General features: G+C 44.7%; 52 protein-coding genes (2 of these 52 cut by a window edge). 24 read left to right on the top strand and 28 right to left on the bottom strand.

All coding sequences use genetic code 11. From position 1 onward, the window contains the following. Both L1D60_RS07770 and L1D60_RS07765 read right to left on the bottom strand, forming a co-directional pair. On the bottom strand, positions 1-184 hold the 5' portion of the coding sequence (locus tag L1D60_RS07770) for an ABC transporter ATP-binding protein (protein ID WP_239840572.1). The gene continues 587 nt to the left of window position 1, outside the view; the window shows 184 of its 771 coding nt (coding positions 1-184); it begins with the start codon at positions 182-184; its stop codon lies beyond the left edge, outside the window. A gap of 243 nt (positions 185-427) precedes the next feature. Further along, a complete protein-coding gene (locus L1D60_RS07765) occupies positions 428-1,912 on the bottom strand; it encodes a hypothetical protein (RefSeq protein WP_239840571.1) in 1,485 nt (494 codons plus the stop codon). A gap of 440 nt (positions 1,913-2,352) precedes the next feature. On the opposite strand from L1D60_RS07765, the gene L1D60_RS07760 reads away from it, so the two are divergent. From L1D60_RS07760 to L1D60_RS07740, 5 genes are all read left to right on the top strand, one after another. Further along, complete coding sequence (locus tag L1D60_RS07760; protein ID WP_032549480.1) at positions 2,353-3,894, top strand: DUF3360 family protein; 1,542 nt, start codon at positions 2,353-2,355, stop codon at positions 3,892-3,894. A 342-nt stretch (positions 3,895-4,236) separates the two neighbouring features. Continuing rightward, on the top strand, positions 4,237-6,513 hold the full coding sequence (gene pflB, locus L1D60_RS07755; protein WP_239840570.1) for a formate C-acetyltransferase: 2,277 nt from the start codon (positions 4,237-4,239) through the stop codon (positions 6,511-6,513). A 201-nt stretch (positions 6,514-6,714) separates the two neighbouring features. Continuing rightward, positions 6,715-7,716: a lipid A deacylase LpxR family protein gene (locus L1D60_RS07750; RefSeq protein WP_239840569.1), complete on the top strand. Its 1,002-nt coding sequence runs from the start codon at positions 6,715-6,717 to the stop codon at positions 7,714-7,716. Positions 7,717-7,880: 164 nt separating this feature from the next. Then, positions 7,881-8,621 carry a pyruvate formate lyase 1-activating protein gene (gene pflA / locus L1D60_RS07745; protein ID WP_239840568.1) on the top strand — a complete coding sequence of 247 codons (741 nt, stop codon included), beginning with the start codon at positions 7,881-7,883 and terminating at the stop codon, positions 8,619-8,621. Between the two features lie 237 nt (positions 8,622-8,858). After that, positions 8,859-9,359 carry a YfbU family protein gene (locus tag L1D60_RS07740; RefSeq protein WP_239840567.1) on the top strand — a complete coding sequence of 167 codons (501 nt, stop codon included), beginning with the start codon at positions 8,859-8,861 and terminating at the stop codon, positions 9,357-9,359. 80 nt (positions 9,360-9,439) lie between these two features. Here the strand turns inward: L1D60_RS07740 and L1D60_RS07735 are convergent, their stop codons facing one another. After that, entirely contained in the window at positions 9,440-10,168 is a 729-nt protein-coding gene (locus L1D60_RS07735) for a MipA/OmpV family protein (RefSeq protein WP_239840980.1), read from the bottom strand. A 381-nt stretch (positions 10,169-10,549) separates the two neighbouring features. On the opposite strand from L1D60_RS07735, the gene L1D60_RS07730 reads away from it, so the two are divergent. The 3 genes from L1D60_RS07730 to L1D60_RS07720 all read left to right on the top strand — a co-directional run bounded on the left by L1D60_RS07730 (position 10,550) and on the right by L1D60_RS07720 (position 15,416). Beyond that, positions 10,550-12,484, top strand: coding sequence for a PrkA family serine protein kinase (locus L1D60_RS07730; RefSeq protein ID WP_150895222.1), 1,935 nt, complete (start codon positions 10,550-10,552; stop codon positions 12,482-12,484). 86 nt (positions 12,485-12,570) lie between these two features. Then, positions 12,571-13,842 carry a YeaH/YhbH family protein gene (locus L1D60_RS07725; RefSeq protein WP_239840566.1) on the top strand — a complete coding sequence of 424 codons (1,272 nt, stop codon included), beginning with the start codon at positions 12,571-12,573 and terminating at the stop codon, positions 13,840-13,842. Positions 13,843-13,853: 11 nt separating this feature from the next. Further along, the gene (locus L1D60_RS07720; RefSeq protein ID WP_239840565.1) at positions 13,854-15,416 is read left to right on the top strand and encodes a SpoVR family protein; all 1,563 of its coding nucleotides are present in this window, start codon (positions 13,854-13,856) and stop codon (positions 15,414-15,416) included. Positions 15,417-15,521: 105 nt separating this feature from the next. On the opposite strand, the gene sohB is transcribed toward L1D60_RS07720, so the two are convergent. Beyond that, positions 15,522-16,589, bottom strand: a complete 1,068-nt coding sequence (gene sohB, locus L1D60_RS07715) for a protease SohB (protein ID WP_239840564.1) — start codon at positions 16,587-16,589, stop codon at positions 15,522-15,524. Between the two features lie 132 nt (positions 16,590-16,721). Here sohB and L1D60_RS07710 point away from each other — a divergent pair, with 132 nt between their 5' ends. After that, positions 16,722-17,465, top strand: a complete 744-nt coding sequence (locus tag L1D60_RS07710; RefSeq protein ID WP_032549496.1) for a YciK family oxidoreductase — start codon at positions 16,722-16,724, stop codon at positions 17,463-17,465. A 74-nt stretch (positions 17,466-17,539) separates the two neighbouring features. Here L1D60_RS07710 and L1D60_RS07705 read toward each other — a convergent pair whose 3' ends face one another. The 7 genes from L1D60_RS07705 to hinT form a co-directional block, all read right to left on the bottom strand. Then, positions 17,540-18,829 (bottom strand): NAD(P)/FAD-dependent oxidoreductase, encoded by a 1,290-nt coding sequence (locus L1D60_RS07705; RefSeq protein ID WP_239840563.1) that lies wholly within the window; start codon positions 18,827-18,829, stop codon positions 17,540-17,542. Between the two features lie 446 nt (positions 18,830-19,275). Beyond that, positions 19,276-19,815, bottom strand: coding sequence for an alpha/beta hydrolase YcfP (gene ycfP / locus L1D60_RS07700; protein WP_032549500.1), 540 nt, complete (start codon positions 19,813-19,815; stop codon positions 19,276-19,278). A 108-nt stretch (positions 19,816-19,923) separates the two neighbouring features. Then, on the bottom strand, positions 19,924-20,778 hold the full coding sequence (locus L1D60_RS07695; protein ID WP_239840562.1) for a phosphotransferase: 855 nt from the start codon (positions 20,776-20,778) through the stop codon (positions 19,924-19,926). Positions 20,779-20,913: 135 nt separating this feature from the next. Then, positions 20,914-21,504 carry a penicillin-binding protein activator LpoB gene (lpoB, locus tag L1D60_RS07690; protein WP_239840561.1) on the bottom strand — a complete coding sequence of 197 codons (591 nt, stop codon included), beginning with the start codon at positions 21,502-21,504 and terminating at the stop codon, positions 20,914-20,916. Between the two features lie 98 nt (positions 21,505-21,602). After that, positions 21,603-21,986: a YcfL family protein gene (locus L1D60_RS07685; RefSeq protein ID WP_239840560.1), complete on the bottom strand. Its 384-nt coding sequence runs from the start codon at positions 21,984-21,986 to the stop codon at positions 21,603-21,605. After that, complete coding sequence (locus L1D60_RS07680) at positions 21,986-23,377, bottom strand: hypothetical protein (RefSeq protein WP_239840559.1); 1,392 nt, start codon at positions 23,375-23,377, stop codon at positions 21,986-21,988. The genes L1D60_RS07685 and L1D60_RS07680 overlap by 1 nt, the downstream gene beginning before the upstream one ends. A gap of 85 nt (positions 23,378-23,462) precedes the next feature. After that, positions 23,463-23,813, bottom strand: coding sequence for a purine nucleoside phosphoramidase (gene hinT / locus L1D60_RS07675; RefSeq protein WP_150871736.1), 351 nt, complete (start codon positions 23,811-23,813; stop codon positions 23,463-23,465). Between the two features lie 279 nt (positions 23,814-24,092). Here hinT and L1D60_RS07670 point away from each other — a divergent pair, with 279 nt between their 5' ends. After that, a complete protein-coding gene (locus L1D60_RS07670) occupies positions 24,093-26,084 on the top strand; it encodes a methyl-accepting chemotaxis protein (RefSeq protein WP_239840558.1) in 1,992 nt (663 codons plus the stop codon). 182 nt (positions 26,085-26,266) lie between these two features. Continuing rightward, a complete protein-coding gene (locus tag L1D60_RS07665; protein ID WP_032549507.1) occupies positions 26,267-27,433 on the top strand; it encodes a DUF1887 family protein in 1,167 nt (388 codons plus the stop codon). 261 nt (positions 27,434-27,694) lie between these two features. Here the strand turns inward: L1D60_RS07665 and udp are convergent, their stop codons facing one another. The 4 genes from udp to L1D60_RS07645 form a co-directional block, all read right to left on the bottom strand. Then, positions 27,695-28,453, bottom strand: a complete 759-nt coding sequence (udp, locus tag L1D60_RS07660; protein ID WP_239840557.1) for a uridine phosphorylase — start codon at positions 28,451-28,453, stop codon at positions 27,695-27,697. A gap of 298 nt (positions 28,454-28,751) precedes the next feature. Then, complete coding sequence (locus L1D60_RS07655) at positions 28,752-31,076, bottom strand: zinc/cadmium/mercury/lead-transporting ATPase (RefSeq protein ID WP_239840556.1); 2,325 nt, start codon at positions 31,074-31,076, stop codon at positions 28,752-28,754. 143 nt (positions 31,077-31,219) lie between these two features. Continuing rightward, positions 31,220-32,680 (bottom strand): MATE family efflux transporter, encoded by a 1,461-nt coding sequence (locus L1D60_RS07650; RefSeq protein ID WP_239840555.1) that lies wholly within the window; start codon positions 32,678-32,680, stop codon positions 31,220-31,222. A 119-nt stretch (positions 32,681-32,799) separates the two neighbouring features. Further along, positions 32,800-33,216, bottom strand: a complete 417-nt coding sequence (locus L1D60_RS07645; protein ID WP_239840554.1) for a CBS domain-containing protein — start codon at positions 33,214-33,216, stop codon at positions 32,800-32,802. Between the two features lie 277 nt (positions 33,217-33,493). Here L1D60_RS07645 and L1D60_RS07640 point away from each other — a divergent pair, with 277 nt between their 5' ends. Then, positions 33,494-33,730: a hypothetical protein gene (locus L1D60_RS07640; protein WP_239840553.1), complete on the top strand. Its 237-nt coding sequence runs from the start codon at positions 33,494-33,496 to the stop codon at positions 33,728-33,730. Positions 33,731-33,850: 120 nt separating this feature from the next. Here L1D60_RS07640 and L1D60_RS07635 read toward each other — a convergent pair whose 3' ends face one another. Next, positions 33,851-34,807: a glycosyl transferase family protein gene (locus tag L1D60_RS07635; protein WP_239840552.1), complete on the bottom strand. Its 957-nt coding sequence runs from the start codon at positions 34,805-34,807 to the stop codon at positions 33,851-33,853. A gap of 161 nt (positions 34,808-34,968) precedes the next feature. Here L1D60_RS07635 and L1D60_RS07630 point away from each other — a divergent pair, with 161 nt between their 5' ends. The 3 genes from L1D60_RS07630 (at position 34,969) to L1D60_RS07620 (ending at position 37,627) form a co-directional block, all read left to right on the top strand. Next, complete coding sequence (locus L1D60_RS07630) at positions 34,969-35,577, top strand: TetR/AcrR family transcriptional regulator (RefSeq protein WP_239840551.1); 609 nt, start codon at positions 34,969-34,971, stop codon at positions 35,575-35,577. 109 nt (positions 35,578-35,686) lie between these two features. Continuing rightward, positions 35,687-36,181, top strand: a complete 495-nt coding sequence (locus L1D60_RS07625) for a peptidylprolyl isomerase (protein WP_239840550.1) — start codon at positions 35,687-35,689, stop codon at positions 36,179-36,181. Positions 36,182-36,484: 303 nt separating this feature from the next. Next, positions 36,485-37,627, top strand: a complete 1,143-nt coding sequence (locus tag L1D60_RS07620) for a BamA/TamA family outer membrane protein (protein WP_239840549.1) — start codon at positions 36,485-36,487, stop codon at positions 37,625-37,627. A gap of 67 nt (positions 37,628-37,694) precedes the next feature. Here the strand turns inward: L1D60_RS07620 and L1D60_RS07615 are convergent, their stop codons facing one another. Continuing rightward, positions 37,695-38,264, bottom strand: a complete 570-nt coding sequence (locus L1D60_RS07615; RefSeq protein WP_239840548.1) for a cytochrome c — start codon at positions 38,262-38,264, stop codon at positions 37,695-37,697. Between the two features lie 122 nt (positions 38,265-38,386). Here L1D60_RS07615 and L1D60_RS07610 point away from each other — a divergent pair, with 122 nt between their 5' ends. Both L1D60_RS07610 and L1D60_RS07605 read left to right on the top strand, forming a co-directional pair. Further along, positions 38,387-39,028, top strand: a complete 642-nt coding sequence (locus tag L1D60_RS07610; RefSeq protein ID WP_239840547.1) for a cytochrome b/b6 domain-containing protein — start codon at positions 38,387-38,389, stop codon at positions 39,026-39,028. Positions 39,029-39,042: 14 nt separating this feature from the next. Further along, positions 39,043-39,471 carry a MarR family transcriptional regulator gene (locus L1D60_RS07605; RefSeq protein WP_239840546.1) on the top strand — a complete coding sequence of 143 codons (429 nt, stop codon included), beginning with the start codon at positions 39,043-39,045 and terminating at the stop codon, positions 39,469-39,471. A 41-nt stretch (positions 39,472-39,512) separates the two neighbouring features. Here L1D60_RS07605 and L1D60_RS07600 read toward each other — a convergent pair whose 3' ends face one another. From L1D60_RS07600 to L1D60_RS07585, 4 genes are all read right to left on the bottom strand, one after another. Next, positions 39,513-40,376: a DMT family transporter gene (locus L1D60_RS07600; protein ID WP_239840545.1), complete on the bottom strand. Its 864-nt coding sequence runs from the start codon at positions 40,374-40,376 to the stop codon at positions 39,513-39,515. Positions 40,377-40,496: 120 nt separating this feature from the next. Then, complete coding sequence (locus L1D60_RS07595) at positions 40,497-41,594, bottom strand: alkene reductase (protein ID WP_239840544.1); 1,098 nt, start codon at positions 41,592-41,594, stop codon at positions 40,497-40,499. 13 nt (positions 41,595-41,607) lie between these two features. Further along, complete coding sequence (gloA, locus tag L1D60_RS07590) at positions 41,608-41,988, bottom strand: lactoylglutathione lyase (protein ID WP_239840543.1); 381 nt, start codon at positions 41,986-41,988, stop codon at positions 41,608-41,610. 257 nt (positions 41,989-42,245) lie between these two features. Next, complete coding sequence (locus L1D60_RS07585) at positions 42,246-43,181, bottom strand: LysR family transcriptional regulator (RefSeq protein ID WP_239840542.1); 936 nt, start codon at positions 43,179-43,181, stop codon at positions 42,246-42,248. 721 nt (positions 43,182-43,902) lie between these two features. On the opposite strand from L1D60_RS07585, the gene L1D60_RS07580 reads away from it, so the two are divergent. Next, positions 43,903-44,430 carry a magnesium transporter gene (locus tag L1D60_RS07580; protein ID WP_315974631.1) on the top strand — a complete coding sequence of 176 codons (528 nt, stop codon included), beginning with the start codon at positions 43,903-43,905 and terminating at the stop codon, positions 44,428-44,430. After that, the gene (locus L1D60_RS07575; RefSeq protein WP_239840541.1) at positions 44,430-45,419 is read left to right on the top strand and encodes an efflux RND transporter periplasmic adaptor subunit; all 990 of its coding nucleotides are present in this window, start codon (positions 44,430-44,432) and stop codon (positions 45,417-45,419) included. The genes L1D60_RS07580 and L1D60_RS07575 overlap by 1 nt, the downstream gene beginning before the upstream one ends. A 119-nt stretch (positions 45,420-45,538) precedes the next feature. Here L1D60_RS07575 and L1D60_RS07570 read toward each other — a convergent pair whose 3' ends face one another. Further along, positions 45,539-48,640, bottom strand: coding sequence for an efflux RND transporter permease subunit (locus L1D60_RS07570; RefSeq protein WP_239840540.1), 3,102 nt, complete (start codon positions 48,638-48,640; stop codon positions 45,539-45,541). 7 nt (positions 48,641-48,647) lie between these two features. Further along, on the bottom strand, positions 48,648-49,736 hold the full coding sequence (locus L1D60_RS07565; protein WP_239840539.1) for an efflux RND transporter periplasmic adaptor subunit: 1,089 nt from the start codon (positions 49,734-49,736) through the stop codon (positions 48,648-48,650). A gap of 208 nt (positions 49,737-49,944) precedes the next feature. Here L1D60_RS07565 and L1D60_RS07560 point away from each other — a divergent pair, with 208 nt between their 5' ends. Beyond that, positions 49,945-50,559: a TetR/AcrR family transcriptional regulator gene (locus L1D60_RS07560; protein WP_239840538.1), complete on the top strand. Its 615-nt coding sequence runs from the start codon at positions 49,945-49,947 to the stop codon at positions 50,557-50,559. Positions 50,560-50,578: 19 nt separating this feature from the next. Here L1D60_RS07560 and L1D60_RS07555 read toward each other — a convergent pair whose 3' ends face one another. Continuing rightward, positions 50,579-51,469, bottom strand: a complete 891-nt coding sequence (locus L1D60_RS07555; protein ID WP_239840537.1) for a LysR family transcriptional regulator — start codon at positions 51,467-51,469, stop codon at positions 50,579-50,581. Between the two features lie 156 nt (positions 51,470-51,625). Between L1D60_RS07555 and L1D60_RS07550 the strand changes: the two genes are divergently transcribed. After that, the gene (locus L1D60_RS07550) at positions 51,626-51,931 is read left to right on the top strand and encodes a monooxygenase (protein ID WP_239840536.1); all 306 of its coding nucleotides are present in this window, start codon (positions 51,626-51,628) and stop codon (positions 51,929-51,931) included. A gap of 63 nt (positions 51,932-51,994) precedes the next feature. Next, positions 51,995-52,369 (top strand): hypothetical protein, encoded by a 375-nt coding sequence (locus L1D60_RS07545; protein WP_239840535.1) that lies wholly within the window; start codon positions 51,995-51,997, stop codon positions 52,367-52,369. Between the two features lie 55 nt (positions 52,370-52,424). On the opposite strand, the gene L1D60_RS07540 is transcribed toward L1D60_RS07545, so the two are convergent. Then, on the bottom strand, positions 52,425-52,949 hold the full coding sequence (locus L1D60_RS07540) for a lipocalin family protein (protein WP_239840534.1): 525 nt from the start codon (positions 52,947-52,949) through the stop codon (positions 52,425-52,427). 376 nt (positions 52,950-53,325) lie between these two features. Between L1D60_RS07540 and L1D60_RS07535 the strand changes: the two genes are divergently transcribed. Further along, positions 53,326-54,573 (top strand): alpha/beta fold hydrolase, encoded by a 1,248-nt coding sequence (locus L1D60_RS07535; protein WP_239840533.1) that lies wholly within the window; start codon positions 53,326-53,328, stop codon positions 54,571-54,573. A gap of 17 nt (positions 54,574-54,590) precedes the next feature. On the opposite strand, the gene L1D60_RS07530 is transcribed toward L1D60_RS07535, so the two are convergent. Together L1D60_RS07530 and L1D60_RS07525 are read right to left on the bottom strand one after the other, a co-directional pair. Continuing rightward, a complete protein-coding gene (locus tag L1D60_RS07530; protein WP_239840532.1) occupies positions 54,591-55,016 on the bottom strand; it encodes a septal ring lytic transglycosylase RlpA family protein in 426 nt (141 codons plus the stop codon). 254 nt (positions 55,017-55,270) lie between these two features. Next, positions 55,271-55,870 carry a LysE family translocator gene (locus L1D60_RS07525; RefSeq protein ID WP_239840531.1) on the bottom strand — a complete coding sequence of 200 codons (600 nt, stop codon included), beginning with the start codon at positions 55,868-55,870 and terminating at the stop codon, positions 55,271-55,273. A gap of 120 nt (positions 55,871-55,990) precedes the next feature. On the opposite strand from L1D60_RS07525, the gene L1D60_RS07520 reads away from it, so the two are divergent. Continuing rightward, a complete protein-coding gene (locus L1D60_RS07520; RefSeq protein ID WP_004739989.1) occupies positions 55,991-56,476 on the top strand; it encodes an Lrp/AsnC family transcriptional regulator in 486 nt (161 codons plus the stop codon). 106 nt (positions 56,477-56,582) lie between these two features. Here the strand turns inward: L1D60_RS07520 and L1D60_RS07515 are convergent, their stop codons facing one another. Further along, positions 56,583-57,671: the 3' portion of an L-serine ammonia-lyase gene (locus L1D60_RS07515; RefSeq protein ID WP_239840530.1), read on the bottom strand. 282 nt of this gene lie beyond the right edge of the window; 1,089 of the gene's 1,371 nt are visible here — the last part of the coding sequence; its start codon lies beyond the right edge, outside the window — the gene reads right to left on this strand; the stop codon is at positions 56,583-56,585.

Here is a 57,671-nt window from a genome sequence, read left to right as displayed (position 1 = left end):
CGCCGGCTGTTGGTGTTTCTAGTAGGTTGATACAGCGAAGAAAGGTACTCTTGCCAGAGCCAGAGGAACCGATGATTGAAACCACGTCTCCTTTATGCGCAGAAAGCGAAATTCCTTTTAAAACTTCATTTTGACCAAACGTTTTGTGTAAGTCCTTTATGTCCAGCGCTGGTACATCTTTCATGCGCTTTCTCTCCCAAGTTTGTGTAAATGCAAGGTACTCCGACCTTTTCATGCGATACAAACTAGCACCCAACGCAGCAACATGCAACAAATTATTAACCTATCATTTAGGAATAAATAGCACTTCACTCTGATTTATTATGCACAAGGTAGCGTTTTCCTCTCAATTTCATGAATAGCAGTTATAAAAAAGCCCCGATTAACGGGGCTTATTTGTTTTAATTATGTTAAGCGCATCTATTCTTTATCTTTCTAATGATAAGAATTTAGTGCTTTTACTCATTGCTTCTAATTCAATTCGAGTGCTTTCTTTCAAAATTAATCCATGAGCATCATACTTAGCGTCTGTAAGTGCAGTACTGTAGAAACCATTTTGTACATATCGGAAGTCAATATCTTCGTCATTTTCCGAAAACCAATAGCTTTGTTGTAGCTCAAAGCTATTTAAATCAGACGAATCTATAGCTTCAATGTTCGGAATAATTACTTGCTCGTTAGTAAAGCCATATACAGTGTGAAGTTTAGTTGAAGCACTTCCTAAGTTAGGCTTCAAACTTACACGTTGAATACCATTGTCTGTTGTACCAATAGAAATACTGTTAGAAAGATCAACTATCAGTGCATTACTCGCGCTATTGCTTCTATTTGATATCTCAGGGTCCAAGTCAGCTAAGGTAGTAACATTGAATACGTCATCTTCATTAACGTCTAAATCCCATGTATCGTCTAGTGGAATATTTAGCTCAGCACTCCAATTCATAACAGGAGTACCAGTTGTACTCGCATACCATTGCTCTCCGTCACGGAGCATATTTGTATGATAATATTCGCTAACAGTATTTGCCTGAGTTACCAAAATCTTATTCGTGTTTTTATACGCAATACCTATATCCAGATCGTCATATGAAACAGTTGAGCCGCGTACTATAGATTTTTGATCACCTGTATATGAAAGCTCAATACTGCTACTGGACCAATCATCAAACCCGTACTGGAATAAGCTACCGTCAGCACGGTACTGAGTTGCTAGCGTTATATCATTGCTAAGCGCTTGGAAACCAGTACTCGTATTTATTTCTGGGTTATTCGAAGTTTCCTTATCAATACCAGAAGTGAAAACGTAAGGGAAAACAGCCGAATCACCAGAAGTATCATCACCAGTATTTATGTAACGGATGTTATTTTGTGTTACTTCGGACAAGTTCGTACCAGTAATACAAGATAACGAAGGAATTGGAGTCACGACAGTCATAAGCATCGTCGACATATTAGAAGCATTTGCTTCTAATAATTTCTGAGAAAAAGATGTAACGTACAAGTCAAAACCAACTTGTTCTTTGATACTCACAAAACCATTTTCTGGAATATCATCAACAATAATTTTAACTTTACCGTTGCTTACTGTCTCTTCTGATTCGGCGACAACCTCACCGTTCTCATCGATGTAAACAATAGAAAGTAAACTATCCAAAGCATCTTCAATTGGCTTTGCCACCAGCACTTCCGTAGTTACATTTTCAATACCGCTATTATTAGTTACCGTTCTTTCTCTATCGTAATATTGGCAACTTCCAGCAGTTGAAGCATCTACTTTATCTACTTTAACAAACTCAAGTTGAATACTCGTTTTGGCCGGCGCACCGCCACCGCCACCGCCGCCACCGCCGCCACAGCCAACAAGTAGTCCTGAGATCATTGCCGCTAGTGGCAACATTTGTGTCTTTTTCATCTATTTCCGTCCTGTTTGTGGCAACAGCGCGCCAAAATTTAGTCTCTGCGGAAGATATAGCAAAAAACACGCCAAGCATTAAAAGGCTTAATTGTTTTTCTGATAGAAATGTGACGAGGTGAGATAAACGTCAAGTTGTGAAAACAAATTACACGTTTTTTTAAAGTTTACTTATTGAGCTTTGTCATTTTGTAGCTTTCTTTCACACAAACTCATAAAGTGATCAAGATCAATCACCCTAAAGGGTAAGCTTGTTAGACTCCTCGACACACAATAAGGCATATAAAAATGCCAAATGTTTCTTTTAACTTAGCCGTATAAGGCACATAAAAAATGTGCAACATTATGCTAATGAGTTATAAACAAAAGAGATGACGCAGTTTTGCGCATTTATAGAATTCATTTTTAGAATTACTACCAAATAAAAATATGAGGAATCTATGTCAGACGTTGTCAACAATGCGAACTCTGAAGTAGAAGAAAAAAGCTATCAAGAGCTACACCGCCCTGCTTCTGAATTCGAAAGCCGCTCCGACTATCTAGATCACGAGCTGCAAATCATGAAGCCTCGTCGCTTCGGCCTTAACCTTCCTGGTCGTGACTTCCGTTTTGAACTTGAAGACCTTGTTCCAGCACTTGCTGGTACTATCGGCATCATCGCGATGTACTCAGCGGTTATGATGTCTTGGGCTGAAGGTCTGACGCAAGCTTGGGACCACGTAAACCTGGGCAAAGACTTCGCCATTGAAGTGGCTCGTGTAGAGATGCTTATTCCTGCACTACTCTTCTGTATTCTTGCTTCTGGTTTCTTCAATCCGAAAGCAAACCTTGCCGGTAACCACGGCCCAATGATCCCACTTATCGGTACCATTGCTCTTGCAGGTGCTCACCCTCTGGCATTGGCGATCCTTATCGGTGTATTTGGTTTAATCCTAAGTCTACTGAAAGGCGGCTCTAAACTGGTAAACCTCACCTCTGAAGGTACGGCCGGTGGCTTGCTCATTTTCCTAGGTCTAACAGGTACCATGAGCCAAATTAACTCAATCCAAGCTTGGGCGGTTGGTCTAGAATCAGACACAGTTGCAGCAGGCAGCATGGGGTACATTGGTCTTATTGTACTTGCCGTTACCATCGGTCTTTACGCTTTCCTTGCTAAAGTGAACAAGCGTTGGCTAGCGATTCCTGTTTGTGCCTTTACTGGTCTAGCGATTGCTCTGGTTCTTGGTGCAGGCTTCGATATCAAATTCGTAACTGAGACAGGTCTTCCAAACCTAAACCCTGTTTACTGGTGGGGTTCAACTGAAGAAGGTTGGATGCTAGGTCTTCCAAACATGGAACACTTCATCGCGTCTCTACCATTTGCAATCCTTGCGGTAGCTATGTGGTCACCAGACTTCTTAGGTCACCGTATCTTCCAAGAACTGAACTACCCTAAAAAATCTGAAAAAGTACTAATGGACGTAGATGACACAATGACTATGTGTTCTGTTCGTCAAATGGTTGGTACAGCTGTAGGTGGCGGTAACATCACTTCATCTTGGGGTACTTACATGATTCCAGCAGCGATCGCTAAACGTCCTATCCCAGGCGGTGCAATCCTACTTGGCTCTCTATGTATCATCGTTGCGATTCTTGGTTTCCCAATGGATGTTGCAGTGTGGCCACCAGTGATGCGTGTTGCACTTCTAGTTGGTGTATCTCTTCCTCTACTTGAAGCAGGTATGCAAATGGTAAAAGACAGCAAAGATTCACAAGCGGCTGGTATCTGTATCTTCGGTTCAGCGGTTGTTAACCCAGTTCTTGCATGGGCTCTAACGATGCTTCTAGATAACAACGGTCTGATCGGTGACAAAGAGCGTCCTAAGCGTCTATCTTTTGTAGACAAGATTGTTATCCCTGTAGGCGTACTTGTTATCTGTCTTGTTGCAATGCTTGCAGTTGGTATGCTTGAAGGCCAATACGGCATTAAAGCTTGGCTGTAAGTTGGTCTGAATACTCTGACCAAACGTATCTAGCCATCACAGCTGGATTCAAATAAACAGAGTAAATTCAAAAAAAGTTTGGGTGGTGAAAGTCACCACCCCTTTTTTCTCAACTTTTTTTAGCATTTATTGATTTAGTTTAAGGTTTGCAGATTTTTTTTAGCGTAGTCTTGAATACATCGAAGTGAGACACCATTTAAAAAGTAATGACAATATATATAATCATATGAATCTAATGTGATAATACATATTGTTATTAATAAGAGTGTACTACCCTATACAGGGGCGCTGGCTCAACAGCGTTAAAGTACGTGTTTTTTCTACTAAAAAGGTAGGTATGTCATGGCAGAGCAATTTGCTAAAGCTTGGGAAGGTTTTGCTGCAGGTGAGTGGCAAAACGAAGTAAACGTTCGTGATTTCATTCAAAAGAACTACGCGCCGTATGAAGGCGACGAATCTTTCCTAGTTTCTGAAGGTACTGAAGCAACAAACAAACTTTGGGCTTCGGTAATGGAAGGTATCAAGCAGGAAAACGCAACTAAAGCGCCTGTAGAATTCGATACTTCTGTTATCTCTACCATCACTTCTCACGATGCTGGTTACATTGAGAAAGACCTAGAAACAATCGTTGGTCTTCAAACTGAGAAGCCACTTAAGCGTGCTATCATCCCTAACGGCGGTATCCGCATGGTTGAGGGTTCTTGTAAAGCATACGGCGAGACTCTAGACCCAGCTGTTTCAAAAATCTACTCTGAATACCGTAAAACACACAACGCGGGTGTTTTCGATATCTACACGCCTGACATCCTAAAATGTCGTAAGTCTGGTGTTCTAACTGGTCTTCCAGATGCATACGGTCGTGGTCGTATCATCGGTGACTACCGTCGTGTAGCTCTATACGGTATCGACTTCCTAATGAAAGACAAGCAAGCTCAATTTGCTTCTCTTCAAGAGCAATTCGAAAGCGGTGAAAACCTAGCAGAAACAATGCAACTTCGCGAAGAGATCTCTGAGCAACACCGCGCTCTAGGTCAAATCAAAGAGATGGCTGCTAAATACGGCTTCGATATCTCTGAGCCAGCTCAAACTGCTCAAGAAGCTATCCAATGGACTTACTTCGGTTACCTAGCAGCTGTTAAGTCTCAAAACGGTGCTGCAATGTCTCTAGGTCGTACTTCGACTTTCCTAGACATCTTCATCGAGCGTGATATCGCTGCAGGCAAAATCACTGAAGTTGAAGCTCAAGAGATGATCGACCACTTCGTAATGAAGCTACGTATGGTTCGTTTCCTACGTACTCCTGAATACGATGAGCTATTCTCTGGTGACCCAATCTGGGCTACTGAGTCTATGGGTGGTATGGGTATTGACGGTCGTACGCTAGTTACACGTACTAACTTCCGTTTCCTAAACTCTCTATACACAATGGGTCCTTCTCCAGAGCCAAACATCACTGTTCTTTGGTCTGAGCAACTACCTGACGGCTTCAAGCGTTTCTGTGCGAAGGTATCTATCGATACTTCTTCTATCCAGTACGAAAATGATGACCTAATGCGTCCTGACCTAGAGTCTGATGATTACGCTATCGCTTGTTGTGTATCTCCAATGATCGTTGGTAAGCAAATGCAGTTCTTCGGTGCTCGTGCTAACCTTGCGAAAACAATGCTTTACGCAATCAACGGCGGTGTAGATGAGAAGCTTAAACTTCAAGTAGGTCCTGTTTCTGACAAGATCACTGACGAAGTTCTTAACTACGATGACGTAATGGGTCGCCTAGACACATTCATGGACTGGCTAGCTAAGCAGTACGTGACTGCACTAAACAGCATCCACTACATGCACGACAAGTACAGCTACGAAGCGTCTCTGATGGCTCTTCATGACCGTGACGTTCGTCGTACTATGGCTTGTGGTATCGCTGGTCTATCTGTTGCGGCTGACTCTCTATCTGCAATTAAGTTTGCTAAAGTTAAGCCAATCCGTGACGAAGACGGCATTGCTATCGATTTCGAAATCGAAGGCGATTACCCTAAATACGGTAACAACGACTCTCGTGTAGATGATATCGCTTGTGAACTAGTTTCTACGTTCATGAACAAGATCCGTAAGCTTAAGACTTACCGTAACTCTATCCCTACACAGTCAGTTCTTACTATCACGTCTAACGTTGTATACGGTAAGAAGACAGGTAACACTCCAGACGGTCGTCGTGCTGGTGCTCCTTTCGCTCCTGGTGCTAACCCAATGCACGGTCGTGATGAGAAAGGTGCTGTAGCGTCACTAACGTCTGTAGGTAAACTACCGTTTGCTGATGCACAAGACGGTATCTCTTACACGTTCTCTATCGTACCTAACGCTCTTGGTAAAGACGTTGAAGGTCAGAAAGCGAACCTTGCAGGCCTAATGGATGGTTACTTCCACCACGAAGCTGGCATTGAAGGTGGTCAACACCTTAACGTGAACGTTCTTAACCGTGACACTCTAGAAGACGCAGTTAAGCACCCTGAGAAATACCCTCAGCTAACAATCCGTGTATCTGGTTACGCTGTTCGCTTCAACTCTCTAACTGCAGAGCAACAAGCTGACGTAATCGCACGTACATTTACTGAGTCTCTATAATCTTATAGCTGACTAACACAGTAAAAATATTAGCCTCGCCAATGTGCGGGGCTTTTTTATATCTGCAAAGATATTTCGTGCACTCTCTCGACAAAATGAAATGTTAAGTTGCGCAAAAATGTTTTGTTACGTTCACTTTTTTTCCACACCTAGTACCAATTTGCGGTACTATTTCGGCTCGTTACCAAAGAGTACCTTTTCATGAAGCTTGTCCGTTTTCTACCGCTACTACTATTGTCTTTTTCGTCGTTCGCATCAGAGCGATCTACCGTCACTTTCGCTCTTGATAACGACGGTATTTTTGGCGTGGACCAAGACTATACGAACGGCTTGTTTTTGAGCTATACCTCATCTGGGATTACGCCTTACAGCTGGGCAAAGCCTCTCAGTCTTTCAGCTTGGGGAGCGAGCTCTCTTGATAAGTGGGAAATCACGGTCGGCCATAAGATGTACACCCCATCGGATATCGAGGTCACGGAACCTTTGGCCAATGATCGACCATACGCTGGTTTTCTGCATTCGGAATTTAATTACATCAGCCTTCACCCACAGCAGGCACAAAGATTCAACCTGACTTTAGGTACTACAGGTGAAAGTGCGCTCTCTGAACAAGCACAAAAACTTGTCCACTCAATCACAAAATCTGATGAACCTAATGGTTGGGAATTCCAGGTTGATGATGAGTTTGTCGGCAGTGTTGGTTACCTTAGCCATTTCAACCTAATGCGTTCTCGTTCTGTTGCAAACACCGATTTCGAGATATCTAACGTATCAGAGGTTAATGCTGGTAACTTTAGAAGTGATATTTCTACCGGTTTCATGCTTCGTTGGGGTACCGATTTAGGCGGTAACTTTGGTGCAGCAACCATTACTTCAGAAAACCCATTCCGTCCAGGTATGATCGGTGCATCGAACCGAGGTTGGTTTACTTACGCAGGCATAGAAGGTCGTTACCGATTCAATGATATTACGATTGAGGGTGACCGCTCTGGTGTTGAAAAATATGCACTTGAAAATGGCGAAAACCCAGCGATTTATGATGTGACTTTAGAGAACATTCAAGCGACGGCAGTAGCCGGCGTTGCTTGGTACAATCAACATGTCGGTGCTGCCTTCTCACTAACTATGAAGACACCTGATTATGAAGAAGCGAAAGAGTCAATTTATACGACAGGCGGGCTAACATTTTTCGCATTCTTCTAGGCATAAAATAGCCTAAGTATTCATTTGCTAAACATACAGATAAAGGCAATCAACCTCAGTGGTGATTGCCTTTATTTTTGGGCATTCAAAGGCGTATTGACCCTATTTTATGTACCGTTTTTGTAATAAAATAACCAACATAAATACTAATACGAGAACAGCTCATGTCTACAACTGGTCGCATTCACTCATTCGAATCTTGTGGTACCGTCGACGGCCCAGGAATCCGCTTTATTGTGTTTCTACAGGGCTGTTTAATGCGCTGTATGTATTGTCATAATCGTGATACATGGGACACGCATGATGGCAAAGAAGTTACCGTTGAGGAAATCATCAACGAAGCAAAATCGTACCGTCATTTTATGAAAGCCTCTGGTGGTGGCGTTACCTGTTCTGGCGGTGAAGCAATGCTGCAACCAGAATTTGTACGCGACTTTTTCCTAGCTGCAAAAGCGGAAGGGATCCATACTTGTCTCGACACGAATGGCTACATCCGTAAGCACACTGAAGTGGTGGATGAAGTTCTCGACGCTGCGGATTTGGTTATGCTCGACCTTAAGCATATGCGCGATGAGATTCACCAAGATTTCATTGGCGTTTCTAATAAGCGTACTCTCGACTTCGCTCGCTACTTGCATAAAATCGGCAAGACGACTTGGATTCGCTATGTTGTCGTTCCAGGTTATACAGATACCCCTGAAGATGCACGTCTACTAGGTGAGTTCATTAAAGATATGGATAACATCGAAAAAGTAGAGCTGCTTCCTTACCACAAGCTTGGCGCTCACAAATGGGAAGCCTTGGGTATTGAGTACCCTCTTGAAGGCGTAAACCCACCAAGCAAAGAGACTATGGATGAGATCGTATCAGTATTGAGTGAGTACCACTCAAACGTTAAATACTAATCAACCACGTTTCTATAGGCGCTTCATTTTTATGAGGCGCTTTTTTATGGATGCGACACTCCCCACTCATTCATGGTTTCTATTCATATCCTCTCATTTTTCGTTACAACTTCTGTTGATCATTTCAAAAAAACGTATTAAATCCGTGTTGAGATCATGTTTCGGTAAGTAGAATTGCTGTTACTCTTACTTCAACAAACAAATTACAACATTTAGTTTTTTAGTGAGGCTCCTCCCATGGAAATGACCAATGCTCAGCGTCTAATTCTATCAAATCAATACTACTTAATGTCTCAAATGGATCCTGAGAACTCTGCTAAATACCAACGCTTACAGACGATTGTAGAACGTGGTTACGAACTACAAATGCGTGAACTGAACAAAGAGTTTGGTTGCCTAACCGAAGCAGAGTGTCGTGAAATCATCGACATCATGGAGATGTATCACGCGATGCAAGAATCGAACAAAATGCTTGCGGAAGATGAGCGTAAAGACGTAGATCAGCGTCGCCTACAGTTCCTAGGTTTTGATATCGCATCAGAAGCACAAATCGTACATTACGTGCGCTTCTTGGTTGATTCTGAAGGTCTTTACCCTCAATTCGACAAAGCCGATCATCACTTCAATAGCCAGATGCCGATGCTTGATAAGTACCGTCGCATGTTGACGACATGGCGCAACTGCCCTCGTCAGTACCACCTTTGTGCGACAGAGCTATCTCAAATCTTTAACGCATAAAAGAAAGACAAAAATAACAAAGGGTTGCTCATGAGCAACCCTTTTGCGTTCTATGCTTTCAACCTAATCAATGTCAGTGATTAGAAAACGTAAGCAATACCGACATTCGCGGTGGTATTCACGCCACTCTCAATAATTGGGCTCTTCTCAATATCGCCTTCTAAGTTGGTGTAACGTACACCGCCAGTCACGCGAATGTTTGGCGTAATGTGCATGTAACCGCCGAAGCCAATAAAGTATTGCCCATCCCAGTCAGCATCAAATTCATCAAAACTCGTTCTTGCTGCCTCTTCTGCACTCACACCATAAAGATGGTTGTTCAAACGTTCACTATTATAGGCGTAACCGATTGAAGGCGTGATTCCCCACCCTTTTCGACGTATAGGCAAGCGCCAAGCAACTTCACCATAAAGGCCATTGTGTTTAAAACCGATGTCTGAACCGGCTGTCGCTTCAAACATACCAACTAACGTGATCACTTGATAGCTCACGCCACCTAATACGGATGCTTCACGCTCATCAAGTTGTTGAATATCAACATTATCTGAATCGCTTGGTTTTAGAGTTCTTGGGTCATACACAGCTCTAAATACAATGTTCTGTGGGCTGCCGACAGGAAACAAACGGTAGCCAGCGCTAAAGCCACGCATAAAAAAGTGTTCGCCTTCGTAACCCACCATCGGAATAACGGCGCGATTCGACGGCGTGTCTTTATACACTGCTGGAGAGTAAGAAGCAGCAACACCTAAAGACCATTGCGATATCTTAGCTTGAACCCCAGAAGTCACCAATAAAGTGGTACTTACCACTAACGCTTTTACCCAATTTCTGTTCACTATCAACCCTTCGTAAATCTGTATAAATTAAAACCAAGCGAACTATACAGTATGAGATACCCAAAAATCAACAATTCACCTGGTCAATGTTCGATAATGTTCATTATTACCCTGTAAATAATAAAACTTCAAAATTTAAAAACTCTGTTTAAAAGTTCTTCGTATAACTAGTCATTCGTTTAGGCGTTGCCCCTTAGTTTGCACATTCAGCAAACATCACAAATCCGACAAAAATGTAAATAAATGCATAATTGTTAAGCAGAATTGTATAAGCGGGTCTAGGCTTAAGTTGTGGGGAGTTCGTAATTTTCAATCGCTCGTCAGTTTTGACTGGTTAACAAGGGGAATGTGACTATGAGTATTTTCGACCACTATCAATCACGCTATGAAGCAGCCAAGGAAGAAGAGCTGACTCTGCAAGAGTTCCTTGGGTTGTGTAAAGACGATAAGAGTGCTTATGCCAACGCTGCTGAGCGCCTACTGCTTGCGATCGGTGAGCCTGAAGTCATCGATACCGCACAAGACCCTCAGCTCAGCCGAATTTTCTCGAACCGTGTGATCTCTCGTTACCGAGAATTCGAAGACTTCTACGGCATGGAAGACGCGATCGAACAGATTGTTTCTTATCTAAAACATGCAGCTCAAGGTTTAGAAGAACGTAAACAGATTCTCTACCTCCTTGGCCCTGTGGGTGGCGGTAAATCATCTCTGGCAGAGAAACTAAAATCACTCATGCAAAAGGTGCCTATTTACGTACTTTGCGCTGACGGCGAGCGAAGCCCTGTAAATGACCATCCATTCTGCTTATTCGATGTTAATGAAGACGGGGACGTTTTAAAGCAAGAATACGGTATTGAGAAGCGCTACCTACGCTCGATTATGTCTCCGTGGGCAGCGAAGCGCCTGCATGAATTTGGCGGTGACATTTCACGCTTTAAAGTCGTAAAAGTACGTCCATCAATTCTCGATCAAGTCGCGATTGCGAAAACCGAACCGGGAGATGAAAATAACCAAGACATCTCATCTTTAGTAGGTAAAGTTGATATCCGTAAGCTAGAGCACTTCTCACAAGACGACCCAGACGCATACAGCTACTCGGGCGCGTTGTGTAAGGCAAACCAAGGTCTTATGGAGTTTGTAGAGATGTTTAAAGCACCTATCAAAGTGCTCCACCCTCTACTAACAGCAACGCAAGAAGGTAACTTTAACGGTACTGAAGGCCTTTCAGCACTGCCATTCGACGGTATGATTCTCGCGCACTCAAATGAATCTGAGTGGCAGACATTCCGCAACAACAAAAACAACGAAGCATTCTTGGATCGTGTGTACATAGTGAAAGTCCCATACTGTCTGCGCGTTTCTGAAGAGGTGAAAATCTACCAGAAATTGCTTGAGCACAGTGAACTGTCCAAAGCACCATGCTCACCGAGTACACTTGAGCTACTGTCTCAGTTCAGTATCTTGTCTCGCCTGAAAGAGCCTGAAAACTCATCGCTGTTTTCAAAAATGCGCGTGTACGATGGTGAAACCCTGAAAGATACCGATCCAAAAGCGAAGAGTTACCAAGAGTATCGTGACTACGCCGGTGTTGATGAAGGTATGTCCGGTCTATCGACTCGTTTCGCCTTTAAGATTCTTTCGAGAGTGTTTAACTTTGACCAGACCGAAGTCGCGGCAAACCCGGTACATCTGTTCTACGTTATTGAGCAGCAGATTGAGCGTGAGCAATTCCCTCAAGAAACGGCCGAGAAGTACCTAGAATTCTTAAAAGGCTACCTAGTGCCTCGATATGTCGAGTTCATTGGTAAAGAGATTCAAACCGCATACTTGGAATCCTACTCAGAGTATGGGCAAAACATCTTTGATCGCTACGTCACCTACGCTGATTTCTGGATTCAAGACCAAGAGTACCGTGATCCTGAGACAGGTCAGCTATTCGACCGCGCTTCACTCAACGGTGAACTTGAAAAAATCGAGAAAACAGCGGGTATCAGTAACCCTAAAGACTTCCGTAATGAAATTGTAAACTTCGTACTCCGTGCGAAGGCGAACAACAATGGTAAAAACCCAGTTTGGACCAGTTACGAGAAGCTACGCACTGTGATTGAGAAGAAAATGTTCTCGAACACCGAAGAGTTACTCCCTGTTATTTCATTCAACGCGAAAACATCTTCTGAAGACCAGAAGAAGCACGATGACTTCGTCGCTCGTATGATGGAAAAAGGCTACACCGAGAAACAAGTAAGACTGCTCTCTGAATGGTACCTAAGAGTTCGTAAGTCCTCATAAGCCAAAACGTGTCGAGCTGCCTAGTGAGGGCAGCTCCACTACTCACAAGAAGTAGGTTCACGACGAAAATTTGAGAGGGAGTTCTTATGGCACAATTTATTGATCGGAGGCTCAACGGTAAGAACAAGAGCGCAGTAAACAGGCAGCGCTTTATTCGACGCCACAAAGAGCAAATCAAAGAGTCGGTAGCAGATGCTGTTAACCGTCGCTCAATCACCAATACAGAGACGGGTGAAGATGTCTCTATTCCGCATAAAGACATCAAAGAGCCAAGCTTCCATCAGGGGCAAGGGGGCGTAAGAGAGCGCGTCCATCCAGGTAACGACCAATTCATCACTGGCGATAAAATCGAACGTCCAAAAGGTGGTGGACAAGGTGGTGGCTCTGGACAAGGTGAAGCGAGTCCGGATGGCGAAGGACAAGATGAATTTATCTTTCAAATATCCAAAGACGAGTACCTTGATATTCTGTTCGAAGATCTTGAGCTGCCTAACCTAGAAAAGAATCAGATAAACAAAATCACCGAGTGGAAAACACACCGCTCTGGTTATCAAACTGCAGGTATTCCATCAAATATTGCGGTGGTTCGTTCACTGCAACAATCGCTCGCTCGAAGAACCGCGATGACTGCAGGTAAGCGCCGCGAACTAAACTCATTGATGGAACAGTTAGACAAAGTACAAATGACAGAACCTGCTCAACCTTTCGAAGAGACGCGATTAAAAGAAGAGATCGCTGAACTGAGGAAGAAAATTGAGAGTGTGCCTTTCATTGATACGTTCGACCTGCGCTACAAAAACTATGAGAAGCGCCCTATTCCATCCAGCCAAGCGGTAATGTTCTGTCTGATGGATGTTTCTGGCTCGATGGATCAAGCAACCAAAGACATAGCGAAACGCTTTTATGTATTGCTGTACCTGTTCTTGAACCGAACCTACGAGAATGTAGACGTCGTATTTATTCGCCACCATACACAGGCAAAAGAAGTCGATGAACACGAGTTTTTCTATTCTCAAGAGACTGGTGGAACGATTGTATCCAGCGCACTTAAGCTGATGGATGAGATTGTCGCAGAGCGCTACCCAGCCAATGAGTGGAACATATACGCAGCACAAGCGTCCGATGGTGACAACTGGGCAGACGATTCACCACGCTGTAAAGAACTACTGGTCAAGAAACTACTACCTACGTGCCAATACTATTCCTATATCGAGATTACTCGTCGCTCACATCAAACGTTGTGGCATGAGTATGAAAAGCTAGAAGCGACCTTCGATAATTTCGCCATGAAAAACATAAAAACGGTGGAAGATATCTTCCCAGTATTCAGAGAACTGTTCCAGAAAGAGACAGCGTAAGGAGGCTTTTCATGACAACAGAATCCAAAGTTGCAGAGAAAGATAGCCCTGCGAATAACAACAAGGGCAAGAGGCTACCAGACGGCCCTGATTGGACGTTTAATCTCTTAGAACAATACCACGTCGAGATCAAACGTGTTGCGGAGCATTACCGACTCGACACCTACCCCAATCAGATTGAGGTCATTACTTCTGAGCAGATGATGGATGCCTACTCCAGTATCGGTATGCCGATTAATTACAACCACTGGTCGTTTGGTAAAAAGTTCATCCAAACAGAGCAAAACTATAAGCACGGCCAGATGGGGCTTGCTTACGAAATCGTGATTAACTCTAATCCATGTATCGCCTACCTGATGGAAGAGAATACGGTGACCATGCAGGCGCTCGTGATGGCGCACGCTTGTTACGGCCACAACTCTTTCTTTAAAGGTAACTACCTTTTCCAAACATGGACGGATGCTAGCTCCATCATCGATTATCTTCTGTTCGCGAAAAAGTACATCGCGGATTGTGAAGAAAAGTACGGCGTCTCAGAGGTTGAGCAACTACTCGACTCATGTCACGCATTGATGAACTATGGTGTCGACCGCTACAAACGCCCTGAGAAGATCTCCATCGCAGAAGAAACAGCACGTCAACAAGAGCGTGAAGCGTACCTACAGTCTCAAGTGAATGAACTGTGGCGCACCGTACCGAAGAACCGTGATAAAGAGGAAGAACAGAAAGTACGCTTCCCAAGTGAACCACAGGAAAACATCCTCTACTTCATTGAAAAAAATGCCCCACTGCTAGAACCATGGCAACGTGAGTGTGTTCGTATCGTGCGCAAAATCAGCCAATATTTCTACCCACAAAAACAGACACAAGTGATGAACGAAGGTTGGGCAACTTTCTGGCACTATACGATTTTGAATCACCTTTACGACGAAGGCTTGGTAAGTGACAAATTCATTCTGGAGTTCTTACATAGCCATACCAGTGTTGTGGCACAACCGCCATACAACAGCCCTTACTTCAGCGGAATTAACCCTTACGCACTTGGCTTTGCGATGTTTCAAGATATCCGCCGAATCTGTGAAAACCCGACAGATGAAGACAAGGAGTGGTTCCCTGAGTTAGCTGGTAGCGATTGGCTTGAGGCGGTGCACTTTGCCATGCACAACTTCAAAGATGAGAGCTTTATCAGTCAATATCTATCACCCAAAATCATCCGTGACTTTAAGTTATTTTCGATACTCGACGATGACCGCAAGAGCGTGATTGAAGTGAGTGCGATTCATGATGAAATGGGCTATCGAATGATCCGTGAAAAGCTCGCCGCACAATACAACTTGAGTAACCTAGAGCCAAACATTCAAGTCTTTAACGTAGATGTGCGAGGCGACCGTTCAATGACTCTACAATACGTGCCTCACGACCGCATTCCCCTAGATAAAGGCTATGACGAGGTAATGAAGCATCTTTATCGCTTGTGGGGCTTTGACGTGGTCTTAGAAGAACTAAAAGACACGGGACATAGGGAGATTCTCGCGACGTGCCCAAAGCGCAATGATTACGGCTCGAAGATCTAACTAAACCCATCAACACATTACGTTCATCAAACAAAAAAGCGCACTGGCTAACACCAATGCGCTTTTATTTTTTATACCAGAGGCTTCCTATTAAGGAACCGACACTTATACGATTGGCTTTTGACCACGCTCAATCAGCTTAAGTAAAATGTTATCTGCCGACTTACCCGCTACGCCAGCAAGCTTGTCTGAAAGCTTCTTCTTTTGAACGTAGTGGATAGCAAGAACTGTCTTCTCTTTACACGCATCAACAACGATGTCGTCAGAAGTACGGATCTCATCGACCAAGCCTAGAGCATGAGCTTGAATACCAAACCAGTGCTCACCTGTCGCCACTTTTTCTAAATCTAACTCTGGGCGGTGGTCACGAATAAAGTCTTTAAATAAGCCATGAGTCTCTTCAAGCTCCTGCTTAAACTTCTCACGCGCTTTATCGTTATTCTCACCAAACATCGTAAGTGTGCGTTTGTATTCGCCTGCCGTTAGCTGTTCAAATTCAATATCGTACTTTTTCAGTAGCTTATTAAAGTTAGGTAGCTGAGCAATAACACCGATAGAACCCACAATCGCGAAAGGCGCTGAAACAATCTTATCGGCAATGCACGCCATCATGTAACCGCCACTTGCAGCAACTTTATCAACAGAGATAGTCAAAGGAAGACCCGCTGCTTTAATGCGATCAAGTTGAGAAGACGCTAGACCATAGCCATGAACCATACCGCCACCAGACTCAAGCTTAAGCAATACTTCATCGCCCTCACGAGCCACAGCGAGTACCGCTGTTACCTCTTCACGAAGAGAAGCGACTTCTTTAGCATCGATACTGCCATTGAATTCTAAAACAAATAGGTGCGGTTCACGCTTGCTGTCTAGCTCGCCCTCTTTCGCCGCTTTCTTAACTTCTTTGCCGCGTGACTTGGTTTTCTCTTTTTCCGCTTTCTTTTCAGCTTTATCACGAGCCTTGATGAAGGCATCATCATGTAAGTGATGCTCTAGCTGCTCGATCGTCTGCTTGTGGTGATCAGATAGGTTAGTGATTTCCAGCTCACCTTTTATCGCGCTTGATTTGCCACCCACCGATTTCGCAATCACTAAAATTGCAATAATGGCGATTACAACAGTCGCAATCTTGGCTAAAAACAAGCCGTAGTCCAACAAAAATTCCAATGTCATATCCCCTAATGTACGAATTAGTGTATTGTAACCATCTTGTCACGATTACCAAGAATTTCTAATCATTCCTGCGGTTATCTGTGTGATTAAACATCAATGGAATGACGAACATAAAAAAGAAGGATAAGCACAGTGGATTACCCAATCTCTACAGATGCCCTCAAAGATAAAGTAATTTTGGTTACAGGCGCTGGAGCCGGTATTGGCCGCCAAGCTGCACTAAGTTTTGCTCAACACGGTGCGACTGTAATTTTGCTCGGCCGTAACGTGAAAAACCTTGAGTTTATTTACGACGAAATCGAAAAGGCAGGTTACCCACAACCTGCAATCATCCCGCTGGACCTTAAGGGTGCCACAAAACAGAACTACATCGACATGGCCGAGACTATCGAATCTCAGTTCGGTCGTTTAGACGGTCTCCTGCACAACGCAGGTGTACTTGGTACACTGAGCCCATTCGACCAAATCGAAGAAGACACGTTTGATGACGTAATGCAGATTAACGTGAAGGCTGAGTTCCTAATGACTCAAGCTCTGCTGCCTGTACTTAAGAAAGCGGAAGCGGGTCGTATTGTTTTCACCTCTTCAACGGTTGGCCACTCTGGCCGCGCGTTCTGGGGCTCTTACGCTATCTCAAAATTCGCGACTGAAGGCATGATGCAGATCTTAGCGGATGAAGTTGAAGGCACAGCACTGCGTGTAAACGCGATTAACCCTGGTGCGACTCAAACACGTATGCGTGCTAAAGCGTACCCAGGTGAAGATGCGAACAAGCTTAAAACACCATTGGACATTATGCCTCTGTACCTGCACTTGATGAATCCAAGTGTGACAGACGTACATGGCCAGTGCATTGATGCGCAACCTAAGCGATAATCGCCTAGCATTTTGTACAAGCATAAAAAAAGAGCTCTCAGGAGCTCTTTTTTGTCATAACCGTTTTAAGCTGATTAGTGCAGCTTCAGGTTTGGACGTAGTACGCGGTTAATACGGCCTACCAACATCATCAGTGATGTCTTAATCACGCCATGCAGCGCCATTTGGTGCATGCGGTACAGCGAGATGTAAACCACTCGAGCGATACGACCTTCAACCATCATTGAACCTTTAGTCAGGTTACCCATCAAGCTACCAACCGTTGAGAAACGGCTAAGAGAAACCAGAGAGCCTTTATCTTTGTAGATGTAAGCCTTCAGATCACGACCATTTAGTTTTGCAATGATGTTGCTGAATGCGCAGCTCGCCATTTGGTGTGCCGCTTGTGCACGTGGTGGTACAAAAGAACCATCCGCTTGCGTACATTGTGCTAAGTCACCAATAACGAAAATATCGTCATCACGCGTTGCCTGCAGCGTATCTTTTACTACCAGCTGGTTGATACGGTTTGTCTCTAGACCGCCAATATCTTTAATGAAGTCAGGAGCCTTGATGCCTGCTGCCCAAACCATGATCTGAGCTGGGATCTTCTCGCCATCTTTCGTCGTAAGACCGTCAGCGTCAGCTTGAGTCACCATAGTCGTAGTACGAACATTCACGCCAAGTTTGGTTAACTCGGAATGCGCTGCGCTTGAAATACGTGGAGGTAGCGCAGGAAGAATACGCTCACCCGCTTCAACTAGGTTCACGTTAAGCTTGCTTGAATCTAGGTCGCCAAAACCGTAGGTACGTAGCTCTTTTACCGCGTTATGCAGTTCAGCAGAAAGCTCTACACCCGTTGCACCTGCGCCAACAATCGCGATGTCTACCGTACCCTGACCGTTCTTAGCATGCAGCTTCAAGAACTCATTGTTCATCTCGGTACGGAAACGATGCGCCTGCTCAGGGCTATCTAGGAAGATACAGTTATCGCGAACACCAGGAGTATTGAAATCATTCGACGTTGAACCGATTGCCATAACTAGAATGTCATATTCCAGCTCACGGCTTGGCATCAGTAGCTCGCCACTTTCATCACGAAGTTCGCTTAGGGCGATAACCTTACGCTCACGATCGATGTCGTTAAGGCTACCCATTTGGAAATCAAAGTAGTGATTCTTTGCATGTGCACGGTAGCTTAATGCGTCGACACCTTCATCTAAAGAGCCTGTTGCTACCTCATGCAGTAACGGTTTCCAAAGGTGGCTCGCTTTGCGGTCAACCAATGTAATCGTTGCGCGTTTCTTGCGTCCTAGGGTGCGCCCTAGCTTGGTTGCTAGTTCTAAACCACCAGCACCACCGCCTACTACGATAATTTTTGTCACGATGACAGTCCTCTACAAAATAAATAAATGGGGCTCGGCTCGATTGCTCCAACCGATAAATTCTGTTTTCTACTCGGTAACCTGCGTTGTCGCAGTGGGAAGAATCGATTCGTTTCCTATCACCGAGTGTTTAGAGGGGCTAAGACTAAAGTCATCTGCTTTAGTGTGTTCACGTGGATAAAATGCACTTACCTGCGAGGCATAGCGCAAAAAATGGGCAAGTTTATGACTCGCTCTCAATTTTTTTTGATATTTATCAAAATATTTTATTACCGAACATTATATAGAGCAAAAACGTGACCGCAACTAAAATCCTTACCTTCAATGAGGTTTCGAAGAAAAATAGCTAACGTTTGCGTCATTTTCATTCACGTTACAAATAAGTTGAACACAAAAAAGCAGCGCTTGTTAGAGCACTGCTTTTGGGCTAAAAGTTTTATAGCAAGTTAAGCGTTCTTGAAGGCTTTCATCGCTTGTAAATGCTGAGAAATCTTCTTGAATTTATGGCTCTCTTTTTCATCCCAAATGATCTGATAGTAATCTTCCAGCTCCGCGGCCGTTTTACTGTTGTCATGAATTTCATCTTCACGAGACAGTACAACTAAACAACGATCTTTGTTCTTCATTCGATATTGGCTGACACACTTTGTTGCAATATCTTCGTACTCTTCTGGACGGTCAATCCTACCAACCATGTTTTTTTCTGGTCTTAGGTTCGGGTTAAAGATCACCTGCTTGATGCCACATAAGAAACCGATGCGCTCAGACCAATAACCACCTAAGCCAACACCACAGATTATCGGGTGTGGATCATCAGATTGTTCAATCACTTTGTGTACTTCTTTAAGCAAGTGCTGCATATCGTGTTTCGGATGTAGAGTACTGTAGTTAATGAAACGAACGTCATCGTCAATGAATTGCAACTGCAGTATTTTTTCGTGGTTGCCCGGGCTTGTTGAGTCGAAGCCATGTAGGTAAATAATCATTGTACCTCCCTGGTAAAATGCTGGTACGTTTTGATAAATCTAACATGAAAAATAAGGTTTTAAAGTACAGATATCTGAATTTGCATTTTTCCCATCCTAAACGTGATCCTAGCTACAGAAAGTGCAACTGAGTGCTCGTGCTTCATGCAGGTATTGTTCATCCCCCCACAACTGGTGGGCTAGCAAATACCAAAGCATCGCCATCATTTTACTGTGCGGTAGCCAAGCTTCGACACCGTCTATCCATGCTTGGGTATCGTGAATGCCTCTAAATTGACAGTATTGTTTGACGGCCTCTTCTACTGACTCATTGGAGACTGAAATAGTCAGCGTTAAATCAAGTCGAGGATCCGCTAGTGCGGCATACTCCCAATCAATAATCTTTATCTCACTATCCTGACGTACGAGGTTGTAACCACCAAGGTCAAAATGACAAAGTGTGTTTTCCATTGGAGGGAGACTAGGTGCGGAGCGCCACTTTTGGTAAATCGTTTCAAACTCTTCGCTTCTATGCTCTTTATCAAGCCTCAGCCAGTAGTGGTCAACGCGAGCGGTAAAGCAAAAAGGATGCAAAGGCAATCGTGAAGTATTCACTAAATGTACAGACACTAAAGTTCGCATTAACTGCTGAAGTGAAAGGTTATCGTGAATGGTGTCGCCTTCAACCCACTCGACCAACAAACCTTGCTTGTTGATGGTAATTGGTTGAGGTGCAATCTGCAGTTGTTCTATTGCTGAAAGCACTTGATACTCTTCATGTCGAGAGATACAGAATGCTTCTGTGATTGATGTGATCGGTCGCCAAACAAAAGCTTGTCCATCGGATGCTTCAATCTTCCAACAACGGTTAGTCAGACCACCCGTTAGCGTTTGTGCTTTAACAGGAGATACATCGAAATAGTCATCGAGTGAGCCTAAACTCACATCTAACTTTTTGGCTTCATCCCAGCTAAAAATCGCCATATTCTCTGTTCTCCCTATAAAAAAGACACCAACGTCAACCGCAGGTGTCTTTTATTGTCACTTAGTCTTGGTGTAGCGTAAAGAGCGCACATCACTCATAACGGGTATACCACATCTATCGCTACTCAGACTGAATTATAGACCCAGTAGGCTCTTAGACTTTTGCTTACGGATTTCTGTCTCGTCTGCCCACTCGATTAGACCAGACTCAAGATCCATTAAACGCATTGTCATTTTGTAGTACACGTCTTGGTCACTACCGTCTTTCTTAACGATGCTTGATAGGTTGCCGTAAAGCATGTATTGAGCGCCGACCATCTTACCGAACTGAATCGCTGAGCTCTGGTTAACAAGTTCGTCGTTGTTTTGGAAATTCAGTTGATCACGAACTGACTCTACACGATCCATATCAACGAAGCGGAACTTACCTGAGTTCAACATTTTAGTACTGATTGTGTCTGTGATTGACTCAGTATCGATATGTTCACTGGTTTTGTTCTTAATGCGCTCTACAAACACGATCGGACGCTGATCACGGGTAATGTAAGAAACCGAACCAGAAGCCATCATGCTATCAACCATTTCACCAGCAATCGTTTGAAGGTCTGTAGAACCGAAATCGATGGTCGTGGTTTCTACTGCTTGCGCATCACCATAACTTACTTTGTTTGAACAACCGCCTAGAATTACAGCCAATCCTAATAGCGCAATGACACTCTTTTTCATTTTATTTCCTCACATATCCGAGTAAGACAACGCCCTACCCATAAATTTTAGGAGCTCAGTTGAACGGTTATCATCATGTTCAACGGAACCGTTAAATATTACTGTTCCCGAAACTGCACTCTAAACTGTGTTGCTTTCGGGTTTACTGAAATCTCTGACAAGGTGATGGTTTCAAAACCACGTACAATGGCTTGCTTCCAAGGCCCTTGTTTCAAATTCACCTCTAGGCCTGCATCGTCATACCAATAAAAGCGATAGAGGATGTTCTGATCACCCTTGTATTCACTAGTCAGACGCACAAGTCCACGAGTATGACCGTCTACTTGGTCGGTTCTAACATCATCAACTAGCAGTCGACTACCTAGTACCTTGTCACCAAAAAATACGTTTTGTGTTAGGCCATCAACACGTACACCCGCTGTGTTCTCTGCACAACCGGCTAAGGCTGCTACAGCCGCTAAGCTCACTAACCACTTTTTCATTACAGCCTCCCTAGCTGCTTGTGCCACATGGTGGCGTTGTTCCCTTGACGAGAAACCCAAACCAGCGTGGTTTGCCCTTCTCGCACATCAAACTGATATGACTTGCCGCCCGCTTCTAACGTGTAGTTACCTGACGCTGCCACATAGGTGCTGCTCTTCACTTGAGCTGGCAGCGACTGCCAACTGCGAGTATCTGGTTGTTCAGTCAGCGTATTCCAAACATTGAACAACAAGTTGCCGACATCATCACCCTTCGTCGCTTCTTTACGAATTCGGTCTTTTGCGACCACTCGCAGTGCTTGACGAATCACAATACCCGGCAGGCGCTCAGATAAATCGTTCTGTGCCATGGCGTCTACATCGGTCAACAAACTGCCGTTAAGCGAAGTGCCATCGATACGAATCGATGTAAATCGTTCATTTGGCTGCTTTGAATAGTATGGCAGAGCTAGAGAATATATGGCGCCTTGGTCGCGACTGTCATAAACCGGTAAATCTAGACGCCAACTGTCCATTGCTTGTACAACGCTCTGCTCATCTAAGACGATCACTCGTCCTTCACCAGAATTAAGAGACGCTGGCATTGAGTAGCGTTTCTTTAGCTTCGCTAAATCTTCACGCATACCTAAACGCTGAGCCACCAGCATAGTGCGTTCGATTATTTGTTGGTTATCAGGCATCACCGCCAATGCGCGTCGATAATCAACGTAAGCACTGTTAAGGTCATTAGACGCCTCATAAAGCAGGCCAGACAAGAACATCAAATATGCGTTTTGCACAGATTGCAGCTTCTTACCTGCGTCTGGGTAATTCGAGAGAATACTGCCCACGTTAGCTGAAAGCCCTTGAGACCTCGCATCATTTGCTGCGCGCTGAAGTTCTGCTTCACGTTGCTTCTTGGCTTGCTCCTGAACTTGGTTAGCTCGGCGCATTTCTACCAATGCACCCTCTAAATCATTCTGTTTGAGATAATTCAATCCAAGATAAAGATGAAGAAAGCCTAACTCATAATCGGCTGGGGTATATTCGGTAATGTTGTCATTAACGGCTAATGCACCCACACTAGCAGCGCTGTCTGTCACCGACACCACGGCTTTATCTTGCTGAACTCTTACGGCTTGGTCTGCTTGCTCGAACCAAGACTTACTCTCTGCGTATTGTTGGTCTAGTAAATATACGCGGCCTTTTTCAAGGTTATCCAGAATGTCGCCTGCAGCGTAATCGGGTAGCTCTTGTTGAGCTTCTGAATAATCACCCGCTCTCAGCGCTTGATACACGCTCTGGTTTTGTGCGCTATAGTGACTAAACAAGTTCCCCGCAGACATACTTGCGCACCCGACAGTCAATGCGGACATCATCGCGACTGAAACGAACTTAACGTACTGTTTCAAAGATTTACTCCTGCCTATCTATACCAACCGATGCTTTGGACTACAGTTCACGCATAAAGTTGGTATAGAAAGTCAATTTTTTCAATTAGCTCATTAATAGTGGGCCAAGAGGGCGACCACCTACGAGGTGCATATGAATATGATAAACTTCTTGGCCACCGTGAGAGTTACAATTCACAATCAGTCGGTAACCATCTTCTGCAATGCCCTCTTCTTTAGCCAGTTTACGAGCAACCGTAAATAGGCGTCCCATCATCGCTTCATCTTCCGCTTCCACATCATTTGCAGTTGGAATCAGCTTGTTTGGGATAATCAGGATATGGCTTGGCGCGCGAGGATTAATGTCACGAAACGCGGTAACCAAATCGTCTTGGTAAAGAAGATCTGCTGGAATTTCTTTATTGATTATTTTGCTAAAAATGGTTTCTTCAGCCATGTTTTTCTCCAATAAAACATTTACTTCTAAGAGCTTTGAGTATGCGTCAAGCCACTAGAAACCTCAATCAACCTGAGCCAAAGCATAATAAAAAACAGTGTTCAAATCAAAGAAAACCCTATCAAGGGCAAAAGAATGCTATGCCGTAAATTACTGAGAGCTATTTTTGACGGGTGCGTCATAAAATGTGTGACTGGAACTCAATAGAATGCTGACACTTTTGTTACTTTGTTTTGGACCGGATTTTCGGTCTGTATTTTATTTTTAGGGAGAATGGCCATGAAAGGCTCAGTGATAAAACGCATGTACGCGGGCTTCGCACTGATCATCATCATGTTTGCAATTACGATTACAATCATGATGAGCAGCATGAATCAGATACACAGTAATTTCGAAAGCGTCTCTAAGTCTTCGCTGCCTCTCGTCACTCTCTCTAACCAAACCAGTGTGCAGTTACTCTCTGCAGATAAATCATTCAAAGATTACCTCACCACACAGAATCAAGAGCGCATGACAGAGATGCGCAGCGAGTTTGCTCAATCACAACAAGCATTCTCCTCCGTTCTTCAAGAGCTTGAGGTTGCCAGTGCGACCAACCCTGTCCTTGTAGAACGTGTTGAGCAGTTAAAACAGCTAGAAGAGCGCTACTTCTCAGAAGCAGAAGAAGCGATGAACAACTACGTCGCGATGTTTGTTGCTCAAGAGCAAGTACAGAAAGCTTCGCGCGAATTCCAACGTCTGCATTCAGAACTCACGGTTGGTATGAAGGAGTATGTTGCCGATCAGAAAAGCATCTCTGTTAAGGTAATGGCGAAAAGCTACTTCATTAAACTAAAGGATGCGGAGGTCATCACCTCTGACGCACTCGCGAGTTCAGACGTCGAGTTGGTTCAAAGCGCTGTAAACAAAAACAAGAAGGCGGTTACGCACCTCAACTACGCATACCGTGGCTTAACGACTCAACTGCCTGAGCTAAAGGGCGCTTTCGATGAGTCAGTACAGAAATTTACCAAAGATGTAGGCCAAAAAGGTGGTGTACTCGATAAACACAACAACTACCTACAAGCGAAAAAAGCGTTATACATCAACATTGCTAACTTAGCCGTCGATGTCGATAAAGCAATGGCTGTACTGGACTCGTTCAACGTGACCGCTGGTGAACAACTGGATAATTCTTTGGCTGAGGCGGGCGAAGTCTACGACCAAGGCCTGATGAAAGCCATCGCAATTGGTGTTGTGGTGACTGTATTTGCCGCAGCGATTGGTTATCACATTGCACACAGTGTGCGCGAACCTTTGACTCGCATTTTGCATGCGCTTGAAGGTCTGACTCAAGGTGATATGACCAAACGCATCGATATTCGTTACGACAACGAATTTAGCCGTGTGAGCCGCCACATCAATACGCTTGCAGATAACCTACATAATATTCTAGTCAAGCTGAATGAGGCGTCTGACGAGCTAACAGAAACGGCAAGCATCAACCAAAAAACCTCTTCAACAACACAAGCTCAACTGAGCAACCAGCGCGAACAGACTGCTAATGTGGCAACCGCAATGACAGAGATGTCACATTCGGTGCAAGAAGTGGCGAGCAGCGCGCAGAGCTCATTGACCATGGTTCAACAGGTCGAGTCAGCGTCTGAATCTGGTCGTCAAATCATGAACACCAACATCAGCACGATTAACCAGCTTGAGACACGCCTTAATGAGTCGGTTGTCGCAGTGGGTGAACTGCAACAGATGAGCAGCCAGATCGGCTCGATCCTTGATGTGATTCGTGGTATCGCAGAACAAACCAACCTACTTGCACTGAATGCTGCTATCGAAGCTGCACGTGCCGGTGAACAAGGTAGAGGCTTCGCAGTAGTCGCAGACGAGGTTCGCGTTCTAGCACAGAAAACAACGCAATCTACCTCTGAGATTGAAACCATGATCAGCAACTTACAATCAAGCTCTAAGACAGCAGGTAATGTGATTGAAAGCTGTATGAACGATATGGAGATGTCGGTTGAACAGGCTTCCAATGCCAATAGCGCGATGGAAGAGATTCAGGCGCTTATCTTAGAGATCAGCCACATGAGTACGCATATTTCTCAAGCGGCCGCAGAACAAAGTGAGACATCGAGCGACATTGCACGCAATATTGAAGACATCAACCACATTGCAGATGCAAGTTATCAAGCGATGTCGTCAATTGCTCAAGCAAGTGAAAACCTCACGATTCTTGCTAACCAACAAGGGGATTTGGTGCACCAATTCAAACTTTAGGTCCACTTTAAAGCGAATAAAGGTAAGACTTTGCTCGCACCAAATCGTTAACTGACTGAACAAGGGTAACTTTTATCAAAGGTTACCCTTGTTTTTTTAAGGCTTTGTCATTATATGAGTATTATGGCTTGCTGCTTTCCGTTACGATCCCATTTTGAGCGAGCCAATATTAAGGAATTTATATGGCTGTTCACGTTGGCATTATTGATCAAGACCCCATTAGGTTGATTACCCCTTTATTGGATAATCGAACCGTCAGTTCTCACATTGTCTTTATCGGCGATAAGACTCAAGAAGGCATGTATCTGCGTCTTCACTCTGTACTCCAAAAGCGCGACATTACGAGTGAGTTCTTTGAAATTCCTACCATCGTCAACACCTCTGTCATTAAAGAATCGATTCAAAACTTAGCCGAAGACCTCAAAGCACGTGGCCAAGAAGTCAAACTTAACGCAAGTTGTGGCCTAAGACATCGCCTGCTCTCTGTTTACGAAGTATTTCGCACTTATCACTGGCCGATTTTCGTGGTTGAACCAAACAGTGACAAACTGTGTTGGTTATACCCAAATGGTAAAGAAGACGCACAAGTTCAAGACCGCATCACCATTGATGACTACCTAACCGTGTTTGGTGCTCGCGGCGAATTTAACGACTTCGAGCTGCCACCTCAGCTGGATCAGAAACTCTACGAACTGGGTGAGCGTTGGGCTAGTAATGCCCTTGAATTGGGCCCTGGCTTAGCAACACTGAATTACCTAGCAACTACGTGTCGTAAAGAGCAAAAGCTGGATGTTGAGCTTTCTGAAAAGCAACAAGGCTATCGCGAGCTGAACATGCTGCTTACCGATCTCGTTGAAGCAAAGATTGCGACTTACCAAGACGGTATTTTAACCTTCGCTAATGAAGACGCGCGTCGTTTCTCGAATGGTGAATGGCTGGAAACTCTGGTACATAGCACGGTCAAACAGATTCAAGATGACATGCCAACCATTCAAGACCGTTCGTTGAACGTTCAGGTTTACCGCCAGCTAGGTGAACGTGAAGTTCGTAACGAACTGGATGTCGCATCGGTTGTAAATAATAAACTGCACATCATCGAGTGTAAGACCAAGGGTATGCGTGACGACGGCGACGACACCTTATACAAGTTAGAATCGCTACGTGATTTACTGGGTGGCCTTCAAGCTCGTGCAATGCTAGTGAGCTTCCGCCCACTGCGTCATAACGACATCACCCGTGCAGAAGATTTAGGTTTAGCTTTGATTGGGCCTGATGAGTTGAAAGACCTCAAAACTCACCTGACATCTTGGTTCGCTGCCGCAGGTGGTCACGAGGATTTAGAGTACTAATCTAGTAATCTACTAAGCTATTAGGCTACTAGGCTACTAGGCTACTAGGCTACTAGGCTACTAGGCTACTAGGCTACTAGGCTACTATCGGTCAAAGGTTCACCTCTCATACATTAAAGGCGCATCATGCGCCTTTTTATGTGCCTGGATTCTCACACTAACGCTGATCGACAGATACAAAAAAGCTGCACCATTAAGCGCAGCTTTTAACCATTCAAATCCCTCTATCACATGAGGATAGAGATGTTCGAATACGTTCGATTACAGCATTTTACGAGCAGCTTCTACAACCACTTTGATTGAGCGTGCTTCCGTCTCTTTCAATGTCGCGTGCTCAGGAATCTCTTTCTGTGTACGGTTGATGATAACGCCCGCTACACAACCCGCTTTCAGACCAGAACTTGCACACATTGTTAGCAGTGTTGCAGATTCCATTTCGAAGTTTAGAACGCCCATGTCTTGCCACTCTTGCATAGAGCCTTGGAAACGCTTAACAACGCGACCAGAGAACGTGTCGTAACGCTCTTGACCTGGGTAGAACGTATCACTTGATGCCGTTACACCAGTATGAACTGTTGCACCAGACTCTTCTACTGCCGCTTTCATTGCCGTTGCAATTTCGAAGTCAGCTACCGCAGGGAACTCCATTGGAGCAAAGTGTAGGCTTGCACCGTCTAGACGAACAGAACCTGTTGTTACAATCATGTCACCCACGTTTACGTGTGGTTGGATTGCACCAGTTGTACCAACACGTAGGAAAGTACGTACACCAAGTTGCGCTAGCTCTTCTACAGCGATGGATGTAGATGGACCACCAATACCAGTAGAACAAACAACCACAGGCTTACCATCTAGCTCAGCGCGGTACAGTGTGTACTCACGGTGGCTTGCTAGAAATACTGGGTTTTCCATTTCATCAGCAATTTTTTGTACACGTGCTGGATCACCTGGGATGATCGCTAGTGTCGCACCTTGAAGATCAGCTTCAGTAATACCTAAGTGGAAAACAGCTTGAGACATAGTTTGCTCCTTGTGGCTTATTGAGTGTTCATCACCCTTATCTAAGCGCATTATAAGTTTGTGGGGTACGTGTTTACTCTAACCAAGCTATTTACAAAATGAAGTGACAAGCGTCACACCTATCCACGCAACATACATGCAGGTTTCACGAAAAACCGATTGGCATCACACTTTTACCGTAATCGACCAGCTTCGTTGCATAATAATGACGAAAAAAACGCCTCTAGTTCATAAAACGCAAATCAGACGATATGCGCTTAATAACCCAGAGGCGTTCTGTAACTAATACGACGCTATCTTAGTCAGCTTTTGACTTAAATCTTAATAGTCTTAGAGCATTGAGCGTCACCAGTGCCGTTGCCCCGCTATCAGCAAGTACCGCTACCCATAAGCCAGTAATGCCAAACAGGCTCGTCACCAAGAAAACGCCTTTTAAGCCCAACGCTAATGCCACGTTCTGACGAATGTTTCTCATGGTCGCTTGTGATAACTCAATCATCGCTGGCAGTTCAGTCAAACGGTTGTGAGTGAGCGCTGAGTCGGCAGTTTCAAGCGCGACGTCGGTACCTCCGCCCATTGCAATACCAACATTCGCGGTTTTCATTGCGGGAGCATCATTAATGCCATCCCCCACCATAGCAACGTGAGAACGACGAGTGAGCTCTTCAACGTAACTCACTTTATCCGCTGGTAATAAGCTTGCCTTGTATTGCATGCCAACGACTGAGCTGATTGCCTCTGCGCTACGAGGATTGTCGCCTGTTAGCATTATCGACTCGACGCCCAATAGGGTTAATCGTTCAACTGCCGCCTTCGCATCGCTGCGCAGCGTATCCTGCCAAGCAATCAAACCAATCACTGTTTGAGACTGTTCTACGGCAACCACGACTGTTTTGCCTTGCATCTCAAGTGAAGCGACTTGTTGTTGCACTGAAGAATCAAGTGCAAACGTCACTTTCGATGGTGAAAGCACTTGATAAGTAAGCCCATCGACATCACCTTCAACACCACTACCGATAAGAGCGCGCTTGTTCTCAGACTCAGGAATAGCAATTCCCATGTCTTTCACTTTATTAACAAGAGACAGTGCTAATGGATGACTTGACCCTATTTCAATCGCTCCCACTACACGCAATAGCTGTTGCTCTTGCCAACCTTGCAACGGCATCACATCAGTAACTTGCGGCTTACCTTCAGTTAGGGTTCCAGTTTTATCAAACGCGATAGTCTCAACTTTACCCAACTGTTCTAATGCCGCACCGCCTTTAATCAATGCACCACGTTTTGCCGCAGCCGCCAAGCCAGAGGTAATTGCAGCCGGTGTCGAGATAACAAGCGCGCACGGACATGCAATCAGCAATAGCGCGAGGCCGCGATAAACCCAAGTTTCCCAAGGCTGAGCAAACAAGCTCGGTGGAATCACGATCACCATCAATGCGACAAACATCATTAACGGCGTATACCAACGGCTGAACTTATCTAAAAATCGTTCTAACGGCGCTTTGCGTGACTCAGCTTCTTCAATCAAGTGAAGAATTCGGTCTATCGCATTCTCACCTTGTTTTGAGGTGATTGTGATACGAACGACTTTATCAACCACCACAGCGCCCGCCATAATAGCGTTGCCTTTGATGTGTTCGACAGGCACGGATTCACCAGTGAGTGCACTCTCATCAAAGCTAGCGGCGTAAGTAATCAGTTGGCCATCTGCTGGCAGTCGAGCACCAGGAGAGACTTCAATAACATCACCAGGTTTCAGTTCCGTCACTGCAACTTCAACACGTTCGCCATCAATAATTTGAGTGGCATTCTCAGGCACCAACGCCATCAATGCTTGCACACCGCTGCGTGCTCGAGAGGAAGCAAAGGCCTCTAAACGTTCGCCAATTAAGAACAACAGTAGAACCATGGCCGCTTCTACTGTTTCACCCAGATACAGAGCACCTAATGCAGCAACACTCATCAAGGTTTCAATAGCAAACGGAGTACCAGAGCGAGCAAGCTTCACCGCTTGTTTAGCGACAGGGTAAAGCCCTAGTAAACAAGTGACAATGAACAATCGCTCGCTTAAAACAGGACTGAAATCTTTGATTAGAGCGGCGAACAACATCGCTGCTGCTATCGCAATAATTTGGAGGTTTGGCTGAATGTGAGATTGCCAGAAAGTGGCCGGCTCTTGTTTTTTCCTAGCTCCGACTTCACTCAAGCTGAAGCCCGTTTTTTGAACGGCTGTTTCAATGGTTTCAGTGAGTTCAACTTGATCGTATTTTACGACCAATTTTTCTGTCGCAAACAGTACCTTGGCTTCAGCAACACCGGGAATAGCTGATACGGCTTTTTCTACTTTTCGCGCGCAGGCTGGGCAATCCATACCTGAGACGAGCCAACTTTTAGTGAGCTTACTTTGAAGTTCGACAACTGAGGACAGCCGGTCCTCTTCTCCACTGTCTGAACCACAACAACTCTCTCCACCTGCCGAAGACTCAGTCGTTGCACAGCACGAAGATGAGGGCGTAGAGGCAGCAGTAATACTGGTAATTTTGGGGCTACCGCAGCTTGAAGCCGCTGGTTGATTTTGAATATCCACTTTGGTTGAGCGGCACGCGGCATGTTTTGCACACATAATAAATTCTCCTTAATACTCGACTGCTGAAGGGGTTGCCTAGTTGAGATAGTCCAAATACCCCCTCAGTTCACCTGAAGTATAAACCTTGGAGCCGTCTCCAAGGTCAAGGAGAAGTTGCAATTAAATAGGAAGAAAACTCACTAAGTTTTGGCGTCGTTGAGCTCTTCTCTATTTGCTGAAACATCGTCGATCAATACCGCGTCATGTGAACAGAATGGCTGCGTGTTCAGACTGACGATTGACACATCCTCTTGCTCAACCTCGACTTCAGAGCCTTTCATCAACTCTGCTATATGGAAGCGCAATACGAGTATGCCGAGCACACCAAACAAGACATTACCTAATGCTTGGCCATAAAGAACACCAAGGGCACCAAACCAGTGTGAACCAAGATAAACGAACGGCAAGGTTCCAAGTGTGGCTTTACCCAGATTTAGAGCGGTAGAGTAAAGAGGCTTACCCAAATTGTTGAACGAAGTATTAGCAACAAACAGCGCACCATTAAAGGTAAAAGTGATGGCAACATAGCTACAGAAAGCGGCAACAATGATTGCGGCATCGCCTTGTAGGCTAAACATCAAAATCACAAAGTCCTGTAAGAAGTAAAGCAAGATACAAACCGCTAACGTGTATGCCGTTGTCACTAATAAAGAGTTATTTAGCGTTTCTTTAACTCTATCCATGCGCTCAGCACCAAAATTCTGCCCAATAATAGGACCGACAGCGCCCGATAACGCAAAAATCACCGCGAAACAAACCGGAGTTAGACGACCAATCACCGCAAACCCAGCGACAAAGTCTTCACCGTATTGCGCGATGCCCGTTGTCACGATCGCATTGCCTATTGGCGTCGCGGTATTGGTGATAATGGCTGGCAAGGCAATCGCAAGAATTGGGCGTAGATTGAAGCGCCAATGAGCAATTGATGGCTTCGCGACTAAGTCGTGGCTACGAATAAGCGGATAAAGAGAGAAATAAAGCACGGTGAAACGAGCAATAACCGAGGCTAAAGCTGCCCCTTCAATGTTCCAACCGAACCCAAAGATAAATAGCGGGTCAAGAATCGCGTTGACGATACCACCCGACAATGTCGCCCACATCGAGCGCTTAGCATCTCCGGCAGCTCTAAGCCCAGCACCAGCAGCCATCGCCAGAGCTAAAAATGGGCCACTAGGAAGCAGAATCTGCAAATACGCTTGCGCTCTTTCTGCCGCCAACCCCTGTGCACCTATCGCACTCAACAACTCAGGGATATGAACATACATTGTCGCCGTTACGACCGAACTGATCACAAAAGCCGTCATCATAATGCTGACACTCAGCTGTTTAGCGTGGTCTCGGTCTTTAGCTCCAATGGCTTTAGAAACCAATGCTCCCATTGCAATCGAGGTACCGATTGAAACTGAGGTTGAAAAGAACGTTAATGTCCCAGCAAAACCAACAGCCGCGGCCAACTCAACCTGACCCAACATACTAATAAACAGCATATCGAGAAGATCGACCACAAACAGAGCCATCAAACCAACAGATCCAGCACCAGACATCACTAAGATATGGCGCATTGTTGAACCTTCGACAAACTTGGCCGTTTGATTTGTCATGAATCGTCTCCGTTTATGAAAAGGTAGCAGCAGTGAGAACGCTACAAACAACAAAAGGCGCCAGTGCGCCTTTTGTTAATTTAGATTAATCGGTAAGAATAATCATTTCGAACAAGGAATTATACAGGATGTTGGAAGCAATCATCTAAGTTTTTACCAATTGCTCTCAATACATCAGTACGCGTTATCATACCAACGAGTCTGTCATTATCGATGACTGGGTATGCTTTTGGCTTACCCACTTTCATTAAGTCTGCCAATTCAATAATCGAAAGTTCTGGAGATACCGACAGCACCTCAGGATGCATGCAATCACCCACCGTATGCGTGTCTTGGCAGAAGTAACTCACCTTAACCAATTTCTCTAACAAATCCTGTTCTGAAAGGAAGCCAATCACCTTCTCACTTTCATCAATCACGGGACCACCCATGTGGTGACTGCGCATTACTTTGTCTAGCGCGAGACTTAACGGCATATCAGGAGTGAACGTCACAACCTGCAGCGTCATGTAATCTTTCACTTTAATCGAATTCATCGCTTTCTCCCTAAAAACTCTTAGCCAGGTCTTATCTTGTACCTATATGTTAATTGTTGTCTAAAATCTTGATTTTACTAAATGGATTTCAACAATTTTATTGATAGGCAAAACCTAATTTCGAAGAAACGTGAGGTGGAATAAGGGCTGAAGCGCATAAAAATAGATGTAATAAACGTCAGACAACTCCTTACAAGCCATTACTTTTTGATACTTTTTTGTAATTTTAGATCCTGTAACCTTGCCCCTACATCAATTTTCAGCCAGTAAAAGACATATGCAGCACCATCAAGCCCTTTATGCTTTTGTGTACTCAGACAAAGACGGCATCGATAAAACCCTCGTGGGCCGCTTCAATGAGAAAGAGTGCCCACTGATTTCAGATTGCAGTGAAGAGATCACCCGCATGTCCTATGCAGCGGTCGAAATCGCGGCCAAGCGGGAGTTGAAGATTAAGCTCGTAAAATATCAAAAAGAGCATGAAATTGACTTTAGCCGATTCGTAAAATCTTAAGCTGACGTTTATACCAACCGAAATAACTCATTGTTCACATTCGGGTTAAAAGGCTCAATACCTTTTTCCATAAACGGCAGGTACAAAAAAGGCCAGCGCTGCTGGCCTAGTCATGAGTTGTTACTTTCGGCAATACGCTTCCCAAAGCTCAGAAGCACGCTTATACGCTTCAGGTTTATCATGAGTTTCAGCAAACAACACGGCCGTCATTGTGTCGACTACGCTGTTGGCCATCATCTCCATTTCATCTTCTGGCGTACCAAACACACAGCTATCTGGTAGCGATAGTCCTTCATGCATACTGCCCTCCCAATAAAACGACTCCACCTTCTCGGGAGAACTCAACCAAACAGTTTGGCTCACCTTAGGGTTATATTCCGACTCACCGTTCTGGCCTTTAAATGAGATGACCGAGTGCGATTTATTACCAATGACATGCTCAACTTCCGCGTGTAATTGAGGGAAGCCTGGGTGAAAACTGCCACGGACACCTAATCGACCACCACCTGGGTTAAGTGCGCGAACCACGGTATTGATTGGCGTGCGCAAACCGTAACGGTGCTTCCAACCAATCATGGTTTGAGCTTCAGGTGCAAAGTTTGCTAGAGGAAGGTAGGCAATACCCTCTTTATCCAGAATCTCTTTGGCATGCTCTGGGTTATCCGCACTTTGCACATTGACATCTTGAAGATGTGTTTCTACGTGCGTTCGACCGCTCGGTTTATCCATATAGCCGTGCATTAAAATCTTGTAGCCACTATCGGCTAAGATTCTCGCTGCTAGTAAATTCCATGGCTTACCGCTGCTTGAATCGTTGCGTTTACCGGCATAGCAAGGCCAATCAATGTCCGCGCCTAAATCCGGAACTCGAGATTGAAATGCTTTCACAAAGCCGGCAATCTCTTCGTTCGTCTCATTCTGCACGCGAATTAGCATCAGTAGCATCGCCATCTGGTCGTCTCCAACTTGACCACTCAAATACTCATCCATGATGCGATAGGCCTGTTCAAACGTAAGAGGTTTACGGCCTCTCTCTCCTCGTCCGACAGTACGAATACATTCTAAAATACTACTCATTGATGTCTAATTCTCTTCTCTCTAAATCAAAGCCTTTATCGATTCTATGCTACCCAGACAACCAAGCAAAGGGATTAAGCACAATCCCGCATACTAAAGGTAAACTAGTTAGTGTAAAATAATGGAATACCGTGCTAATTTTAGATTGAGTTGTACTTATCATGACCGTTAAAAAAACACTAAGCCAAAAGAAACGCGAAGCCATTGTTGAGGCCGCGATTGCTGAGTTTACCGAGCACGGCTACAAATCCACCAGCATGGATAAAATATCAGCAAGAGCCGAAGTGTCAAAGCGTACTGTTTATAATCACTTTGCCAGCAAAGAGCTGTTGTTGGAGGAAATTCTCGATAGTATCTGGGCGAAAACCCTAGCTGCCACTCACTTCCCTTATCAGCAAAAATTGCCATTAGCCGAGCAACTCACCACGATTGCCAATCAAGAGCTTGACCTACTTGAGTCTCAAGGGTTCATTGACCTTTCCAGAGTCCTATTTTCAGAGTATTTCCACAACAAAGAGCTCGCGGCGCAAGCAATGGACAAATACTCTCAAGCCGAAAGTGGTCTGACGGTGTGGATAAAAGCAGCATTGGCTGACGAGCGTCTAATTGAGCTTGACCCACACTTTGCCTCGACGCAATTTATCGCACTGCTTAAGTCATTCGCGTTTTGGCCGCAAATCATTGGTCATGCACCGTCTCCAGATACAACTCAACGCAATCACATTATTGAGTCGAGCGTGCAAATGTTCCTAAAACAGTACCAACGTTAGTCTCACAAACGCAGAGTTCAACGCCAGTATCACTGCTGGCGGTTCTGCATTGTTGACGTATACTTCCACGCATCATTTATCTAGCAACACGAATACAACGAGTAAATCTATGATCATTTTGACGACAAACTTTGGTGACATCGAGATAGAACTGAACTTTGATAAAGCACCTGTTACTTCAAAGAACTTTTTAAAGTACTGCGAAGACGGCTTTTATGAAGGTACAACTTTTCACCGAGTGATCGAGGGCTTTATGATCCAAGGTGGTGGTCACACGATTGATATGACAGAAAAACCAACACGTGCACCCATCGTCAACGAAGCAAATCGCGGTTTAAAAAACGTTATCGGCTCTATCGCTATGGCGCGAACTGATGCACCTCACTCGGCAACGGCTCAGTTCTTTATCAATCTCGATGACAACGACTTCCTAGATCATACTGCGACCACCAATGCTGGTTGGGGCTATGCTGTATTCGGTAAAGTAACGGCTGGTATGGACGTGGTTGAAAAGATTGGTGTTGCACCAACCACCACACGTTGGGGCCATGAAGATGTACCGTGCGAAGACATTGTTATCTCAAAGGTTACAATTAAAAAGTAGTCAACCTAGATACAGCTCCAAACGATTCAAGTTAGGCTAACCTCGCCCTAAGCGGTGCGTAGATTATCTCTATGTGCCGCTCATTCAACCTATTGACTGCTAATCAACCTCTTCACTACTATTCAATCTCTTGAGTTCTTTTCAATCACCTTACCGATACTCAATGAGATGCATTATCAACCTGATTCTATACAAACTCACTCATTTAACTTGTCATTAACAGCTATTATTAGGTAGACCGTACGTGATATTATTAGCCACAGATAAATCACGAACTCTTTTACACTGGACGTAATACAAATAATGACTCGAACTTCTCTTTGGGCAACGACCCTTTTCTCTTCAACTGCTTGCATCAGTAGTTTTGCTTTCGAAGTGGATACCCGAGAGTCGAACGAGCCAATTGTCGACGACCAGTTTCGCGTTATTGCCATCCCCTTTTACGATCCCAGTGTCGATACCGGTATCTCTATCGTACCTATCTATAATTTCTATGCCGAGGGCGAGTCAAAAAACGCATCCACCCTCTCTGCAACGTTGACCTACACCTTAAATGACAGCTACTACATCAAGGGCAATGCTGATCTGTTGCTAAGTGGTGATTCGATACGTTTCTCAGGAGAAATGGGCTATTCGAGTACCAATATCACCTTGGTCGACCTTGTGGATACCAACCACCAAGAGTACTCATTTGACGGTGATTTTTACTTTAAAGTGTTTGATAACATCTACTTTGGTTTAGGTCTTGACTACTCTAGCGCACGTTATTTAGCAGATACCCCAAAAGATAAATTGCTATTAAAACTGACTGGGTTTAGTGACGAGTACGAGCCAGACGTTGGCGCGAAAGTGTCATTCTTATGGGATGAGCGCGAACACTACTACTACCCTTACCACGGCTTTCTGTTTGAGTTAACTTTCCAAAACCACGGAGCTTGGTTAGGTAATGATGACGAAGAGACCTACTCGTCGATATTTTCAGATTATCGTTATTTCCATAGCCTCACCCATAACGATAACCATATTATTGCCAGTCGATGGGTTGCGCGTTATCTATTAGATGCCGAGCAAGCACCTAGCAGCGCATACAGCACCTACGGCCGCCAAGGCAGAGATGTGCAACGTGGGTTTGTCGCTGGCGACCACATAGCCTCACACATGACCAACCTTGAACTGGAGTATCGATACTCTATCAATGGTTCCAGTATTAACTTTCTCAACAATGTCGCGGTTGTTGGGCTAGCAGGTGTCGGTAAGGTGTTTGGCGAACGCTTAAACCCAACCGATCCATTTCACAGCTTCAATGACAGTGATTTACTCTCTATGGTCGGCCTTGGTTTACGCTACCGCCTAATGCGCCAAGAGCGAATCAATGTTCGAATGGATTTCACATACAACAATGAAAATGAGGTTTTGGCTTACTTCAGCTTAGGTGAGAACATATAGATTCCAAACCTTTACTCGATTCAAACACCAAAGCGCCCAACAGTGAACACTCTTGGGCGTTGATGATTTACCAACGAGAGCGATAGCTTCGATGGCATGCTCGGCAAGTTCCATTGGCTTTATCTAACCCACTTTCCGCACCAGAGATGTTCTGTTCTAAACTCGCCTGTAGCAGCTCTTGGTAACCTTCGTTCATCTCAAGCAGCAAACGTTCAAATTTTTCTGGCTTGCTCCAGATATCTTTCTTGGCTTTACCGCCTTCGCTTCCCTTATCAAAACTCACCATCAGTATCTCACTTTGTGTAACCAAAGCTCGACTGGCTTCTTTCAGTTGTGCCCAGTCTGGATTGCTCTTTCTCAACATTGAACTGACCTCATCGCTCGTTTCTTCTAAGGATTGAAACGCTTGTTGGCGAGCTTCAATCGGATCACCGACTTCCAACGAAGCCTTTGCCGTCAAAGGAGCCCCGATTGCGAACACGGCTAAAAGCAGGGCTGATAAAGATACCTCACGCAAACAAAGTCTCACACGAGAATACATTTTGTTCGCGCTAGGTACAGGTTTGTCAGTATTCAAAAACTGAGAAACATAAACAGGTGTAAAGAAATTCAAAGGGATATTGGTCAGTTTTTTCATTATTCACTCTCTTTCAATCAATGGTCATCAACTCAACGTCATTTAATTTACACAGCAATAGTTGCAATTGCAACTATTGCTGTGTAAATTAAATTAATACCTAGTTACTTTGGAATGACATTATGAAGATTTGGGACTTACCTACTCGCCTATATCATTGGCTACAGGCGGCTCTATTTGTTGGACTCGCTGCATCTGGCTTCAATGGACAAGGGCCACATATCTATCTAGGCCTAGCTTTATTCGCACTGTTGCTTTGGCGTATTGTTTGGGGCGTTATAGGAAGTGACACCAGTCGTTTTGCTCAATTTATCTCTTCGCCAAAAACGATCCTTCGATACCTTTCGGGTAAAGGACCTAACCGACATGGTCATAACCCTATTGGAGCGTGGATGGTGTTCGCGATGATCGGCGCCTTAACGATTCAGTGTTTAAGCGGCATTGTCATTGCGGGTTTACTAGATAACCTGCTTGGACAAATATTAACGGATGACCTGTTCGACATCATGGTGACGATTCATGTAATTGCAGCAAGGGCTTTAGTGGCGTTTGTGGTTCTTCACCTACTTGCTATCGTTATCTACAAATTGCGCTCAAAGCCATTAGTTTGGGCGATGATCAGCGGACGAAAAGCGATGAATTCAGGTGATGTGCAAACCAACCCTGACGATGTTCTGCACTTTGCCTCGAATATAAAAGCTTTTATCGTGCTAATTGCAGCGGTATTAGTTACGATGACAATAGTTGTAGTATCACTATTCTAGATAGGTATTCGATAATGTCTGAGACGTTTGATAGACAAAAAAGTTTTGGTTGGATGATCAATGTTCTAGCCCTTAATGCCGGCAAAGACTTTGATAAAGAGTTAAAAAAACACGGCTTAACCATCGCTCTATGGCCAACTCTTATGTGCTTGTGGGAAGAAGAAGGGATCACACAAAGAGATATTGCCGCAAAGTCGAAAGTAGAAAACTCGACCACTACTCGAACTTTGGACAAGCTGGAAAAATTACAACTCGTTGAACGAAGAGTCGACCCAGACAGTCGTCGCTCGTTTCGAATTTACCTGACAGAGAAAGGGAAAGCCCTTGAGGAAAAGCTGATTCCAATCCCAATAAGTATCAATAATAAATACTTAGATTTGCTGGAAGAAGACGAACAACAAGAGATGATCCGATTGCTTCAGAAGATGGTTCGCTCAATGTAAGCAATGAGTCTAAAGCTAGATACTCATCCATTGATAAGTATCTAGCCTTTTCTCGACAAACGAATATAACAAAACAGTGCCCCAATAATCACCGCTCCGCCAATAAGCTTTTGCAGCTCAACTGTCTCACCAAGCATTGTCACACTTAAGATCAACGTCCAAACAGGCTCCAGAATCATAATTAGAGCTCCCACTTCCATATTCACGGAGTGCTGCCCTACCGTTTGCAATAAGTAACGAATCGCTGTCGCAACCACCGCTGAAACTGTAAACCAGAGTATCAACGAACTCGTAATCTCAAAATCTGGTTGGCCAGTAGCTCCGGCAAAGATCATCCCGCTAATACCAACCATAAAGAGTTGGATACAGATAGAAGCAATCGGCTTCACATTGTTGGTCACACGTTTGTTCATAACAAAATGCAGTGACAACATAATGGAAGCGAGTAGAAAGTAGACCTGACTCTCTTCAAACACCCAACCATTGGTTAACGTCAGCAATAACATACCGATGATCGAGATAGGAAACGACAACCAGAACGCGCGATTTGGTTTCACGCGGAAAATCAGCCACGAGACAAACGGCGCAATGATCATTGCTAGGCTGGTAATAAACGCCCCTTCAGACAAGCTATCCGTAATCGAAACTGCATATACCCATACCTGAAGTGAGCCAGATAAAATCAGACCGACACCTGCAATTCCAAATAACTGCGACCAGCTCAATTGACGAATCAGACGGAAACAGAATGGAAGAAGAATCAAGCTCGCGATAAAAAAGCGCACCCCGATGAACAGAGGCCCCGGCATCTCCAATACCACCAACTTTGACGCAATCCACCCGACAGCGGCCAATAACGTTGCGCCTAATAGATAAACTTCACCACCGAGTGCTTTTAGCTTCATGAATCCTAACCCTAGAGCTTACTCAACCTGATAATCACCTGAGCATGAACAAAAAAAGCAACCCCGCGTAAGCAAGGTTGCTAATTTACAAAGTACAACAGTATAAACCGTCTTTATGACTTAGGCAGTATATTCTGGGTAATCGGTTAGACCTTTTTCAGCACCGCCAAACAGTGTATTTGGATCGTGTGCAGCCAATGGGTAACCGTTTTGGATACGCGCTGGTAAATCTGGGTTCGCCACAAATGGACGACCAAAACCGATCATGTCCGCTGTACCTTCTGCCACAGCTTCTTCACCACGATCGCTGTCGTAACGACCAGCCCAAATCAACACACCTTGGTACGCTTCACGAACTGCTTTTTTAAATGCTTTCGGTGTTTCTGGTGCATCATCCCAATCAACTTCAGCGATATGCAAGTAAACAATCTTGTAGAGGTTAAGTAGCGCTGCCGCCGCTGTGTAAGTCTCTACTGGTGTTGCATCAACCGTACCATTCAATGATGTGAATGGTGCAAGGCGAACACCAACACGATCAGCGCCAATGGCATCAACCATAGCTTCAACCACTTCGCCTAAAAAGCGCAGACGATTTTCAATTGAACCACCGTATTCATCGGTGCGGTTATTCGCTTCAGAATCGATGAACTGGTTGACTAGGTAGCCGTTTGCAGCGTGAAGTTCGATGCCATCAAAGCCTGCTTCAATCGCGTTGAGTGCCGCTTGGCGGTACTGTTCGATAACCATTTTGATGTCATCTTTGGTCATTTCACGTGGCTCAACCACCTCAACAAAGCCCGGTTCGTCAGAACCGTTATCGATGAATACTTTTACATTTTCTGCTTTCAATGCAGATGACGAAATTGGCTGTTCGCCACCAATGTTATCTGGGTGCGTCACACGACCGACGTGCCATAGTTGTGCGAAGATTTTACCGTTCTTCTGATGTACAGCATCTGTTACTTTTTTCCAGCCAGCGATTTGCTCTTGAGTATAAATACCCGGAGTCCATGCGTAGCCTTGGCCCATTGGCGAGATCTGAGTACCTTCAGCGATAATAAGGCCAGCAGAAGCACGCTGAGCGTAATATTCAGCCATCATCTCATTTGCGATATTGCCCGGTTGTGTAGCACGAGAGCGTGTCATTGGAGGCATCACAATACGGTTTGCTAGAGTCAATGAACCTAATTGAATTGGTTGAAATAGTGCGTCTTTCATTTTTCTGCCCTTATTATTTTTCTAGCTGAATCAGTTCGATAGCGTAGCCATCAGGATCTTTTACAAACGCGATATGCGTTGTGCCACCGAGAACAGGGCCCGGCTCACGAGAAACATTGCCACCCAGCGCTTTAATGTCAGCACATGCCGAGTAGATGTCCTCTACACCTAGTGCTAAGTGACCAAAAGCGTTACCCATTTCGTATTCGTTGGTATCCCAGTTGTAAGTCAGTTCGATTGTCGTACCACCTTGCTCATAACCAACAAACACAAGTGTGTATCGATATTCCTTATTTTCGTGACGCTCTAACTCTTTCATGCCCAACACCTTAGTGTAGAACTCAATCGATTTTTCTAAGTCAGCGACGCGAATCATAGTGTGTAGGAACTTCATAATTTCACCTTATTGGGTACCGCTCGGCGGTTAAAAATACTGTGTGGTCCACTGCTCTTGCATTGGCCATTTGTTGAGGTGAATCTTATCCAGTTAGCACACAGACGTGAAATTATCATTAGTTCTCAATCTAATAATTTTTTGTTATCAAATCGGTGCGTGTGAATAATGAGCGGAAGGGCGTAGAGTGAAGCCCATCGCACCGTTGGCGGTGGGCTCAATAATAAATAGATGGCTACCAATAATAGACAGCTTTACTAGAAATGCAGGATCTTATCTTTATGTACGTCAGACATTTTTTGAGACGTACTAAGCACCTGTTCCCTAAACCAACGATGTGCAGGGTCAGCGTTGTTGCGTTTCAACCAGATGAGATGATGGGCAATAGGATCAAAATCAAATGGAGGCTCATGAACTTGTAACTTCAACTGTTCTTGGAATTGTAGCGCCATAGAGGTAGGTAAAGCGGCAATACAATCTGACTGGCTGACCAATAAAATAATACTGAATAAGGATCGAGCTCGAAAAACGATCTCTCTTTTGGACAAGTCCAAAGAGGTATAATGATTCAAACTCCTCACTTTACGACGCTTTCGCTCTAAGACCGCATGCTTCTCTTGCATAAACTGCTCTAGTGACAAACTGCCTTGAATCCTTGGATGCTCCTCACGACAGACAATCACAAAGTCACTCTCCATGATGAGTGCACTCTCTATACTGGGGTGCTCCGGAACCAAAATATCGATCATCGCATCGTATTTATTGGTCAACAGGTCCTCATAAACTCGCTCATCACTATCGTCTTGATCAAACACATCCAATCTCAGGTTTTTATTCGGTTGCGCAGCAAAATGATCAAGGAGTATCCACTGTATATGTTCTGGACTAGAAAGAAGAAATTTACGATGTGAACTGAGTGGCTCGAACTCAGACATGGAACTGAATACGCTGTTCAACTGCTCGATCGGCGCCTTAATTTGTTGATAGAGCATTAACGAATAAGACGTAGGCACGACACCACGCCCTTTGCGAACAAACAGTTCTTGACCTACCTCTTTTTTAAGGCGGCTCAACGATGTGCTGATGGTTGATTGATTGGTACTAAGCTGACTCGCTGCCTTGCTCAAACTGCCCTGTTCCATCACCGCTGAAAACACAGCTAACAGATTGAAATTTGGAATGTCGTTACTCATAGCTCACCCTTAGTATCATACTACGCCCACCATAGTATCGTATTTACGATATTACAATCACAATGATAGCACTGATGAGTGCACAACATATCCTCAAGTCGGCTAATGAACACGGTTGATTAAGCTCAACTTTCGGCAAGCTTTATCCCTATCTTAGTTGTCATTCACATTGTGGCAATTGGCTTTCTTGATTGTAATAATGTTTATAAATACGAGGAATAAACAGGGCTCAATGGGCTCCCAAATTCTCCGCTTCTTTGATCTCAAATAACCTATTGTAAAAAGATCGGTAAGCCGAGTTGATCGCTTTCAAATTAATTCAACTCCACTATTAGAGCCCCTATAGACCCATCGTAATTACGATATTACTAAATCGTAATTCTTCGTAGATCCGCTCAAATAGTCTTCTTATTATCCTTCTAACAAATTAATCCGACCACGAAACAAAATACAAATAAATGCATCAAGGCACGGAATCGCCACATTAACGTTATGTACATTGTTTTCTATTTCTAAGCGTGGCGATTTAGCACGGCTTGTTTGTTCGGGGATAACTCCCCAATGTACTGAGAATTCGTTGCTTAGATTCAACAATGCCACTTTCGACAACGCCTTTTGGTCACCTATTCAGCTTTATTAGCTGTGTAATAACCATCAATTTGTAAAGTGCCACATGACACTCTAGGCCTGATTCTCACTTGTTAGATTAATAGGTAGAGATATGAAATTCCTAAAAATTGTATTGCAGAAGATCTTCGCCATCGTCATGGTGCTAGTGAAATTCTGTCTATTTATGGTCGTCATGGTGGCGGGTGCATGGGCTCTCGCTCCATTAGGCAAGATTCACTCAAAAGACATCGACCTCACTCAGTTCAACAACCATCCAAATGAGATGATGATGAACTTCTTCCAATCAGAATACTTCTCTGGCTACCTATTTGCCGTCACCTTGGCTGTCACATTAGCGGCTATTTACGGTTTATGGCAATTGCACGAACTCGGCGTTCATAAGGCAAAAGAGCACAAAAGTGCCCATGTACAGATCGTATTCGCTCTCTCACTCTGTGGCCTATTTATCAGCAAAACTTTCTGGGTTATCGCACTGGTTATTGCGCTGGCGAATTGGAAACACATTGGTCAATCACTCAGTGACGTGATTCGCCGTGGTATCCAGCCAATCACGCCTACGACACCACCAAGCCAAACCAACAGTGAAAACTCCCCTCGTACAGAAAAAGAGGCAGCATAATGAAAGAGATGATGATTCCATACATCCTGATTGTATGGTCGCTATTTGCCACAGGTGCACTAAAGAAAACCATTAAGAACTACACATGGGCAGCGATTGGTGGTGTGTTGATTCTTGCAGTACTGGCGGTTATTTCGCGCCTTTGGGCACCGGTTGATCTCACTAACTCAACCACAGTAAAAGCACCTCACGCGGTCATGTCTCCAGTATTTGGCCAGCAGATCGACAAGATCATGGTTGATCACAACCAACATGTGAAAAAAGGCGATGTGCTTTACACCCTTGTAGATATCAATTCGGCAGCAGACAAAGCCAAAATTGAGTCTTCAATTGTGCAGAAAGAAGAGCAAATTAAACAAATGACGCGCGATATTGACCGCGCCGACACATCACCAGAGATCTTCAACGCTCGTGATGTTGAGAAATACAATTCAGACCTACGTGTGATGAACTCTGAGCTTGCGTCACTAAAAGCTGACTTGCAGAAAGTGAACTGGGCTCAAGAGAAGAAGACCATTACCGCAGAATTTGACGGCCAAGTCTCTATCGTCAACATTGCTGAAGGCTCAGTCATGGGTAACATGCACCTTTACAATACCAGCAAGAAGTTCTTAGAGATGCGTGTTTCTGACCAAACCTATGGTTACGTTCAAGAGGGTGATTTTGCAGAGTTCTACGTCGACGCATACCCAGGTCACGTCTTCCGCGCTAAGGTACACAGCTTTAACGCTGGCACAGGTGAAGCAAGTATTTCACCATTCCAAGGCCCGCAAAGTGTTGGTCAGCACGTTGTTCGCAACGGCAACGGATTAGGTCGTACTGTGGTTCTAGAAATCATCGAACCGGAAGGCTATAACATTCCAATCGGTGCAACTGGCGCAGCATGGATCTCTGCTGAAAAACCGCATCCATTCTGGGGCTTCATTGATGTCATCGGCGCAGCAACCGTTCGCCTACAATCGTACAAGTCGTACCTAGGTGCGTGGTAAAAGGCGCTTGGTAAAAAAACATCTAAAGAGTTAGATTTAGCGCTAGATTTGATTAAAAAGGTGAGGCTCTTGGGCCTCACCTTTCTTGTTACGCATGTTTTCTAAACTATTTAGAGAATTTAATGCGCTAACGCTGCTGAGGTGTGTAACCCCTTTTTACGTGTCATTAAGTGGAACACCACTGGTACAAAGTAGAAAGAGATCAGGGTGGTTAGTACCGTACCGCCAACAATTGCGACAGCAAACGGAGGCCAGAAACCACCGCCAGCGATGATCAGTGGCATGAAGCCTCCCACCGTTGTAATGGTGGTTGAGCTAATATGGCGAGTACATGACATTACTGCATTCACTACTGCGTCTACACTGCCGGAAGACGCCTCTTGATCTAATTTCAATTCGGTCAGAATCACTATCGCAGCGTTAATGGCGAGGCCGGCAATCCCCAACATCGCGATGATTACGGTAAAGCCAAACGGATACCCAAATATCCAAACCGAGAGCAATCCAAGTCCACCAGCAAGCGCAGCGACCATAAAGATAATGGTACTCAGCCTAAACGAGTTGAACGACATCACGACCACCAACACCATCAAGACCACAACCACGGCGACATTAGAGATCAAACTATTCACTGAGTGGTCACGCTCCGCAGATTCGCCACCGAAATCAATGGTGTATCCCGATGGAATGTCATAACTCTCTAAACGCTTTTGAAATTCGTTAAGCACAGTCTGCGGCAATACACCCGCTTCAATGTAGCCTTCAATCGTATTCACTCTCTGGCCGTTACGACGAGTAATCGCGCCACGGCTGGTGGTAAGCTCTAGCTCAGCCAAAGTCGAGACATTGATACCTGTTGAGTAGATTTCCGAATTAATCGGCAAACGGATATTGCTCAGGTGCGTCAAATCTTCACGCGCATCATCAGCGACACGAACACGGATTGGGACCGATTCACTGCCTTCAATCACCGAACCGCTTTCACGACCAGTAAGTGTGGTTTGAAGAAGCCCTGCGAACTGATTCAATGAAATGCCATTAAGCTTAGCGGTGTCTTCATCGACCTTAAGCCAAACTTTAGGCGTGCCCGGCTGCAGTGTTTCACGAGTATGCGTCACGTGCGGAATGCCCGCCAAGATTAGGCGAATATCCTCACCAATTGCTTTTAACGTATCGAGGTTTTCTCCATAGACACGCAGCTCAACAGGAGCCGTAAATGGAGGACCTTGGTTCAGTTTTCGCACCAGAATTTGAGCTTCAGGCACCTCTTTGTCCAAGACCTTTTGCAGCTCAGGTATCAAAGCGTTTGCCTGTACGAAGTCTCCGGTTTTCACCATCGCTTGCGAGAAGTAAGGTGCGTTATTTTGCCTTGCTTGAAGGTTGTAGTAAAACGATGGGAAATTCGCACCAACAAGCCAATCGATCCGCTCTACCTCAGAGTAACGATGGATGATTTCATCGATTCGCTCAGAGGTTTGCTTGGTCGCATAGACACTCGCTTGTGGCGGCATGTACACCTGAATCTCGAACATATCGCGATCCGAAGGTGGGAAAAACTGCTCAGTCAGTTGCGACATGCTCCAGTAACCGGTAAACGGCACCAGTAAGACCAACACAATAGTGATGATGGGGTGCGTAATACCAAACCGGACGGATGCAGAGAACCAGCGAGTTAATGCAGGAATACGAAGCCCCGTCATATACCAGTGATGTTGTCCTTGCTTATCAACGTCACTCAATTGTTTCGGCAGCAATCGAGTCGCCAAACCGGCAATCAATGTATGAGAGATAACATACGAGCCAATCAATGAGAACGACACCGTAATTGCAATACCACCCACAAATTCACCGGACGCACCCGGCATCAAGATGATTGGTGCAAACGCCAGCACTGTGGTGAGTGTTGAGCCTAGTAGTGGCACCCACAGGTGCTTCAGGGCGTTCATGGTCGCTTCAGCTCGATGTTGACCTTTGAGTCGATACGCTTGAATGGTATCCACCATCACCACCGCGTTATCCACCATGATCCCCAGCGCTACAATTAAGCCAGTTACCGACATTTGGTTAATAGGCACACCCGTCATTTTCATGATCGAGAGAGTGAGCAAAGACGTTAAAGGCAGCGAGATAGCGACCAAGATTGCAGCACGAACACCAAGGGTGACAAACAGAACAATCAAGATGAGAACAAAACCGATCAACAAGCTTTCGCCCAAATCGTTTAGACGTGTCTCTGTATAACCTTGCTGATTAAAGAGCACGTTAACGTGAACATTGCTCGGCAGCTCTTGCTCAAACTTTTCAATCACTGCATTGGCACGGGATGTCCAGTTATCGACCCTCAGATCAGGGTGCATTCGCGCGGCAACAATCACACCTGGTTCACCGTCGATAATGGCGATCCGATCTTGCGGCGTTTTTTCACCTCGTGATACCGAGGCAATATCTTCAAGGCGAACGATATGGCCATTGGCATCGGTCGCAATCGGCACTTGCTTGATACGCTCAATAGAATCCAACTCAGATTCAATTTCCAACCCAAAGCGAGAATAGGAACTCACCAATTCACCGGCCGAGTTCTTAGCGTCAGCCCCTTCCAGTGATTCAGCAATATTGGCACTTGAGCGACCTAACGCTGCAGCGTCTGCAGTGCGCAAGTTAATCTGAATCTCTTCTTGTGGCATACCATATTCATCAACGAACTCAGTGCCCGACAAGGTTCTAAGACGCTTGGCAAGCTCTTTAGCGTAACGCCCAAGAGTTAAGCGGTCTGGCTCTCCTGCCCCTGTCCAAGTTAATGCAGTAATAGTGGTAAACGCATAGGTATGGTCACTATCCAAATCCGGTGACTGTGCACCAGCTGGAAGAAGCGGTTCAACATCAGACAGCTTGTCTCGAGCTTGTGACCAAACTGGCTCAGGCTCTGTAATGGTATCGTCTAGCTCAAGTGTCACAATCGACACATTCGGGCGAGAGGTTGAGCTGACTAGCTTAACTTCACTAAGCTCACGCAGTTTGTTCTCGATGACCTCGGTCACTAAGGTTTCGACTCTCTCTGCACTTGCCCCTGGAAAGCTAGTGGTGATGTTAGCGTAACGGTTGATGATGACCGGATCTTCTGCACGCGGCAATGTCATGAAAGCGGAGATACCGCTCACCATCAACAACGCCGTCATTAAGATAAGCAGTCGCGTATTAGAAATCGTCTCAATGATCTTCATGGGCAACCTACTTAGACGCCAGTTGAAGAGGGCTCACAGTTTGTCCCGGAACCAAACGATGCAAACCACTGGCGATGACCTGTTCACCTTCGCTAATTGCACCGGTTACGTACGCTTGTTGATTATTGGCAAACAAGACTTGAACACTACGTCGCTCAACTTGGTTATCTTCACCAATAACAAACACGTTCCAGACCCCACGCAAACCGTCAATCAAACCCGTTAGTGGAATCCAAAAACCTTGGTCGTCAATGCTCTCTTCAAATTGGAGATAGGCTAATTGCCCTTCAAGCACAGAGGCTTGCTCAGGGAAAAGGTAGCGTAAACCAACACTTCGAGATTGAGTATCGACCATCGCTCCGGGATTGAGCAGGCTTACATCGTACGACTCACCACCAACACGTATGTGAGGCTGTGACAAAGAGGTGACCTTTTGCATTTGGTGCGCAGGAATACCAATGAACGCCTCTTTGCCCTCAGATGCAAGTAGTGTCAGTGTCGGGTTGCCAACATTTACCACATCACCCAAAGAAACAAAACGGGTGGCAATGGTTCCAGCGTAAGGCGCAAGAATGGTCGACTTAATCAGTCGCAGATCGTTGGCTTTCAATGAAGCGTCAATACGTAAAAGATTAGCTTGAAGCACACGTTGTTCACTGGTTAGCGAATCAATTTCCGCTTCCGCACTAAAGCCTTTTGCTTTCAATGAACGCTGACGCTTTAGGTTTGCAGCCACCAAGTTCAACTGAGCTTTTACTTCCTCAGACTGCGCCTTGAGTTGACTAAGCTCAGTTTCTAATAGTTGGGTGTCTAAACGAATCAAAGGTTGGCCTTTTGTGACTCTGTCACCGACATCGACTAAGATCTCTTCAACCTTACCCGCAAGTTCAAAGCCCAAGTTGGCTTGCTGACCCGCTCTTACCACACCGACATATTCACGTTGCACCGCGTAAGAATTCGATTGAGTTAAAGCCAGTGTTTCAACCGTAAGGATGGTTGGCTCAGCGGCTGGTTGTGCTTGGGTTGTTTCACCGCACCCTACAAGAAGAGTAGATAGCGCGACAGCGACTGCGCTGCTCTTCATCAATTTATACATAATACTGTTCCTGTGCAGTATGTAATCGTCCTATTTTTAGACTAACCAAACCAAACTAGACTGTCTAGTTTGGTTGTGTTAAAAATAGGTTTCATCGTTATTGATTGATAAAAGCGTCACAAAAAGCATAATGCTTAACCTGTGACGAATGACGCTGCATTCTGCACGCGAAAAACTGACTAATATCGAAACAACGAGACTTCCAGACGTGACTAAAATCATTAAAAGTGAACAGAAGAGATCGCAAATTTTAACTGCAGCAAGTGAGCTTTTTTCTGAACATGGCTACAAGATCAATATGGATCAGATTGCCAAAGCCGCTAATGTATCGAAGCAGACTGTCTACTCTCATTTCAAAAACAAAGATGAGCTTTTCGAAACATGCATGCAGACCAAATGTGCCGAGCGAGAACTGAGCCCCGACGCTTTTGATATGAATGCCACGTTAGAAGATGAATTAGTGAAGTTTGGTGTGAAGTTTCAAGATTTGCTATTAGACGAGCAGTCACGACAAACCTTTCAGAATGCAGTCAGCCAATCCAGCACCCACCCAGAGATCGCGTCAATCTATTTAGAGACTGGGCCTCAAAAGACCACCAAATTACTTGCCGATTATCTGCAGGCGAAAATAGACTCGGGTGACCTAACCCTGTCGACTTCAAGTTCACCCATTATTGCAGCGCGTCAATTATTGCTGATGTTTCATGGAAAGTCCGCGTATTGGTCATTCTTCGGCCACGACAGTGGTGAGTCCGATGATGAAAGGCAGAGCTACACTCGCGAATGTGTTGCACTGTTCTTAAATGGCAACCAGACTCGCTAGCTTGTACTCAAAGCAAGCGTTAGTGGGCAACAGATTCCAACAATAGTTCGTAGAAACGTTTTGCGGCAGGGCCAGTCTTCACACCTTTTGGCAATGTGAGATGAAGTGGTACATGATAACCACGACCGTTTTCAACATTGAGCACGGTGAGTTTATCGCTCCCTCTACTGTCAACAATGTGCTTCGGCAGTCTGCAGTACCCGACTCCTTGCTCAACAGCGCCAAACGCATGGTCGAAGTTGTCGACTGTGATGCGTTGACTTGATTTAAGCCAACCCACATCTTTTTTATCTGCCAGTTTCTCTACTGAACCCAAATCTCTCACCACAATCTGTGGTAATGACGATAGCTGGCTCAGTGAGAGCGTTGACTCCTTCGCTAAAGGATGCGAACTGGCAACAACGGGTTCCATCATCGTAAAACCAAAGGCTTCCGCCGGATAGTTGGTGACTGGCAAATTGATGATGGCAACATCGGCTAACTCTTGAGTCACCATCTCCGTCGTCTTAGACAGTGATGTTTCAATAACCTGAATCGAGGTGGTGTTGTTCTCTGCCACAAAAGCCGCCATTGGCCCATAGAGACGCTCAAGACAACATAGATGATCCACTGCTACCACAATTTCAGATTCGACGCCCCTGGAGAGCTGCTCACTGATAAGTTCCAGCTCCCGAGCTTGTTCTAGCATACTGCTCGCCCTGCGAAGCAACGCCTTACCATCTTCCGACAAAACGGCCTTACGACCCTCAACCCGAACCAAAGACACTCCAAGCTGATCTTCCAGTTTCCTCAATGCATAGATCAAGGTGGTGTGGCTCTTGTTCAATTGCAATGCGGCAGCTTGAATGCTGCCAGCGCGATCAATCTCAAACAGCGTTTGCCATTGATCTAAGGTGGTCTTTAGTCTCATTGGTCTAAAATCCTGACAGATAATGACAATATTATGAACTTTTTTGTCTAATTTTTATAGGTAATATCTATCTCAACAGGCAATCAAGCCTTCAATGTTTTGCGAAATGGCAGCTCGCCTCAACGCAATGCTTAACAACTGTTTGGAGAGATAACCATGAAACTACTACAAGTCGATTTTGGATTTAACGGCCCATTTGGTGAAGAGATGTCGAACGCCCTTGTTGATCTAGCAAAATCCATCAACAACGAGCCAGGCATGATCTGGAAAATTTGGACAGAGAGCGAAGCAGAAAAGCTCGGTGGCGGTGTCTACCTATTCGAAGACCAACTGAGTGCAGAGGCTTATCTCGCCATGCACAGCGCCCGCTTAAAAGAGATGGGCGTAGCAGAGGTACGCGGCGTGATTTTTGACGTTAACCAGCCTTTAACTACGATTAATAAAGGTCCAATACACGGCTAATTGAGTTATTCATTCTTGTAATGAAAGTGTAGATATTGAAAGACAAAAGATGAGATGCACCAAATGAAAAACAAAACGTTTCTAAGCCTACATGGCATCATTTACGCAGGGTTTGCCATCGCCCTGTTCTTCCTACCAACCGTCATGTGGCCAATGTACGGTGTGGAGATCAATGATAAGTACGCTTATTTTCTGTCTCAACACACCAGTATCTTCCTCGGTGGCATTGCAGCAATAACCTGGTTGCTACGTGATATTGAAACGGGTGTGAGCGCTAAAAAGCTCATCCAAGCTTTGGTTGTAACCAATATGCTGGGGGCAATTATTACCCTATATGCCGCCTTCACTGGTATCTTTGTAGGCTTTGGTTGGAGTGACCCAGCGTTCTTTAGCTTCTTGTCGATATTGAGTATTCGACAACTGCAGTTGCAAAAATAATAAATAGAAAGGAGAGCGCAAAATATGCGCTCTCCTTTTTCTATCTCGTCAATTTCTAATTTACCGTGTCGTGGGAGACGTAGATCAACTCATCGGTGTTAAAACCACGCTCTTTCGACATCTGTTTAAACTTCTCTAATACCTCAGGTGCCACTTGTGGCGTTCTAGACAGTAGCCATAAGTAATCCGTATCTGGTCCAGAGACAAACGCATATTGGTAGCCCTGTTTGTCTAACTCAAACACTACATAAGAGCCGTAAAACGGACCAAAGAACGATACTTTTAGATAACCTTGATCGCTCCCTTCAACAAAGTACGCTTTACCTTCCGCCTCTTTCCACTCGCTATTCTCTACCGAGTAGCCGCGGTTAATCACCTTCACGCCACCATCATCACGTAACGAGTATTGAGCGCTAATATTACTCAACCCTCTTTCAAACGAGTGATCTAAACGAGCAACCTCATACCATGTCCCTAGATAGCTCTCCAATTCGAATTCATTAACCGGTTTTACCGACTGCGGCATACCCAAACAGCCCCCTAACAAGACCACCGACATCAACAGCAATAGTTTTTTCATTTCTAATCCTTTTAAAACGACATTTCTATCAAGAAGCTAATACGTTAATAATAGAAAAAGGTTCAGTGTTAGCCTATTTAATCAGTAAGTTAACCAACAATTATCTCATTGAAGTCACACATTTTATTTTATAAAAAGTGAACACCGTCCACCTCATTCACAGTGCATCTAAAATGAGCCAGATAAATAAAACAGGCGAATCACTCAAAACTCATCTTCGCCAGTTATTTGGAGTGGCAATCCGCTATTTTTGCCACCGACTCTGTCATTAAGGGCGCTCAAAACACCAGAAAGATCGGCGACGACTTTATTGCTACAATGAGTCTTAGATAACTGATTTATGGATAAAACTGATGGGAAGAAGGATAAAAATGGAATGAGGAATTGTCTGACTGCTCGACTACTTTCACTACTACTGCTCAATACCGTCTTATTTGGGTGTGGTAACTTTCGAAACTTATCTCACGATATAGAAGCGATTGACGCCATTACCAACCAATACCAAGTCATTTTAAGCCAACCCGCATCAGGTTCGGCCGTAGTCATTGAGCAGATCAAAGACATTAATAAAAGTGAAGTGGATGCCTATGACGGCATCAAATACAGTGACAATATTCACCTGCATGTATCTAACCACATCCGCTATCTACTGATTTTTGAAGACACGAATCAAGATTTAACCCTACAAGCTGACGAAGCGTTCAGTGTGATTAATCTTCGCGACTACCAAGATAACTCAACCATCGAAGTGTCATTAGAAGTGAACCAAAATGAAGTTCCAAGCGCCTTTGTCGATCGCTCACTCTCCTCGTTGTTAAACATCGAGTTAGATCTGGTCGATATAGGCACAGTCGTCAGTTTGGCGGACTCGCCCTTTGACAGAAAAAATGCCAAACTCGGAATGTGGCAACCGCTCAAATTCTTGCTTGAGGATAACGCAGGGCTCTACTTTTTATCTGAATATGACCCGAACAAAATCCCCATCTTATTTGTTCATGGCATCAATGCCACCGCGATAGATTTTGCTCCACTGATTGAGAAAATTGACCAATCTAAATATCAGGTCTGGGTGTTTAACTACCCTTCAGGGTTGTCATTATCGCTAAATTCTAAAGGCTTAAATAACCTGTTACATACGGTTGTAAGCGAATACAAAAACCAACAATTGCATGTTGTTGCTCACAGTATGGGCGGGCTTATCGTCGCCAACAGTATTCACCAGTGTCGTATCGGGCATTTGTGTGACTTTGTTAGCAGCATGACTACCATCTCGTCACCATTTGGCGGCGTTGCATCGGCTAAGCAAGGAGTAGAGTACTCCCCTGTTGTTATGCCAGCCTGGGTAGATTTAAACCCAGACGGCAAATTTATCACGGACTTATTTCCTGCTAACAGTGAAACGCACATCCCACATTTCCTTGCATTTGGCTATAACTCAGGCGAGCTGTTCAATACCAAAAGCAATGATGGCGTCATTAACCTCTCAAGCCAACTGTCTCGTCCAGCTCAGCTAAATGCCGACCAAATTCGTGGTTATGACGAAGACCATCTAAGCATCTTAGATAATGATGACCTTTTTAAAGATCTATCTGATTTTTGGTTAGCAGCTGAGCAAGAGAAATAGGGACGAGAGTGACAGATTTAGTGCTTATACCTAAAGGTTTTACTGTCATCAACAATCTCAATCTTGACTGGCACCGTCCCTTTCTTGACGTTACCGATTTGTGCAAATGACTTGTAAGAAAGGTCGATCACTCGGCCTTTAACGAAAGGGCCTCGGTCGTTAATTTTAACGTCAACAGACTTATTCGTTGTTGTGTTTGTCACCCTTACGACTGTTCCAAATGGCAGGGTTTTATGAGCTGCAGTATAGGCATTCATATCATAGGTTTCACCACTGGCGGTGAGTTTCCCGTGGAATTTATTTCCGTACCAAGAGGCCTCCCCAACCAGCGTATGCGATTTGGCATACTCCTTTGTTTTTGAACTGCCGATCGCCGACGTTGAAGTGCATCCGACCAGAATAACAAGAGTAATTGCGGACAAGATAATTCGTAGATTTTTCATATTTATAGATACTGTTTTTAGTGTTGTTATTAGTTTGAGTATAGTGATTTCTCAGCCCAAGCCACTGCGGATAGGGCGCCGCATGTTTTCACGAACCGCAGTAAATTCGGTCATGGGTACGAAAGGATTTATCTTTGATAAGGTTAAATATCGCCTGTGTTGAGTGCAGACCTATCCAACCGAAAACCTACAGGTACAAAAAAAGGATTGGCATTTCGACCAATCCTCTAAAACTCGCTATTCGTTTGGGAACGCTAAGCTGGTTGATACAACATAAATGCCACGACCATAGCCAAGCTTCCACCTAAACAACGGTTAACCATCACCATCTGTTTTGGTGATTGCAATAGACGCTGCAGCATAGTGCCGCAATACGCCCAAATCAACATACACAATACACCTGTCACCACCATGATGGTGGTAATCGTCACCACTTGAATCAGGTAATCAGCCTGTGTGGTGATGAACTGAGAAAATACCGTTAATGAAGCGATCCACCCTTTCGGGTTTAATACTTGAATCAAAACACCAGACATAAATCCTGAGCGATTCACCGAATCTTCTTGCTCAATCTCCATGTTGGCGATAGACCACGCCATAAACAGTAAATAAGCCGCCCCAAGGTATTTCATTACCGTGTAGATCTCTGGGTAAAGGGTAAATAGGCTCACCAAGCCAGCACTTGAACCCGCCAAGATGAAGATAATGCCAAAAGCGTTACCAGAGACAAAAGGCAATGTCGCCGCAAATCCATATCGGCTTGATATCCCAAGCAATGCAATGTTTCCTGCTCCCGGTGTAATTCCAATCGATATTGAAAACAACAAGAACGCCAGCATTAATTGAGCGCTCATTCTTTCTCTCCTAGTTGATAAAACGTTAGTGGGAGAAGAGTTTACCGATTCGAGTAGGAATTAAATTGCTATATGCGCTAGTATAAAAACAAATTTGAGCAGACTTTTTCTAAAAACACCATGAAAGTGAAAGAATCCACCAATGAAGTACTAGATGATACGGATATTGCCATTCTTGGACATATTCAAAAAGACGGACGCATGAGTAACAGCAAGCTCGCCGAGAAGGTCAACCTAAGCGAAACTCCTTGCTGGCGCCGTTGGAAGCGCATGGAAGAGACAGGCTATATTGATGGTTATACCGCGCAGCTTAACCGTAAAAAGCTAGGGCTTCATGTAGCCGGTTTTACCTTAGTGACTCTCGGCAACCATGAGGTTGAAAACACTGAGCCTTTTGAAGAATTTGTTGCAGTCACAGACTGGATCACCATGTGTCACTGCATTGCAGGTGGAGCCGACTACATGATTCAGGTGTTGGCGAGAGATCTGGAAGAGTACTTTGAGCGAATCAGCTCCATTCGACGAGTGAAAGGCGTCAGCGCAATTCAGTCTAATATCTCAGTGAAGGAGCTTAAGAACAGCTACCAACTGCCACTGCAAGATTAGTTGATTTAAAATTAAGAAAGCCCAGTCAGCGATAATACGACTGGGCTTTTTGTTGTCGTTCTTATAAGAATACCGGTCTCACAAAGGCTTGAGACTGAGTTGGTTTCTACTCACACGGATGTGCGAGATGAATCAGCGCCAAGCCACCTAAAGACGTTTCACGATATTTCTTATTCATGTCTTTACCCGTTTGATACATGGTCTCAATAACCTTATCAAGCGAGATCAAAGATTTACTATTCCGCTTCAACGCCATACGAGACGCATTAATGGCCTTCATCGCCCCCATCGCATTGCGCTCAATACACGGCACTTGTACCAAGCCTCCAATTGGGTCACACGTCATACCCAGCGAGTGCTCCATTGCGATCTCTGCAGCGATACAAATCTGCTCATTACTGCCACCACGTAATGCAGTTAAACCTGCAGCCGCCATAGAAGACGATACACCGACCTCACCTTGGCACCCTACTTCGGCACCTGATATTGAAGCGTTGGTTTTGTACAAAATACCGATCGCGCCCGACACCGCTAAAAAGTCTTTTAACTGCTTGGTATCCAACTCTTTAATGAAGCGATGGTAGTACATCAATACCGCTGGAATCACGCCTGCGGCACCATTGGTTGGTGATGTGACGACCTGACCGCCAGCTGCGTTTTCTTCACTTACTGCAAAAGCAAATAAGTTAATCCAGTCCATGATTTCCATTGGATCGTTCTCAACCGCTGCATTCGCTTCTAACTTTTTCAGTAGGTTTGGTGCACGGCGAGTGACGTTCAATCCACCATCAAGAATGCCTTCGGTTTCAAAACCACGCTCCATGCAACGGGACATCACGCGCCAGATTTGATCCGCCTTTTCAGAAATCGCATCAACGCCTTGGAAAGCCGACTCATTTTTCAGAATCATACCGCCTAAACTCATGCCATTTTTTTCAGCTTGCTCAAGCATCTCTTCAGCATTACTAAATGGATAGGCCACCTCTACCGATTCAGCCTGAGTGCCATTTTGCAGCTCATCGGCCGTTGCAATAAAACCGCCACCAATCGAGTAATAAGTTTCATCGATAATCGCATTTCCAGCTTGGTCGAATGCTGTGATCATCATGCCATTCTCATGAAGCGGTAGATTATCTTCATGAAACAGCATGTCAGCTTTGTAGTTAAACCCGATGTTGTGGCTACCACTTAACTG

Origin of the sequence: Vibrio sp. Isolate30 (assembly GCF_022397975.1) — a bacterium.
In the GTDB taxonomy this organism is placed as follows: domain Bacteria; phylum Pseudomonadota; class Gammaproteobacteria; order Enterobacterales; family Vibrionaceae; genus Vibrio; species Vibrio fortis.
The sequence above is the reverse complement of the archived record's forward strand: the minus strand, read 5'-3'. Positions and strand labels throughout refer to the sequence as shown.

What these genes read in the sequence shown, in the direction of transcription:
- L1D60_RS07535 (WP_239840533.1), top strand. Translation starts at nt 53,326, where the DNA reads ATGAGGAATTGTCTGACTGCTCGACTACTTTCACTACTACTGCTCAAT.
- L1D60_RS07600 (WP_239840545.1), bottom strand. Translation starts at nt 40,376, where the DNA reads ATGAAGCTAAAAGCACTCGGTGGTGAAGTTTATCTATTAGGCGCAACG.
- L1D60_RS07740 (WP_239840567.1), top strand. Translation starts at nt 8,859, where the DNA reads ATGGAAATGACCAATGCTCAGCGTCTAATTCTATCAAATCAATACTAC.
- udp (WP_239840557.1), bottom strand. Translation starts at nt 28,453, where the DNA reads ATGTCTCAAGCTGTTTTCCACTTAGGTATTACTGAAGCTGATCTTCAA.
- pflA (WP_239840568.1), top strand. Translation starts at nt 7,881, where the DNA reads ATGTCTACAACTGGTCGCATTCACTCATTCGAATCTTGTGGTACCGTC.
- pflB (WP_239840570.1), top strand. Translation starts at nt 4,237, where the DNA reads ATGGCAGAGCAATTTGCTAAAGCTTGGGAAGGTTTTGCTGCAGGTGAG.
- L1D60_RS07570 (WP_239840540.1), bottom strand. Translation starts at nt 48,640, where the DNA reads ATGAAGATCATTGAGACGATTTCTAATACGCGACTGCTTATCTTAATG.
- L1D60_RS07605 (WP_239840546.1), top strand. Translation starts at nt 39,043, where the DNA reads ATGTCTGAGACGTTTGATAGACAAAAAAGTTTTGGTTGGATGATCAAT.
- L1D60_RS07610 (WP_239840547.1), top strand. Translation starts at nt 38,387, where the DNA reads ATGAAGATTTGGGACTTACCTACTCGCCTATATCATTGGCTACAGGCG.
- L1D60_RS07615 (WP_239840548.1), bottom strand. Translation starts at nt 38,264, where the DNA reads ATGAAAAAACTGACCAATATCCCTTTGAATTTCTTTACACCTGTTTAT.
- lpoB (WP_239840561.1), bottom strand. Translation starts at nt 21,504, where the DNA reads ATGAAAAAGAGTGTCATTGCGCTATTAGGATTGGCTGTAATTCTAGGC.
- L1D60_RS07640 (WP_239840553.1), top strand. Translation starts at nt 33,494, where the DNA reads ATGCAGCACCATCAAGCCCTTTATGCTTTTGTGTACTCAGACAAAGAC.
- L1D60_RS07720 (WP_239840565.1), top strand. Translation starts at nt 13,854, where the DNA reads ATGACAACAGAATCCAAAGTTGCAGAGAAAGATAGCCCTGCGAATAAC.
- L1D60_RS07665 (WP_032549507.1), top strand. Translation starts at nt 26,267, where the DNA reads ATGGCTGTTCACGTTGGCATTATTGATCAAGACCCCATTAGGTTGATT.
- L1D60_RS07760 (WP_032549480.1), top strand. Translation starts at nt 2,353, where the DNA reads ATGTCAGACGTTGTCAACAATGCGAACTCTGAAGTAGAAGAAAAAAGC.
- L1D60_RS07540 (WP_239840534.1), bottom strand. Translation starts at nt 52,949, where the DNA reads ATGAAAAAACTATTGCTGTTGATGTCGGTGGTCTTGTTAGGGGGCTGT.
- L1D60_RS07580 (WP_315974631.1), top strand. Translation starts at nt 43,903, where the DNA reads ATGAAATTCCTAAAAATTGTATTGCAGAAGATCTTCGCCATCGTCATG.
- L1D60_RS07565 (WP_239840539.1), bottom strand. Translation starts at nt 49,736, where the DNA reads ATGTATAAATTGATGAAGAGCAGCGCAGTCGCTGTCGCGCTATCTACT.
- L1D60_RS07525 (WP_239840531.1), bottom strand. Translation starts at nt 55,870, where the DNA reads ATGAGCGCTCAATTAATGCTGGCGTTCTTGTTGTTTTCAATATCGATT.
- L1D60_RS07550 (WP_239840536.1), top strand. Translation starts at nt 51,626, where the DNA reads ATGAAACTACTACAAGTCGATTTTGGATTTAACGGCCCATTTGGTGAA.
- L1D60_RS07620 (WP_239840549.1), top strand. Translation starts at nt 36,485, where the DNA reads ATGACTCGAACTTCTCTTTGGGCAACGACCCTTTTCTCTTCAACTGCT.
- L1D60_RS07685 (WP_239840560.1), bottom strand. Translation starts at nt 21,986, where the DNA reads ATGAAAAAGTGGTTAGTGAGCTTAGCGGCTGTAGCAGCCTTAGCCGGT.
- L1D60_RS07765 (WP_239840571.1), bottom strand. Translation starts at nt 1,912, where the DNA reads ATGAAAAAGACACAAATGTTGCCACTAGCGGCAATGATCTCAGGACTA.
- L1D60_RS07545 (WP_239840535.1), top strand. Translation starts at nt 51,995, where the DNA reads ATGAAAAACAAAACGTTTCTAAGCCTACATGGCATCATTTACGCAGGG.
- L1D60_RS07650 (WP_239840555.1), bottom strand. Translation starts at nt 32,680, where the DNA reads ATGACAAATCAAACGGCCAAGTTTGTCGAAGGTTCAACAATGCGCCAT.
- L1D60_RS07555 (WP_239840537.1), bottom strand. Translation starts at nt 51,469, where the DNA reads ATGAGACTAAAGACCACCTTAGATCAATGGCAAACGCTGTTTGAGATT.
- L1D60_RS07645 (WP_239840554.1), bottom strand. Translation starts at nt 33,216, where the DNA reads ATGAATTCGATTAAAGTGAAAGATTACATGACGCTGCAGGTTGTGACG.
- L1D60_RS07530 (WP_239840532.1), bottom strand. Translation starts at nt 55,016, where the DNA reads ATGAAAAATCTACGAATTATCTTGTCCGCAATTACTCTTGTTATTCTG.
- L1D60_RS07695 (WP_239840562.1), bottom strand. Translation starts at nt 20,778, where the DNA reads ATGGCGATTTTTAGCTGGGATGAAGCCAAAAAGTTAGATGTGAGTTTA.
- L1D60_RS07670 (WP_239840558.1), top strand. Translation starts at nt 24,093, where the DNA reads ATGAAAGGCTCAGTGATAAAACGCATGTACGCGGGCTTCGCACTGATC.
- L1D60_RS07730 (WP_150895222.1), top strand. Translation starts at nt 10,550, where the DNA reads ATGAGTATTTTCGACCACTATCAATCACGCTATGAAGCAGCCAAGGAA.
- sohB (WP_239840564.1), bottom strand. Translation starts at nt 16,589, where the DNA reads ATGACATTGGAATTTTTGTTGGACTACGGCTTGTTTTTAGCCAAGATT.
- L1D60_RS07725 (WP_239840566.1), top strand. Translation starts at nt 12,571, where the DNA reads ATGGCACAATTTATTGATCGGAGGCTCAACGGTAAGAACAAGAGCGCA.
- L1D60_RS07630 (WP_239840551.1), top strand. Translation starts at nt 34,969, where the DNA reads ATGACCGTTAAAAAAACACTAAGCCAAAAGAAACGCGAAGCCATTGTT.
- L1D60_RS07575 (WP_239840541.1), top strand. Translation starts at nt 44,430, where the DNA reads ATGAAAGAGATGATGATTCCATACATCCTGATTGTATGGTCGCTATTT.
- L1D60_RS07625 (WP_239840550.1), top strand. Translation starts at nt 35,687, where the DNA reads ATGATCATTTTGACGACAAACTTTGGTGACATCGAGATAGAACTGAAC.
- hinT (WP_150871736.1), bottom strand. Translation starts at nt 23,813, where the DNA reads ATGGCTGAAGAAACCATTTTTAGCAAAATAATCAATAAAGAAATTCCA.
- gloA (WP_239840543.1), bottom strand. Translation starts at nt 41,988, where the DNA reads ATGAAGTTCCTACACACTATGATTCGCGTCGCTGACTTAGAAAAATCG.
- L1D60_RS07595 (WP_239840544.1), bottom strand. Translation starts at nt 41,594, where the DNA reads ATGAAAGACGCACTATTTCAACCAATTCAATTAGGTTCATTGACTCTA.
- ycfP (WP_032549500.1), bottom strand. Translation starts at nt 19,815, where the DNA reads ATGATTATTTACCTACATGGCTTCGACTCAACAAGCCCGGGCAACCAC.
- L1D60_RS07520 (WP_004739989.1), top strand. Translation starts at nt 55,991, where the DNA reads ATGAAAGTGAAAGAATCCACCAATGAAGTACTAGATGATACGGATATT.
- L1D60_RS07655 (WP_239840556.1), bottom strand. Translation starts at nt 31,076, where the DNA reads ATGTGTGCAAAACATGCCGCGTGCCGCTCAACCAAAGTGGATATTCAA.
- L1D60_RS07585 (WP_239840542.1), bottom strand. Translation starts at nt 43,181, where the DNA reads ATGAGTAACGACATTCCAAATTTCAATCTGTTAGCTGTGTTTTCAGCG.
- L1D60_RS07635 (WP_239840552.1), bottom strand. Translation starts at nt 34,807, where the DNA reads ATGAGTAGTATTTTAGAATGTATTCGTACTGTCGGACGAGGAGAGAGA.
- L1D60_RS07750 (WP_239840569.1), top strand. Translation starts at nt 6,715, where the DNA reads ATGAAGCTTGTCCGTTTTCTACCGCTACTACTATTGTCTTTTTCGTCG.